The organism is Pseudomonas baetica, from assembly GCF_002813455.1.
Lineage (GTDB): Bacteria > Pseudomonadota > Gammaproteobacteria > Pseudomonadales > Pseudomonadaceae > Aquipseudomonas > Aquipseudomonas baetica.
In genome coordinates, this window is record NZ_PHHE01000001.1 from 3,387,778 (window position 1) to 3,445,448 (window position 57,671).

The 57,671-nt window shown below is 56.9% G+C and carries 50 protein-coding genes and 3 pseudogenes (2 of these 53 only partly in view); 30 read left to right on the top strand and 23 right to left on the bottom strand.

Translation table 11 applies throughout. The features are described 5' to 3' along the window. Together ATI02_RS15385 and ATI02_RS15390 are read right to left on the bottom strand one after the other, a co-directional pair. Window positions 1–298 carry the start of a lysophospholipid acyltransferase gene (locus ATI02_RS15385; protein ID WP_100846712.1) on the bottom strand. 590 nt of this gene lie to the left of the window's left edge, so 298 of the gene's 888 nt are visible here — the first part of the coding sequence; it begins with the start codon at window positions 296–298; its stop codon lies off the left edge, out of view. Between the two features lie 41 nt (window positions 299–339). Further along, window positions 340–897, bottom strand: a complete 558-nt coding sequence (locus tag ATI02_RS15390) for a DNA-3-methyladenine glycosylase I (protein ID WP_100846713.1) — start codon at window positions 895–897, stop codon at window positions 340–342. An 81-nt stretch (window positions 898–978) separates the two neighbouring features. Between ATI02_RS15390 and glyQ the strand changes: the two genes are divergently transcribed. The 4 genes from glyQ to ATI02_RS15410 all read left to right on the top strand — a co-directional run bounded on the left by glyQ (window position 979) and on the right by ATI02_RS15410 (window position 5,389). Continuing rightward, complete coding sequence (gene glyQ / locus ATI02_RS15395) at window positions 979–1,932, top strand: glycine--tRNA ligase subunit alpha (protein ID WP_034152298.1); 954 nt, start codon at window positions 979–981, stop codon at window positions 1,930–1,932. Next, entirely contained in the window at window positions 1,929–3,983 is a 2,055-nt protein-coding gene (gene glyS, locus ATI02_RS15400) for a glycine--tRNA ligase subunit beta (RefSeq protein ID WP_100846714.1), read from the top strand. The genes glyQ and glyS overlap by 4 nt, the downstream gene beginning before the upstream one ends. Before the next feature lie 4 nt (window positions 3,984–3,987). Next, on the top strand, window positions 3,988–4,527 hold the full coding sequence (gene gmhB / locus ATI02_RS15405; RefSeq protein ID WP_167394877.1) for a D-glycero-beta-D-manno-heptose 1,7-bisphosphate 7-phosphatase: 540 nt from the start codon (window positions 3,988–3,990) through the stop codon (window positions 4,525–4,527). Window positions 4,528–4,609: 82 nt separating this feature from the next. Next, the gene (locus tag ATI02_RS15410; protein WP_095191116.1) at window positions 4,610–5,389 is read left to right on the top strand and encodes a lysophospholipid acyltransferase family protein; all 780 of its coding nucleotides are present in this window, start codon (window positions 4,610–4,612) and stop codon (window positions 5,387–5,389) included. 168 nt (window positions 5,390–5,557) lie between these two features. Here the strand turns inward: ATI02_RS15410 and ATI02_RS15415 are convergent, their stop codons facing one another. After that, entirely contained in the window at window positions 5,558–7,090 is a 1,533-nt protein-coding gene (locus tag ATI02_RS15415) for a sensor histidine kinase (RefSeq protein WP_100846715.1), read from the bottom strand. Between the two features lie 164 nt (window positions 7,091–7,254). Between ATI02_RS15415 and ATI02_RS15420 the strand changes: the two genes are divergently transcribed. After that, window positions 7,255–7,974, top strand: a complete 720-nt coding sequence (locus ATI02_RS15420) for a response regulator transcription factor (RefSeq protein WP_095191118.1) — start codon at window positions 7,255–7,257, stop codon at window positions 7,972–7,974. Between the two features lie 347 nt (window positions 7,975–8,321). On the opposite strand, the gene ATI02_RS15425 is transcribed toward ATI02_RS15420, so the two are convergent. The 10 genes from ATI02_RS15425 to ATI02_RS15470 form a co-directional block, all read right to left on the bottom strand. Then, window positions 8,322–8,585 (bottom strand): PAAR domain-containing protein, encoded by a 264-nt coding sequence (locus ATI02_RS15425; RefSeq protein ID WP_095191119.1) that lies wholly within the window; start codon window positions 8,583–8,585, stop codon window positions 8,322–8,324. Between the two features lie 323 nt (window positions 8,586–8,908). Beyond that, window positions 8,909–9,337, bottom strand: coding sequence for an NTF2 fold immunity protein (locus ATI02_RS15430; protein WP_100846716.1), 429 nt, complete (start codon window positions 9,335–9,337; stop codon window positions 8,909–8,911). A gap of 12 nt (window positions 9,338–9,349) precedes the next feature. Next, entirely contained in the window at window positions 9,350–9,688 is a 339-nt protein-coding gene (locus ATI02_RS15435; protein ID WP_238156158.1) for a DNA/RNA non-specific endonuclease, read from the bottom strand. Window positions 9,689–9,692: 4 nt separating this feature from the next. Continuing rightward, window positions 9,693–9,914 carry a hypothetical protein gene (locus ATI02_RS32705; protein WP_224793246.1) on the bottom strand — a complete coding sequence of 74 codons (222 nt, stop codon included), beginning with the start codon at window positions 9,912–9,914 and terminating at the stop codon, window positions 9,693–9,695. Window positions 9,915–10,106: 192 nt separating this feature from the next. Beyond that, a complete protein-coding gene (locus tag ATI02_RS15440; protein ID WP_095191122.1) occupies window positions 10,107–10,457 on the bottom strand; it encodes a hypothetical protein in 351 nt (116 codons plus the stop codon). 5 nt (window positions 10,458–10,462) lie between these two features. Continuing rightward, a complete protein-coding gene (locus tag ATI02_RS15445; protein ID WP_238156157.1) occupies window positions 10,463–15,088 on the bottom strand; it encodes an RHS repeat-associated core domain-containing protein in 4,626 nt (1,541 codons plus the stop codon). After that, window positions 15,085–17,991 carry a type VI secretion system Vgr family protein gene (locus ATI02_RS15450; protein WP_100846717.1) on the bottom strand — a complete coding sequence of 969 codons (2,907 nt, stop codon included), beginning with the start codon at window positions 17,989–17,991 and terminating at the stop codon, window positions 15,085–15,087. The genes ATI02_RS15445 and ATI02_RS15450 overlap by 4 nt, the downstream gene beginning before the upstream one ends. A gap of 128 nt (window positions 17,992–18,119) precedes the next feature. Continuing rightward, the gene (locus ATI02_RS15455; protein WP_007919523.1) at window positions 18,120–18,635 is read right to left on the bottom strand and encodes an Hcp family type VI secretion system effector; all 516 of its coding nucleotides are present in this window, start codon (window positions 18,633–18,635) and stop codon (window positions 18,120–18,122) included. Between the two features lie 1,274 nt (window positions 18,636–19,909). Then, window positions 19,910–21,019, bottom strand: a complete 1,110-nt coding sequence (locus ATI02_RS15465; RefSeq protein ID WP_100846718.1) for a caspase family protein — start codon at window positions 21,017–21,019, stop codon at window positions 19,910–19,912. Between the two features lie 35 nt (window positions 21,020–21,054). Continuing rightward, window positions 21,055–22,092, bottom strand: coding sequence for an effector-associated domain EAD1-containing protein (locus ATI02_RS15470; RefSeq protein ID WP_100846719.1), 1,038 nt, complete (start codon window positions 22,090–22,092; stop codon window positions 21,055–21,057). A gap of 152 nt (window positions 22,093–22,244) precedes the next feature. On the opposite strand from ATI02_RS15470, the pseudogene ATI02_RS15480 reads away from it, so the two are divergent. Further along, window positions 22,245–22,648: pseudogene (locus tag ATI02_RS15480) on the top strand (transposase); the annotation flags it as partial. 26 nt (window positions 22,649–22,674) lie between these two features. On the opposite strand, the gene tnpC reads toward ATI02_RS15480, so the two are convergent. From tnpC to tnpA, 3 genes are read right to left on the bottom strand one after another with little or no spacing between them, the layout of a single operon-like run. After that, complete coding sequence (gene tnpC / locus ATI02_RS15485; protein ID WP_095188477.1) at window positions 22,675–24,201, bottom strand: IS66 family transposase; 1,527 nt, start codon at window positions 24,199–24,201, stop codon at window positions 22,675–22,677. Window positions 24,202–24,250: 49 nt separating this feature from the next. Beyond that, a complete protein-coding gene (tnpB, locus tag ATI02_RS32710; protein WP_157815118.1) occupies window positions 24,251–24,586 on the bottom strand; it encodes an IS66 family insertion sequence element accessory protein TnpB in 336 nt (111 codons plus the stop codon). Further along, window positions 24,583–24,900, bottom strand: coding sequence for an IS66-like element accessory protein TnpA (tnpA, locus tag ATI02_RS15495; RefSeq protein WP_095188479.1), 318 nt, complete (start codon window positions 24,898–24,900; stop codon window positions 24,583–24,585). Before tnpA ends, tnpB begins: the two co-directional genes overlap by 4 nt. Window positions 24,901–25,004: 104 nt before the next feature. On the opposite strand from tnpA, the pseudogene ATI02_RS15500 reads away from it, so the two are divergent. Further along, a pseudogene (locus ATI02_RS15500) lies at window positions 25,005–25,772 on the top strand (IS3 family transposase); the annotation flags it as partial. Window positions 25,773–25,792: 20 nt separating this feature from the next. Here the strand turns inward: ATI02_RS15500 and ATI02_RS32025 are convergent. The 7 genes from ATI02_RS32025 to dnaA all read right to left on the bottom strand — a co-directional run bounded on the left by ATI02_RS32025 (window position 25,793) and on the right by dnaA (window position 35,405). Then, window positions 25,793–26,257: a hypothetical protein gene (locus tag ATI02_RS32025; protein WP_146166053.1), complete on the bottom strand. Its 465-nt coding sequence runs from the start codon at window positions 26,255–26,257 to the stop codon at window positions 25,793–25,795. After that, window positions 26,238–26,876: a TnsA endonuclease N-terminal domain-containing protein gene (locus tag ATI02_RS15505; RefSeq protein WP_100846721.1), complete on the bottom strand. Its 639-nt coding sequence runs from the start codon at window positions 26,874–26,876 to the stop codon at window positions 26,238–26,240. Before ATI02_RS15505 ends, ATI02_RS32025 begins: the two co-directional genes overlap by 20 nt. Window positions 26,877–27,687: 811 nt before the next feature. After that, window positions 27,688–29,019, bottom strand: a complete 1,332-nt coding sequence (locus ATI02_RS15510) for an IS4 family transposase (protein ID WP_100846722.1) — start codon at window positions 29,017–29,019, stop codon at window positions 27,688–27,690. Window positions 29,020–29,197: 178 nt separating this feature from the next. After that, window positions 29,198–31,615: a DNA topoisomerase (ATP-hydrolyzing) subunit B gene (gene gyrB / locus ATI02_RS15515; RefSeq protein WP_100846723.1), complete on the bottom strand. Its 2,418-nt coding sequence runs from the start codon at window positions 31,613–31,615 to the stop codon at window positions 29,198–29,200. A 5-nt stretch (window positions 31,616–31,620) separates the two neighbouring features. Continuing rightward, window positions 31,621–32,724 (bottom strand): DNA replication/repair protein RecF, encoded by a 1,104-nt coding sequence (gene recF / locus ATI02_RS15520; protein ID WP_095188726.1) that lies wholly within the window; start codon window positions 32,722–32,724, stop codon window positions 31,621–31,623. A 14-nt stretch (window positions 32,725–32,738) separates the two neighbouring features. Then, on the bottom strand, window positions 32,739–33,842 hold the full coding sequence (dnaN, locus tag ATI02_RS15525; RefSeq protein ID WP_007911887.1) for a DNA polymerase III subunit beta: 1,104 nt from the start codon (window positions 33,840–33,842) through the stop codon (window positions 32,739–32,741). 39 nt (window positions 33,843–33,881) lie between these two features. After that, window positions 33,882–35,405, bottom strand: coding sequence for a chromosomal replication initiator protein DnaA (gene dnaA, locus ATI02_RS15530; RefSeq protein WP_095188725.1), 1,524 nt, complete (start codon window positions 35,403–35,405; stop codon window positions 33,882–33,884). A 566-nt stretch (window positions 35,406–35,971) separates the two neighbouring features. Here dnaA and rpmH point away from each other — a divergent pair. The 23 genes and pseudogenes from rpmH to ATI02_RS15655 form a co-directional block, all read left to right on the top strand. Next, entirely contained in the window at window positions 35,972–36,106 is a 135-nt protein-coding gene (rpmH, locus tag ATI02_RS15535; protein WP_003213577.1) for a 50S ribosomal protein L34, read from the top strand. Window positions 36,107–36,122: 16 nt separating this feature from the next. Then, window positions 36,123–36,524 (top strand): ribonuclease P protein component, encoded by a 402-nt coding sequence (gene rnpA / locus ATI02_RS15540; protein WP_045122860.1) that lies wholly within the window; start codon window positions 36,123–36,125, stop codon window positions 36,522–36,524. Then, window positions 36,517–36,762: a membrane protein insertion efficiency factor YidD gene (gene yidD, locus ATI02_RS15545; RefSeq protein WP_095188723.1), complete on the top strand. Its 246-nt coding sequence runs from the start codon at window positions 36,517–36,519 to the stop codon at window positions 36,760–36,762. Before rnpA ends, yidD begins: the two co-directional genes overlap by 8 nt. A gap of 2 nt (window positions 36,763–36,764) precedes the next feature. Further along, a complete protein-coding gene (gene yidC / locus ATI02_RS15550) occupies window positions 36,765–38,447 on the top strand; it encodes a membrane protein insertase YidC (RefSeq protein ID WP_095188722.1) in 1,683 nt (560 codons plus the stop codon). Window positions 38,448–38,528: 81 nt separating this feature from the next. Beyond that, a complete protein-coding gene (gene mnmE / locus ATI02_RS15555; protein ID WP_095188721.1) occupies window positions 38,529–39,899 on the top strand; it encodes a tRNA uridine-5-carboxymethylaminomethyl(34) synthesis GTPase MnmE in 1,371 nt (456 codons plus the stop codon). A gap of 551 nt (window positions 39,900–40,450) precedes the next feature. Next, window positions 40,451–42,349 (top strand): tRNA uridine-5-carboxymethylaminomethyl(34) synthesis enzyme MnmG, encoded by a 1,899-nt coding sequence (mnmG, locus tag ATI02_RS15565; RefSeq protein ID WP_100846724.1) that lies wholly within the window; start codon window positions 40,451–40,453, stop codon window positions 42,347–42,349. After that, complete coding sequence (rsmG, locus tag ATI02_RS15570) at window positions 42,346–42,990, top strand: 16S rRNA (guanine(527)-N(7))-methyltransferase RsmG (RefSeq protein WP_095188719.1); 645 nt, start codon at window positions 42,346–42,348, stop codon at window positions 42,988–42,990. The genes mnmG and rsmG overlap by 4 nt, the downstream gene beginning before the upstream one ends. An 18-nt stretch (window positions 42,991–43,008) precedes the next feature. Next, the gene (locus tag ATI02_RS15575) at window positions 43,009–43,806 is read left to right on the top strand and encodes a ParA family protein (protein WP_008084406.1); all 798 of its coding nucleotides are present in this window, start codon (window positions 43,009–43,011) and stop codon (window positions 43,804–43,806) included. A gap of 9 nt (window positions 43,807–43,815) precedes the next feature. Beyond that, on the top strand, window positions 43,816–44,688 hold the full coding sequence (locus tag ATI02_RS15580) for a ParB/RepB/Spo0J family partition protein (RefSeq protein ID WP_100846725.1): 873 nt from the start codon (window positions 43,816–43,818) through the stop codon (window positions 44,686–44,688). Between the two features lie 148 nt (window positions 44,689–44,836). Then, window positions 44,837–45,244: a F0F1 ATP synthase subunit I gene (locus ATI02_RS15585; RefSeq protein WP_003229783.1), complete on the top strand. Its 408-nt coding sequence runs from the start codon at window positions 44,837–44,839 to the stop codon at window positions 45,242–45,244. A 16-nt stretch (window positions 45,245–45,260) separates the two neighbouring features. Next, complete coding sequence (atpB, locus tag ATI02_RS15590; RefSeq protein ID WP_095188717.1) at window positions 45,261–46,130, top strand: F0F1 ATP synthase subunit A; 870 nt, start codon at window positions 45,261–45,263, stop codon at window positions 46,128–46,130. Between the two features lie 133 nt (window positions 46,131–46,263). Continuing rightward, complete coding sequence (gene atpE / locus ATI02_RS15595; RefSeq protein ID WP_003097235.1) at window positions 46,264–46,521, top strand: F0F1 ATP synthase subunit C; 258 nt, start codon at window positions 46,264–46,266, stop codon at window positions 46,519–46,521. 59 nt (window positions 46,522–46,580) lie between these two features. Next, entirely contained in the window at window positions 46,581–47,051 is a 471-nt protein-coding gene (locus ATI02_RS15600) for a F0F1 ATP synthase subunit B (protein WP_003229781.1), read from the top strand. A gap of 12 nt (window positions 47,052–47,063) precedes the next feature. Further along, complete coding sequence (locus tag ATI02_RS15605; protein ID WP_007911956.1) at window positions 47,064–47,600, top strand: F0F1 ATP synthase subunit delta; 537 nt, start codon at window positions 47,064–47,066, stop codon at window positions 47,598–47,600. Between the two features lie 21 nt (window positions 47,601–47,621). Continuing rightward, window positions 47,622–49,166: a F0F1 ATP synthase subunit alpha gene (gene atpA / locus ATI02_RS15610; RefSeq protein WP_016984064.1), complete on the top strand. Its 1,545-nt coding sequence runs from the start codon at window positions 47,622–47,624 to the stop codon at window positions 49,164–49,166. Between the two features lie 50 nt (window positions 49,167–49,216). Then, entirely contained in the window at window positions 49,217–50,077 is an 861-nt protein-coding gene (gene atpG, locus ATI02_RS15615) for a F0F1 ATP synthase subunit gamma (protein ID WP_007911960.1), read from the top strand. 27 nt (window positions 50,078–50,104) lie between these two features. After that, on the top strand, window positions 50,105–51,484 hold the full coding sequence (gene atpD, locus ATI02_RS15620; RefSeq protein WP_007911961.1) for a F0F1 ATP synthase subunit beta: 1,380 nt from the start codon (window positions 50,105–50,107) through the stop codon (window positions 51,482–51,484). A 45-nt stretch (window positions 51,485–51,529) separates the two neighbouring features. After that, the gene (locus ATI02_RS15625; protein WP_016772407.1) at window positions 51,530–51,955 is read left to right on the top strand and encodes a F0F1 ATP synthase subunit epsilon; all 426 of its coding nucleotides are present in this window, start codon (window positions 51,530–51,532) and stop codon (window positions 51,953–51,955) included. Window positions 51,956–52,073: 118 nt separating this feature from the next. Continuing rightward, on the top strand, window positions 52,074–53,441 hold the full coding sequence (gene glmU, locus ATI02_RS15630; RefSeq protein ID WP_100846726.1) for a bifunctional UDP-N-acetylglucosamine diphosphorylase/glucosamine-1-phosphate N-acetyltransferase GlmU: 1,368 nt from the start codon (window positions 52,074–52,076) through the stop codon (window positions 53,439–53,441). A 232-nt stretch (window positions 53,442–53,673) separates the two neighbouring features. After that, window positions 53,674–54,450 carry a DeoR/GlpR family DNA-binding transcription regulator gene (locus tag ATI02_RS15640; RefSeq protein WP_095188715.1) on the top strand — a complete coding sequence of 259 codons (777 nt, stop codon included), beginning with the start codon at window positions 53,674–53,676 and terminating at the stop codon, window positions 54,448–54,450. A gap of 2 nt (window positions 54,451–54,452) precedes the next feature. Beyond that, window positions 54,453–56,285, top strand: coding sequence for a glutamine--fructose-6-phosphate transaminase (isomerizing) (gene glmS / locus ATI02_RS15645; RefSeq protein ID WP_100846727.1), 1,833 nt, complete (start codon window positions 54,453–54,455; stop codon window positions 56,283–56,285). 74 nt (window positions 56,286–56,359) lie between these two features. Then, window positions 56,360–57,286 (top strand): LysR family transcriptional regulator, encoded by a 927-nt coding sequence (locus ATI02_RS15650; protein WP_100846728.1) that lies wholly within the window; start codon window positions 56,360–56,362, stop codon window positions 57,284–57,286. A gap of 104 nt (window positions 57,287–57,390) precedes the next feature. Then, a pseudogene (locus tag ATI02_RS15655) lies at window positions 57,391–57,671 on the top strand (glutathione S-transferase family protein) (it continues 346 nt past the right edge of the window).

Consider the following 57,671-nt stretch of genomic DNA (forward strand, 5'->3'; position numbering starts at 1 on the left):
CTTCGACTTCGCGCACCAGGTCGATGGAACGTTGCGCCGGCCAGATCCACGCGCAGGCGCTTTCGGTCAGGGACTTGCCGATGTCTTTCAGGCTCTGGCCGACCAGACGCTCACGTTCGGCCGGATCCATCTGTGGAAAACATTTGGCCAGGTTGATCCGCACCACGTCGCGGGAACGGTTGGGGGTTTTCCACATGATCCAGCCAATCGCCGAACCCACGGCCTGTACGGCTCGCCATGGCAGCAGGGCAAACAGCCGCAGAGCGCCTACCAGCAAGGCGCCTTTAAACTTTTCCACAGGTCACTCCTGATCTTTGTGCTGTGCGCGAGGCGGGCATTCTAACCGCCGTTGACGAGCTGCGCGTAGCGGTCGCAATCCTGCGTGTGATCCATGACCATGCCCGAGGCCTGCATCAACGCGTAGCAAATGGTCGGGCCGACGAACGTGAATCCGGCCTTTTTCAAGGCTTTGCTCATCGCCAGCGCTTCGGGGGTGATCGCCGGGACTTCGCTGCGATCCTTGAAATGATTGATGATCGGTCGGTCGCCGACGAACGACCAGAGCAACGCCACCGGGTCCTCCAGCGCCAGCCAGGCCTGGGCATTGCGCCGGGCGGCGTTGAGTTTGAGGCGGTTGCGGATGATGCCGGGATCAAGCATCAATTCGTCGATTTCAGCGTCGCTCATCTGCGCCACGCGCTGCACGTCGAAGCCGAACAACACCTCGCGATAGCGCTCGCGTTTGCGCAGCACGGTGATCCACGACAACCCGGCCTGGAACCCTTCGAGCAAAAGCAACTCGAACAAACCCTGCGCATCGCGTAGCGGCGTGCCCCACTCCTGATCGTGATAAGCCATGTACAGCGGATCTTCGGTACACCAAAAGCAGCGTGGCATAAGGCTCCAGGGGGCGTGCGCAGCAACGAATCGGGTATACTCCCGCTCTTTAAATCGCAGCCCAAGAAACAGGTGAATTTCGTGAGCCAGCCTACGCCAGCCGTGCGTACCTTCCAAGACTTGATCCTCGCGCTCCAGCAATACTGGGCCGAGCAAGGTTGTGTGGTACTTCAGCCCTACGATATGGAAGTAGGCGCCGGCACTTTCCACACCGCGACCTTCCTGCGCGCCATCGGCCCGGAAACCTGGAACGCCGCTTACGTGCAGCCAAGCCGCCGTCCGACTGACGGCCGTTACGGCGAAAACCCGAACCGTCTGCAGCACTACTATCAATTCCAGGTAGTTCTGAAGCCGAACCCGGACAACTTCCAGGAACTGTACCTGGGCTCCCTCAAGCATGTCGGTCTGGACCCGCTGGTCCACGACATTCGCTTCGTCGAAGACAACTGGGAATCGCCGACCCTCGGCGCCTGGGGTCTGGGCTGGGAAGTCTGGCTCAACGGTATGGAAGTCACTCAGTTCACTTACTTCCAGCAGGCGGGCGGCATCGAGTGCTACCCGGTGACCGGCGAGATCACCTACGGTCTCGAGCGTCTGGCCATGTACCTGCAAGGCGTGGATTCGGTCTACGACCTGGTCTGGGCCGACGGCCCGATGGGCAAAGTGACCTACGGCGACGTGTTCCACCAGAACGAAGTGGAGCAGTCCACCTACAACTTCGAACACGCCAACGTCGACAAGCTGTTCGAACTGTTCGACTTCTATGAAGGCGAAGCCAAGCGCCTGATCGAACTCGACCAGCCGCTGCCGTTGCCGAGCTACGAAATGGTGTTGAAGGCCTCGCACACTTTCAACCTGCTGGATGCGCGACGGGCGATCTCGGTGACCGCGCGTCAACAATACATTCTGCGCGTTCGCACCCTGGCGCGTTCCGTCGCCCAAGCCTACCTGCTGGCCCGCGCCAAGCTGGGCTTCCCGATGGCGACCCCGGACCTGCGTGACGAAGTACTGGCCAAGCTGGAGGCTGCACAATGAGTGCGCAAGATTTTCTGGTTGAACTGGGCACCGAAGAACTGCCACCCAAAGCCCTGAACACTTTGGCTGACGCGTTCCTCGCCGGTATCGACAAAGGCCTGCAAGCCGCCGGCCTGAGCTACGAGAGCAAAACCGTCTACGCCGCGCCGCGCCGTCTGGCTGTGCTGATCACTGCGCTGGCCACCCAGCAGCCGGATCGCAGCATCAACCTTGACGGCCCGCCACGTCAGGCGGCGTTCGACGCTGAAGGCAATCCGACTCAGGCTGCCTTGGGTTTTGCCAAGAAGTGCGGCGTCGAGCTGAGCGAAATCGACCAGAGCGGCCCGAAACTGCGCTACAGCCAAAGCATCGCCGGCAAGCCGACCGCGAGCCTGCTGCCGACCATCGTTGAAGACTCGCTGAATGACCTGCCGATCCCGAAACGCATGCGTTGGGGTGCGCGCAAAGAAGAGTTCGTGCGTCCGACCCAATGGCTGGTGATGCTGCTCGGTGACCAGGTCATCGACTGCACGATCCTCGCGCAGAAGGCTGGTCGTGATTCCCGTGGTCACCGCTTCCATCACCCGCAAAGCGTACGCATCGGTTCGCCGTCGAGCTACCTGGCCGACCTGCGTGCTGCCTACGTTCTGGCTGACGCCAACGAGCGTCGCGAGATCATCAGCAAGCGCACCGAAGAACTGGCCACCCGTCAGGAAGGCACGGCAATCGTTCCACCGGCGCTGCTCGACGAAGTGACCGCGCTGGTTGAATGGCCAGTGCCGCTGGTGTGCTCGTTCGAGGAACGCTTCCTCGACGTGCCGCAAGAAGCGCTGATCACCACCATGCAGGACAACCAGAAGTACTTCTGCCTGCTGGATGCCGACGGCAAGCTGCTGCCACGTTTCATCACTGTGGCCAACATCGAAAGCAAAGACCCGCAGCAGATCATCGCCGGTAACGAGAAAGTGGTTCGCCCACGTCTGACCGACGCCGAGTTCTTCTTCAAGCAAGACAAGAAGCAGAAACTCGAAGTGTTCAACGATCGCCTGAAGAACGTGGTGTTCCAGGAAAAACTCGGCAGCGTCTACGACAAGGCCGAGCGCGTATCGAAACTGGCGGCGTATATCGCCGCACGCATCGGCGGCAACGCATCGTGGGCTGCCCGCGCAGGCGTGCTGTCAAAGTGCGACCTGGCCACCGAAATGGTCGGCGAGTTCCCGGAGATGCAAGGTGTCGCCGGTTACTACTACGCGCTCAATGACGGCGAGCCGGAAGATGTCGCGCTGGCACTGAACGAGCAGTACATGCCTCGCGGTGCCGGTGCTGAGCTGCCGGCGACCCTGACCGGTGCAGCCGTCGCTATCGCCGACAAGCTCGACACCCTGGTCGGCATCTTCGGTATCGGCATGCTGCCAACCGGCAGCAAAGACCCGTATGCCCTGCGCCGTGCGGCACTGGGCGTGCTGCGCATCCTGATCGAGAAACAACTGGATCTGGACCTGAACGACGCCGTGGCCTTCGCCGTGAACGGGTTCGGTGCCAAGGTCAAGGCTGCCGGCCTGAACGAGTCGGTGCTGGAATTCATCTTCGACCGTCTGCGTGCGCGTTACGAAGACGAAGGCGTCGATGTCGCCACTTACCTGTCGGTACGTGCCCTGAAGCCGGGTTCGGCGCTGGACTTCGACCAGCGTGTGCAAGCGGTGCAGGCCTTCCGCAAACTGCCGGAAGCGGCAGCACTGGCGGCGGTGAACAAGCGTGTTTCCAACCTGTTGAGTAAGGTTGAAGGCTCGGTGCCGACCGTGGTCGAAGCCAAGTACTTCGACAACGCCAACGAGTTCTCGCTGTACTCGGCGATCCAACAGGCTGACCAAGCTGTGCAGCCAATGGCAGCGGCGCGTCAGTACAACGAATCGCTGGCACGCCTGGCGGCACTGCGTGAACCGGTCGACGCGTTCTTCGACGCGGTGATGGTCAATGCCGAAGACGCCAAGGTTCGAGCCAACCGTTACGCGCTGCTGGCGCGTCTGCGCGGCTTGTTCCTGGGTGTTGCTGACATCTCGCTGCTGGGTTGAGGGATTGCTGTTGAAACTGCTGATTCTCGATCGGGACGGGGTGATCAATTACGACTCCGACGCTTACATCAAGTCGGTGGCGGAGTGGATTCCTTTGCCCGGCTCGATCGAGGCGATTGCGCAGTTGAGCAAGGCCGGCTGGACGGTGGCGGTCGCCACCAACCAGTCGGGCATTGCTCGCGGCTATTACGACCTCGCCACCCTAGACGCCATGCACGCGCGCCTGCGCGAGTTGGTGGCCGAGCAGGGCGGTGACGTCGGGCTGATCGTGTATTGCCCGCATGGGCCGGATGAAGGCTGCGATTGCCGCAAGCCGAAACCGGGGATGTTGAAGACCATCGCGCAGCATTACAACGTAGCGCTGACCAATGTCTGGTTCGTTGGCGACAGCCTTGGTGACCTGGAGGCCGCCAAAGCCGTCGATTCACAGCCAGTTTTGGTAAAGACCGGGAAAGGCGAAAAGACTCAGGGCAAAACCCTGCCGGTTGGCACTCTGATTTTTGACGATCTGGCGGCGATTGCCGCAGAACTTATCCACAACTAGAGTACTTCTGAAATTCCTGACCAGGGATTGATCGGGAGTGCGCTTGAACAGTCGGGCATTGCCCGTAACGGTAAACGTCGCCATGTCGATACTGCGGGCCTTCAGAATCTTCCTCTTTTACCTGCTGCTGGGCACCACGTCCTTGCTGTGGTGCAGCCTGAGCTTTTTCATCGCGCCCTTTTTGCCATTCAAGGCGCGCTATCGTTTTATCAACGTGTACTGGTGCCGTTGCGCCTTGTGGTTGACCAAGGTGTTCCTCGGTATCCGCTATGAAATCAAAGGCGCGGAAAACGTGCCTGACCGGCCCTGCGTGATTCAGTCGAACCACCAGAGCACCTGGGAGACGTTTTTTCTCTCCGCTTATTTCTCGCCGTTGAGCCAGGTGCTCAAGCGCGAATTGCTCTACGTGCCGTTCTTCGGCTGGGCCATGGCCATGCTGCGGCCGATCGCCATTGACCGCGACAACCCGAAAGCTGCGCTCAAACAAGTGGCGGCTAAAGGTCATGAACTGCTCAAGGACAACGTCTGGGTGCTGATCTTCCCGGAAGGCACACGTGTTCCTTTTGGCACTGTCGGCAAGTTCTCCCGCAGTGGCAGCGCATTGGCGGTAAATGCGGCGCTTCCGGTCCTGCCGATTGCACACAATGCCGGCAAGTTCTGGCCGAAAATCGGCTGGGGCAAGAAGTCCGGTGTGATCACGGTGGTCATCGGTGAACCGATGTACGCCGAAGGCACGGGTCCTCGCGCCATCGCCGAGCTCAACGACCGGGTACAAGCCTGGAACGAGAAGACTCAGCGGGAAATGGGTTCGCTGCCACCGGGCCCGCAAACCTCGGCTGCAAACGATCAGATTGCTGTCTGAGATTTTGTGGATAACCTGTGTACGGTTTTGTTGAAAAGGCTTGAATATTGAAATTAAGTAATTGATTTACTTACATATTTCTCAAGCTCATAAAAATCCGTAAAAGGTGCATAAGTTTTTTTCGGAAGTAAAAAAACCGGCTGATATAGCCGGTTTTTTTGTGCCTGATCACTCAGGGATCAGCGGCAATTCGAGCAAAAACGTGGTGCCCCGATCAACCACGCTGCGGCACTCGATTCGGCCACCATGGTGATCAACCACGGCTTTGACCATCGACAGACCCAGGCCTACGCCATCGATCCCTTGGGCTGAGGAAAAGCGCCGGTATTGAATGAACAGATCGGGCAACTCTTCGGCGGCGATACCTTTGCCTTGATCCGTCAGCTCGCAGCGCAACCATTCATTATTGCAACTGACACGCAACTGAATCGTGGTGTCGGCCGGGCTGTACTTGATGGCGTTTTCCAGCAGATTGAACAGCGCGCGTGTCAGCAGCCCCTGGTCGGCCGACACCAGCCGTTCCTGGGATTGCTCATCCATCTCGTGCAGCAGTTCGATGTGTTTTTGCTGGGCGATCGGCAACGCCTGATCGAGCACATCGAGTACCAGCATGGCGAACAGGCTCGGCTGGAACTGATAGGTCTCGGATTCGGCCCGAGCCAGCAACACGAAGCCGTCAGTCAGATCTAAAGCGCGGCGGACCTGACGCTCGATCTGCTCAAACAACGGTGCATCAACCCCAGCCTGATGACGGTGGACATCGAGCAGAGCAAGGATCGCCGAATGAGGCGCCCGCAGATCGTGGGAGAGGAATCGCAGCAAGACGCCGCGTTGCTCCTCGGCTTCACGCTCGGCACTCAGATCCGTCAAGCTCAGCAGCCATCCGATTGGCGTGTCGCCGTCCACCGGCAGCAACGCGGCACGCTCCAGGCGCAAGCTGCGTTCCTTGTGATCGCGAAACTCCAGTAGCGGCAGGGCGGACAACAGTGGACGCGACGCTGTGGACAACTCCGGGTAACCAAGCTGCGCCAATTGATCGAGAACGTCATCTCCCACCAAAGAATGATCGAACAGATGGCGAGCCTTGCGATTGCCCAACAGAATCTGCCCCTTGGGGTCGCTGATCAATGTGGCAACGGGCAAGTACTCCAGCCCGTCAGCGATGAACCGCCGCGTATCGCGAGTACGGCTCATGGCTTGCTCGAGCGCCATGATCTGGCCCTGCAAGCGATCAGCGCTGGTGAACTGTGCACGGCGGCGCTCGGGAAAGACTTTCGGTTCGCTGTCGAGGCGCGCCAGTTCCCAACCGAAATACGTGAGCACCACACTCAGGCGCCGCCAGTTCCAGATCAGATAACCGAACAGCATGCCCAGCGCGGAGGGCGTGGGCGACCAAAAGCGTTTGAGTTCCGCCAGACCGGCGCTGGTCGCCAATACGCACGCGATGCCGACCAGCGTGACCCATAACGCCAGTCGCGGCCGCCACAGCAACAGCCCCAGCACGCATGCCACAAACACCACTGACACCAACGCGCTCAACCCCGGCGTTACGTCGTGCAGATTGACCTGCGCTCGATACGAAAGCAGCGCAGTCAGCGGTAACAGCACTAGACTTATCCACAACCATTCGCGCACCAACTGGCGAAACAGTCGCTGGACCTGGCTCGGCTCGCGGCTTTCATGCCGTCGGCGGTCATTCATGAGGAAAAAGGGCAGGGCGGGTGAATGGTTTCATAGGCCACAGGTCTGAGACATGACTCGAAGAATCATAGCGGACGTCGACCACCGGCGGCCGCTTACTTTCATAGCGTTGGCTGAGCGACCAAAGTTGACGGCCAATGCCCAGCAACAAGGAACCATCGCGTATGCGAGTTGCGATACTGGACGATGAACCCGCCGAACTGCGCCGGGTTGAGCAGACCCTGCAGCAAATGGCCGATGCTGGCGAACAGCCTTGGTCGCTACACAGCTTCGAACGCGGCGAGGATCTGCTGCGACAGCTGCGCCGTGAAACCTTCGACCTGTTGATCCTTGACTGGCAACTGCCCGACCTCACGGGGCTGATGCTGCTGCGCTGGACTCGCGAACATATGGAGGCACCACCCGCAGCAATCATGCTCACCAGCCGCGACGGCGAAAGCGATATCGTCCAGGCCCTCAACGCCGGCGCCGACGACTACGTCAGCAAGCCGTTCCGGCCCAATGAGTTAAAGGCGCGGGTAGCGGCGGTATTACGTCGGCATCACCAGCAACGTAGCGCCGCCGCCGAAGTGCTGAGCTTCAATGACCTGACCTTCGATGACGCCGAACTGACGGTGACCCGCGAGGGCAAATCCATTGTCATGACCGAACGCGAGTACCGCCTGGCGCGCTGCCTGTTCAGCAACCTCGGGCGACCGTTGTCGCGGGATTATCTGTACGAACGCTTCTGGCCCCACGAAGAAATCGCCTCGTCACGGCCGCTCGATACGCACATCTACCGGCTGCGTAACAAGCTGGGGCTGACGGCAGATCGTGGGTGGCAGTTGCTGACGATTTACGGGTATGGGTATCGGTTGGAGAGTGTGACGACGGCGGGCGAGTGAATCGCGGGTAATAAAAAAGGCCAACGCAATGCGTTGGCCTTTTTCGTTGGAGCCGACCGGGATGTAGGTTCACTGTTGGCGCTGGTGCGACTTTAACCCAGACTGTCGGAATTCATTGACCCACCCGAATACTCAGTAAACGATGGCCTTGCGCGGGATTTCAGCTGCTGAATATGGGTCAGTCAAAATCAGCAGCTTGGGTCAAAGTCGCACCAGCGCCAACACAGTGGTCATTCACAGCATCTCACCCGCCAACAAGGCCCGGGTCTGGAGGAAACAAGGTCAAGGCTTCAACGAGAGGGCGACAAAAAGCCACCTCTCAGAGGCACGCATCAAAAAAAACCGGATTAGCTGACGACAGCCCCTTTCGGGCCACTGGCAATCAACGCGGCCCCGCAGGCGGTTTTCATACCGTCGAGCGCGATGGGGGTGCCATCGACGGTGTAGGTGCTGCTGCCTTCGGCAATCGGGAATATCCCTTTGCACAACGGGCAACTGACCTTGTGACCGACCCCGGCGATCGGCTTGCCGTTGAGGTCGGTCTGGTGGAAGGCTTCGAGGACTTTTCCACCGTGGGTGGTGGAGTCGCCCAAGCGAATTGCGTCTTTCATTTCGTCCCTCCTTTGACTATTGGTCGCTAACTCACACTCATTCGGGCTCAGTCCGCGTTTATCGAGCACGGCAACTCCATTCAACCCTCTCGTCGTGATCAACTGCAAAGACGACGGAACACAGGTGCTGCAGACAACTAGTTAGTCCGAGAGAAGAGCGGCAAATTTTCGATGTACTTCTGCAAGTTCCAAAGCTTCTGATTCAAATAACTCGACCGGGTCGTCGTGTTCAGTAATTGCCTTGATCTGGATAGATATTTTCACCAAGCACTAACTTACATCAACTCGTGCACAGGTGATTTTCTTCAGAGACCGGTTTAGGGCTAAATCGCATGACGACGCTCCCATTTCTCACTGCTAGCGCGCCAAACGCTAACCCCATCAATTTTTGGTTCATCACGCTCTACGATCATGGTGTATCGATAACGTTGTTTCAGCCATTTTTTTCTGACTGCCTGAATATTCGTTTCCTTATCTAGCTGTTCTTCGGTATCAGCTAAAATGGTCTGTTCATACTCCGGAGGCTGTCCAGTACCTAATGTATCGAGCCTTGCTGATCCAAGAGCAATTGAAGCTTTCACACTCAGATTTTCAGAGAATATCGCTTCCAACCTTGATTTTGCTGCTTCATTCGCCTTAGTCCGATACCCCGAATCAGTCTTGTATGCGTCGCATCGCTTCTCGGCATGAAATCCCACCTCCCACTCATGCATCTGCGAAAGAAAATTTTGTAATCGCTCACTAGGTGACATAAAACGCTCCTATCAACAATCACACGAACAAGGGTTGTGGAATAGCCGACTTTCAGTATTCCCGTCAACTCTCGCCTGGTACAAAACAGAATGAGGTCGAGTGGCACCTTCATCGTACTGAGGGGTGACACGTACTATTACGTTACTACCGCCTTTAACAGCTTCGGCAATATCTCCCTCAAAGTCACGGAACTCACCACGGTTAACACTAGGGGCTTGAGGAAAAATGTTCCCCTTACCACCGCTTCCACCCAGTCGATTTCCGATGGCATGGCCAGCGTCGTCCGTATTACAGCCTAAGTTACGCGCAAACCCCCGTGAACTGGTGTTGGTATCTGTCCCAGTTCCCAAATCTTCAGGTCGAATTTTCGCGGTTACCTGTTTGCGCCATATCCTTGCCCTTCTCCAACATGTCCCAACTCTTGCTCGGCAATACTTTGGCGACCATCGCCTGCACCTGACTCGGCACCTCTTCAGGCCCCGGCGGGTTCAACGGCCATTCCGGTTTACCGATGTAGCTGCCATCGCTCCAGGTGTCCGCCGGGTCTTTGCCGAACAGCACACGCGCCGGGCCCATCAAGAAAACTCCTAAGACTCTTATCGTTCCTGGATCCGCGAGAACTGATATTTCGTCAAGCTTGATATTCTGATCACAATCGACTGCAGTGCCATGAAGGGTGAAGCATCTTAGACTCTTCATAATTTGAACCCCAGGGTTCACGTTTTATAAACATCAAAAAACGGTGCACCCTGAAGGATTCTAGAAGTGTTATTGCGCCTTGACCCACGCGGAAATCATTTTCTTTATTTCATCCATCAAGGATAGTTTTCCGAATATAACAAGCTCACATCCCGCTTCCTTGTCGTTGTACGAGGAAACCTCATCGACCTCCTCGTCTAATACTATTCTAAGAATTTGACCATTTACCTCATTTCTTGCAGAAAAAATTGGATTTCCGTCCATGAACGGCGTGCCGTTTGAAAAGAATGTATTGTAAAAAGGCGCCTTGAATACTTCACTAGCGACTTCGTTTTTCTGAACCTCTAGATAAAAGAATTTATAAAGATCCTGCTCTAGCTGGAAATAGCTGTCTTTGTTGCTCAGGTAGTCATCAAACATTTTTTCTACTCCACAAATGCTTTGCCAGTAATTACTTCGATATCAACGCGCTCACCTTTGGTATCGTTTACCTTGAACGTCTTACTGATATACGCATCCGCTCCGCCGCACTTAGCCGAATTATCGATATATTTGTCCGCCTTCTTGAAAGCATCCTGTCGGGCTGCTAGGTCTTTCTTATTGAGTTTTCCTTTCAACTCCTCAAGCTTTTTCTTAGCATCGCTAGCGGTCAGAGGCGTATCTTGGTTCCATGCGACAGACTCTTCAAGCTTGGCACCTTGAGCTTGAATACGTCCTCTATGGGCTGCCAATCCTAAAGGATCGACCCACCCCATAGGATTCGGGGCATACTGATAAATATTTATGCCACCCTCATAACTTATTGGGTCCTTACTAATAAACCGCCCTACCCCCGGATCATAGTACCGATACCGGTTGTAATGCAGCCCCGTCTCATGATCGTGATACTGCCCCTGGAACCGTATCGGGTTCATAACGCCATGCTGCCGCGCCCACTCCGAACGCTGCTCCGTCACCTGCCCCCACGCCTTGTACTGCGCGGTCCACGCCATGTTGCCTTGCGAGTCCGTCAGTTCCTGCGGCGTACCGAGGTGATCGCATTGATACCAGGCCAACGCGTCAAACACTAATGCCGTGGCCTTGTGATTCCACAACGGGTCCTCATCCAGACTGTATTCACCACTGTAATCCGGCAGTCCGATCAGATCGATTGGCGCATGCCGTACAGCCTGAGCGATCGGGACGAAGGTGCCCGGTTCGAAGACGTAGTGCACCGTGCGACCCGGTTCGCCATCGCTTTGCGCTGGGCTGCTTTCCCAAGCGAGGTTGTCGCCATCCCAGCCGTACAAGGTGAAGCCGCAGCCGAGTTCGCGTTGTTTGCGGGCGTGTTCGTTTCTGTTCCAGAGGGAACCTGCTTCCGGGCGCTGTTTGTAGTGGGCACGGGAATTTTTGTGCAGGCGGCGTCCCAACGCGTCGTAGGCGAAATCCACGCTCAGGCGCGAGTCTTCGAAATGCACCAGTCGATCAAACAAATCCCACTGCAGATCACTGCGTTGACCGTTGTGCCAGCGCTGGATCTGATTACCGCGCTCGTCGTAATCGTAGTGGGTGCCGGCGTATTCGCGCAGCAAGTTGTCGACCAGTTTGCTGCGCGGTGGGGTCAGGTCCAGTGGGCGGCGAATTTCCGTTGCCTTGTCGTCCAGCAAGTTGCCGGCCGGGTCGAAGGCGAAGGTTTCCACGCCTTGACGTGTGGTAGCGCTGAGCAGTCGGCCGACGGGATCGTAACGATAGGCGAGCGGGCCACGACGACTGTCGTTGATGTCGGTCAGTTGGCCGGCAGCGTCGTAGGTGTATTCGCGTTTGAGCAGTGTGGATTTGTCGTCGCTGCAGCCCAGCAGTTGCTCTTGGAGGCGACCGGCAGGGTCCCAGCTTTGAGTTTGCAGCAGGTGGTTGCCTTGATGGCGGGCGACTTCGCGGTGCAGGTCGTCGCGCTCGTAACCGATCAGTTCGTGGTCGTCCAGGCGCAGACCGAGCAGGTGGCCGCTGCCGTAGGTCAACCAACTGACGCGGTGGCCGTCCGGGCGCACGGTAGCAACACGCTGATTCAGCACGTCGTACTCGTGCTGCCAGATTGCGACGGTGGGCTTTTCCAGTCCTAGGTAATGTTGGTGCTCGCGCAGCAGATTGCCGGCCGGGTCGTGGAACCATTGCAGGCGGCTGTCGGCGTTGTCGGCCAGCACCAGGTTGCCGTTGCCATCGTAGGCGAAAGTTTCGCTTTGCGACTGGTCGCCCAAGGTGGCGCGACGCTCGGTCAAGCGGCCCATCGGGTCGAAGCTCAACGAGATGACGCGTTGGCCATTTATCGATTGCGCGAGGCGCCCGGTGAGTGGGTCGTACTGATAGCGCGTGCTGCGTCCATCGAAACCGCGTTCTTCGAGCAAACGACCGACCGGGTCGTAGTGGAACTGCGCACGCTGTTCGTTTTCGTTTTCCAGCGCCGTTAACCGCCCGAGACGGTCCCAGCGATAGCGCAGGGTTTGCTCGGCAGCGTCGATGCGTTCGGCGATCAAGCCAGCAGCGGTATAACTCCAGGTGGTGCAGCGATCCAGACCATCTACATGCGCCAACAATCGACCTTCGGCGTCGCGCTCAAAGCGTTCCTCGGTCTTGTCCGGGTGCTTGATCAGCACCAGTTGGCCAGCCTTGTATTCGTATTCGATGGCGTTGCCGGCGGCGTCGGCGTCGGTGAAGCAGATCATTTGCCCCAGTTCGTTGTACTCCCACGCGCTGGTTTTGCCCGAGCAATCGACGTATTCGACCAGTTGCCCGGCGTCGTTGTAGTCCAACGTCTTTTCGTTGCCGTTGGCGTCCTTGATCGCGGTGGGCTGGCCGGATTTGTTGTAGGCGTATTCGGTTTTGTTACCCAGCGGATCGAGCGCTTCGACCAGATTGCCTTGGTCGTCATAGGCGCGCTGCCACTGACCGCCCTCAGCATCGCTGATCTTGATCAGCAGATCCTGATCATCGTAGGCGTAATGCATCACCGTGTGATCGGCGCGGATGTGTTCGAGCAGGTTGCTGCGTTCATCGTAGCTGTAGCGATCGGTGCTGCCGTCGGCATTCACACGGCGCACGATGTTCTTCGCCTCGTCGCGGAAGAACCATTCCGAACGCTCATCGGCGTAGCGAATGCGATAGGTGTAGCCAAGGATGTCGTAGTAGTGCCAGGTCTCGTTGCCGAGAGCATCGGTGACGTAGGTCAGACGGATGTTTTCGTCCCACTCCAGACGTGTGTCGAAGCTGCCGTCGTCCGCCCATTCGCGGATGGCTTTGGCCTTGGCACTTGAACCGTCCCACTGCAAATTCATGCCGCGCCCGGTGCGGTCGGTGTAGCGAGTGATCAGGTGATGCTGGAACTGATACGACCAGACGGCGCCGTTCTCGTCCTGCGCCTGAATCAGGTCGCCATAGGCGTCGTACTGGTACGCACAAAGCTGTCGCAGCGGCTCGCCGTCGACGATCTGCCAGAGGCCGATAAACCGGCCGTGATCGTCGATCATCGTGCCGAGGTGCGAGTGCACCTTGCTGGTGTCGTTTTCCTGGTAGGTGATCAGGTCGGAGAGCACCGAGTGTTCGCCGTGACGATGCTCGTAATGCAGCATGATCCCCGTGCCATTGCGCAGCGAGATATTGCTCAGCACATAGCGCTGGCCACGGCGGACGTAGGTTTCCTTGCGTTCGAAACCACGGCACAGCAGCAGTTGATCTTCGCCACTGCGAACAAGGGTGATGTTTTCGATGGCGTCATAATGGAACAGACCGAGTTTGGGCAGCGGATAGCCGTGGTCTCGGCCATCGGCGCCGTAGAACGTCAGGCCCTCGTCCACGCAGTCGAAACGCGTGGTGAACTCGCTGATCCAGCGGGCACCGAGTTCGCTCTGATCGTAGGCGTCGAGGCGCGAGTTATAGGTGCGCGTCCACTCGACCGGGAATGGGCCGGGCAAGCTGAAATCGGTATGGCTGAGGCTTTCTGAACCCAGAGCAAAATTGATGCTGTGTCGGGTGCTGGAGCAGGCGCAGTTTTTCTTCGGCTGGGGGGCGTGAGTTGCCGGGGCCTGTTGACTGTTTGCACCCAGGCCACCCTCAGAGGCCGTGTGCTTGGCCTGACTGGTCTTGTTAGGTTTGACACCAGCACTTTGGCCATGGGCGTTGCGTTTGCGCCAGAGGGTGACGGCGCTCGACAGGATCAGCAGCAACCAACCGATGGAGTTCTGCACTGACTCATCGTCAAGCTTACTCAACTGGGTGCGCAGTTCCGGGCCCATCGCGCGCAGCTTGGCAGTCTCGGCGGACACCCTTTTTTTCACGTCATCGGGCAGTAAATTGTCGGCCGCGCTATTGGCCAAACCTTTGCCGGCGGCCTTCAAGGTGTTGTTGGCAGCCGAGAAAATATTGCCGATTGACGCAAGCGGATCATTCTTGAATTGATCGACCGCCGCACTCGTTTGTGCGCTGGCCGCACTCAGATTGCCCTTGGCATCAAGCTTGCCATTGGCGACCGCTTCAAGGCCTTTGGCTATCTCTTTGATCGCGTCCTCACCCAGCTTGCCGGCGTCCGCCAGAATGCCGGGCAGCTTGCCTTTGGCTTGTTGAACAAAGTCGTCCAGCGTGCCGATGATGGAAGCGTTCAGGTGGCCGATCAGCACCTCGATGACGGACGCACTGAGCAACATCTTGCTGCTGGCCTTCATCTCCTGGCGCACCAGAAACAGGGTCGGACGCAAGGTCATGCGTGCCGCCGCCATGGCCGGTGGCAGTGGCAACACACCGATCAGGTTGATGCCCAGACTGGCCCACGCCAGTAGGTCGCGTTTCTGCGCGTTGGACAGGGTAACGATGTCACCCAGCGCATCGACCAACGCCATGATGTTGCCGACCACCGGCAAGGCGCCGGCGACGTTCTTGATCCGGTCGAGGGTGACCACACCACCACTGGCCGATTGCAGCCATGCATCGAAGGTCGCCGCGCTCCTGGCAACGTCCTTGATGTCGATGGCGTTCAGTGGAACGATGGCAACCTGAGCTTCACGCTTTACGATTTCAGTGGTCATGACAGCATCTCACCCGCCAACAGGCCCGGGGTTTTCAAGGAAGGTTTTGGCAGCGTTGGTGCGGGAAGCGTCGGCAATCGGCCGCCCTTGCTCGCGGCGCCGAGGATGCTCGACGCACTCGGCATCGCCGCGCTCGCCAGCTTCGGCAATCCGGCCACTCCGCCCTGCACTGCGCCTTTCACCTGCTGAGCCGTTTGCATTGCGCCCTGCGCGGTCTGCATCGCACTCATCCCTGTTTGTGCCATTGCCTTGCCCTTCTCCAGCATGTCCCAGCTCTTGCTCGACAATACTTTGGCAACCAGCGCCTGCACCTGACTCGGCACCTCTTCAGGCCCCGGCGGATTCAACGGCCATTCCGGTTTACCGATGTAGCTGCCATCGCTCCAGGTATCCGCCGGGTCCTTGCCAAACAGCACACGCGCCGGCCCCGGTGCGGCACCGGCGACGCTGGCGAAACCTTTGCCATCGAGCTTGCCCTTGATGCTTTTGCCCAAGGCGTCGATGACTTCGTAATCGCCTTCCTTGATGCCCTGGCGCCCGGCGTACTGGTTGAACAGTTCCAGATTGCCCTTGCCCGGTTTCGGCGGTTCCGGGAATACACCGGCCAGGGATTTCGCCCCGGTGTAGGCAAAATTCGCCGCATGCGCCGTGTACGGGCCGGTGGTGGCGTGGGTGATGCCGCCCGCGTTGTACGTTGTTGCACTGCCGCCGCCCTGGATCACCAGTTCGGTTTTCGCGGTGATGGTGATGCGGTCGGCGTTGGCGGTGATGTTGAGTTTGGCCAGCAGGTTGATACTGTCCTTGAGCGCCCGCACGTCGATGTCACCGGAGGCTGCGACCAGGCGCCAGCCCATGCTTTGCACGAACAGGCGCATGCCACGACTGGCGCTGGCGAGCAGGCGTTTGCCGATCGACAGGCTGGTGTGGCCGGTGCTGCTCAGCGCCAGGTGTTCGCCGGTGGCGATGTGGCTGGAGCGTGGCGTGGTCAGGGCGATGCCGGCCGGGCTGGCAAGGACCAGATGCGGCTCGGTGAACTCGGGGAATTCGTTGGCGGTGAGGTTCGCAGGGCCCAAGCCGAGTACGCCTTGGTGCTGGGCGTGCAGCGCCTTGGCGACGTCATCCTGATCACCGGCTTCCTGCGCTTGCAGCTCTTTGGCCTGCACGGCAAAACCGTCTTGCTGATCGCTCGCAGTGGCGAGGCGCTCGGCAGTTTCCGGCAGGTCTTTGTGGTGTTTCGATTCGTTCGGGCGCGGCTCGGTGGTGATCAGCAAGCCGGCACCGGCACGCACTGCGCCGTGGCGGTCGGTGCGCAATTCAAAACCTTCGCCCCGCGGCTGACCACCGCTCGGGCGCGGATGGGTCAAATAACCAAGGTTGATCGCACTCGCGCCGTGATCACTGCGCAGCGCAATGCTGATCTCGCTGGTGGTGTCGTCGATGCGCAGTTCGTTGGCGCGGCTGCCCTTGTATTCCTTGCTCTTGACCGTGGCGAGGGTCTTGAAATCCGGCAGTTTGTACGGCGGCAAATTCGCGCCGTGGTACAGGCAACCGGTGATCAGCGGCTGGTCGGGATCCCCCTCAAGGAAGGTGATCAGCACTTCCATGCCGACCCGTGGAATATTGATCGAACCAAAGGTTTCCGCTGCCCAGCTCGACGCCACACGCATCCAGCAACTGGTCATGTCGTCGTGCTTGCCTTCGCGGTCCCAGAAGAACTGCACCTTCACCCGACCGTACTGGTCGCAGTAGATCTCTTCGCCTTCGGGGCCGCAGACCACAGCGCTTTGCGTGCCGAGGACTTTCGGTTTCGGGTGATCGAGCGGCGGACGGTACGGCACATCCCACGGGATGGCGCTGAAGCGGTTACGGTAGCCTTGGTGGAAATCGTCCTTATTGTCAGTGGTGTCGCTGGTCACCGACTCTTCCAGTACCTGCGGTTGTTTGCCTTCGTGGAAGATTTCGGTGAGCAGCCACAGGTCGTTCCACGTCGGGTTTGCGTGTTCGGTCAGGGCAAGAAAATGTCCGCTGACCAGAATCGGCTGATCGCTGTTACCTTCGGCCAGACGGTAGTCGCTGCGATGACGTTCCAGCGCGCGATTAGCCAAATGTTTGCCGCGGTCACGGTCAACGAATCGGCCCGGGTAATCGTAATCTTCCAGGTCCGGCTGAGCGCTGCTTTTGGCATCGCTTTCCAGCTCGATTTTCGGTTTGACGAAGTCGTAATCGCGCCGTGTGGTACGGCTGGTGCGCGTAGCCAGACGCAGGCCGAAACGCTTGACCACCGGTTTTTCCGCGACCAGCCCGGAGTCTTGCTGATAGGCCACAGGCGCGAGTTTCGGGAACACCGTCTGGTCATCACCGAAGGTCAGTTTGTGGCCGCTGGCGGTGTGCTGAAAGTGGTAGTGAATACCTTCTTCCTCGCACAGGCGCTGGATGAAATCGAGATCCGATTCGTCGTACTGCACGCAGTAGATGCGCTCTGGGTAAATCGCGCTCAGCTGGAAGTGGTAATCGCTGGCGAGGATGCCGTGCTCTTCCAACACCTTGCTGATGATCTGCTGCACGGTCATCTGCTGGAAGATGCGCTGGTTCACGCGATGCGCGAGGTACGCCAGTTGCGGACGCAGGGAGATTTTGTAGCGCGTCAGACGCTTGCCCGACTCGCCCTGGGCGATGCTGTAGATCAGCCCGTGAATGCCGCTACCGCTCGGCGACAGCTGCAGAAACGCCAGTTTGTGCAGCACGCTTTCGAGGTTGATCGAGGCCTTTTCGCTGACCAGTTCCAGCTCGAACTCGAAGGGGGTATTGAGTGACTCCCGGCCGGTAAACGACAAGACCTGGAAATCGTTTTCCACGCCATCGACGGTCAGGTTGAAATGAGGCTGATTGGCCGGTGAGAACATCCCTTGTTCCTCGCGCAATGCTGCGACGCGCAACAGTCCGTTGAAGGGCTATTGGCGAAAAATTCTTTAAGTAGTGAGTGTGCCTCGACCGGCGAAACCGGCCGAGGCAGTAAAACCATCAGCCGCGATTAAACGACTGGAGCACGCCAGTCATCGGAACCCGAAGTACCGGATACTTCGTGAGTCCAGGTGATTTTTCGGTAGGTGAACTGCACTTCTTCAAGGTGGGTGAAGTGCGAGTTGCCTGGATCCTGGCAGTTGTGCATTTTGTTGTTGATGGCGACGATGATCGCGTCTTCCAGCTTGGTGGTGTAGTAGTGCTCTTGAGTACCTTGAGCCGAAGTACGGAACCACTGGATAACGATTTCGCTCATGCGCTCGCCGGAAGTCAGAGCGGCTTGCAGCAGAGGCGAAGCCTTGTCGTAGACCTTGGTGATCACAACTGGCTTGTGAACGCGCTGACCGGTTGGCTGACCGGATTGCGGGTCACGCGGGATGATCACGTCGTGGCTGAAAGCCTGAACCATGACCTGGTCTTCGTGGCCTTCCTGGTAGGTGTTGCCAACGGAGTCAGCGGTGAATGCGCCGGCAGTGATCAGGCCTTGTTTTTCGCCGGTAACCGACATGTACGCTGGTGTTGCCATGGGGTGCTCTCCTTGCGGATAAATTTAGGGTGCCCGGGAGGCGAAATCGCCCGATGGGTGGCCGACTGCCATCAATGACCGTGCCAGGTTTTTCGAAGTGCCCGGGAACCGGGGCCTAAAACGGCATGGATCGTCACTCAGCTCGTTTTTCACCGAGATAAAGGGAGGAAAGTGCGCAAGAAGTTGCGCAGTACTGCGCAACTTCTTGCGCACTTGGCTGCAGACCAAGAACGGCGTGGCCTCCAGGGACTTTTACCCCTAAAATATTATGACCTACTGCGCAACTTCTTGCGCAGGATGGCAATGAGGCGTTAATGCGTTTCCTTATGCGGAACTCCGGCCTCTATCGCATTCAATCGCTCAATTGAGTTACACAAGCAGATGTAGTCTGGACAATCATTCCTTTGGGCGCCGTGACTGACCAAGGAAAGGGGTCATTCCGTAGTAGCGCACCAAGCGGCACATATCGCGAATATTCAGCCGATCTATATAGAATGGCAACTGAAGGAGATTCCCAGATGGGGCAAGCGGCAGTCACAGCAATACTAGCTGCAGACTCCGAGCCTAAAGCCTGGACAGTGTCCAAACTGGCCATTTACATCTGGGATAAGCGTAGGACGGCAGAACCAATAACCCAAGTTTTCACTGTGTCCAAGGGTGCGCTGTCAGTAATGTGCAGCCTTCCAATTCAAGTACTCCACCACTACAGACGTGCTCATCTCACGACAGCCAATCAGCTCTGAACACGCCTATATCTAGGCAGTCCTCCGCTTCCACCCCATGAGTTTGGTCGCCAATTAACCGGGAGAGCAGGATAGAAATCGAATTTTCTAGGAAATAAAAAAGGCCAATTCAATGAATTGGCCTTTTTGCATTTGAGTCCGTCGATCATGTATTTGTGAAAATGATCAACTATTGTGTGAACCTACACGGGATGTAGGTTCACAAAATAGATGATGCTAAAGGCCCAGCAAACGCTGCGAAAAAGTCACCTTTTCTGTGAGCTCGGAGCGGAGGAACCACAGAAAAAATGAGAAAAGCCTACTGGATTCACAAAATAGATGATCTCTTCGAACAGACGTATTTTTCTCAGCTTGGCCGTTATCAACGAGGCTTGTGCACTCAGTAGAGGAAGCCATGGAACTACAGACGTGGAGCGCGCATGCAGGTGATGCTACAAGGTGGCATGCATGACGACTTCAGTAAGAGAGCCGATTTGACTTGCAGCTGTAAGGGGTGGGAGAGAGGGGCACGTCGCCCCATTTACAACTCGTTTATCCCTGAAGTTGGATCAGTTCTTGATGGTGAGGGAACTCTTCCAAAGCCGCCTTGATAAGTGAAGCTTGGTTGATACCACTCCCCCCTCCACCTTGTCGCATAGTGCGTAGTGCAGTAAACCAGTTTGCACGCCCGGAACCGGTTAGACGGAGACGAGAGGTGTCCCCGCCGGCGCGCAACCAGATTTCTTGATCCTGCGGGCCAGCAGGATAGAGGTCACAGAAAATTTCTTCCAATTGGCGCCAGATTTCGTGATCTAGGCTATAGCTACCAATGTAAGCTATATTCTTCGCACCGCCGCAATCCAAAGCAATAGGAAAATTATCCTCAAGATCGCTCGCCTTGAAGATTGGATGTTGTTGCCCAGGCGCTGCCATTCGTACTTTTTCTGCGACGTAGTTGAAAACCTCAAACACCCTAATTAGTCCATCACCATGCGTACGAGCTTCACCGCGCAACGCCCCCAATAGGTGTTCGGTGAAGAGGCTGTTACGAGCACCTCCAAGCACGAGTGAAAACTCGGATGCCCGAGACGATGCGACCAGAACACGTCCGGCCCCCTCAGCCAATCGGGCTAACGATTTCTCGCTAAAACCTAGTGCTGCAGGAGTATCGTTGATGTCTTTGAAGCTTGTACTCGCGCCGGAATGGCACGCGTCGATAAAAACCACAAGTCGTCTGGCTTTGATGCGGGCAAGAGCTGAAGAAAACTCAGCCTCCGGTAGAGTACTCGCGGAAAAATTTTCTGGATCGCAGTCGACTGGAATCAATGCACTTGCCGCGTCAGCCGAATCGTCAAAACGAGCTCCGTGCCCCGAAAAGAAGATCATCACTGTGTCGTCGAGCGTGGCCCGTTTTGCGAGCCCATCAAGTTCTCGGCGAATAGCCTCCAGTGTCGCTTGGCTGTCCACTAATACCCTTACATTGGCCGGGTCAAAGCCGCAGTGCGAGGGGGACGTCAGCGTGGCGAACATGTCACGCGCGTCGTTCAGCACTGCAGCTGGCAGTGGTCGAACCTTGGGATAGTTTGATATGGCGATAATTAGGGCGTGACCGCTCGAAAAACCGGCACCTTTAGTCAGCTCTATTTGCTCATGCTCGTCCATTATGTCCCTCAACCTATCGCTTTTATAAAACCGCTTCAGAATATCCGGCTCGCTTGCAGTTCGCGGATTTGGTCATTTGAGTAGAAGTCCCTGCGCATTTCTTCGAGTAACCTGCTTACACGGGGTCCACGTCCTCGCTGGATCTGTCCAATCGCAGCTCGCCACCGATTTCGGCCAGTGCCAAAGCTTTCCAAATCGGCGTCGCGTCCTCCTGCCCGATCCCATAACCCGGCCTCATCCGGCCCATTTGGATAAAGATACGCCGCAAGTTCTTCGAGAACTGCCCACTTATCCGTTTGGGCAGCTGACGACAAGCCGAGCAACAATCGCCAAAAAAGGCTGACCATGGTTTGACATATTACCAACGCCGGCTTCACATCAGCTCGTCCCTGCCGCACAAGCGGAACCAGTTTGTCCACTGCTTGCGCCCACCGACGACTAAGGATGATTTTGCCTAGTGCCTGTGCATCAGCGATGGCCACTTGGTGCCGCAACAAGATCCAGTCATCAAACCAGCGAATGAAACGATGCTCATCGAAACTGTCTAAGCTCTCAATAATACGAACAATCTTACCGAAACTCGCAGCCAAACTTTGTAGTGTGCTATCCAGGCCGTTAGAGTTTAGGATCGCGGTTTCAAGCTCCGGGTCGGGTTTACAGGCATCACCTTCCACAGCGCGCTGTAGCCAAACTGTTGCCGTAGCTCGTAAGCAGTTGGCCCTTGCCAGGTCTGGTAGTCGGTGCCAGACCTCTGCAGCCCGAGGGAATCCGCTGAGGTCAGCGAGTGGAGATTTGGATAGTGAGGTGACTAGCTCGATGCTAGCCGCCCCTCCGTCGAGCAAGTTCTGAATGACAGTAAAGAAAGAGCGTTGTGGGTAAAGCGGCCCTTGCCACGCTTCAGCGTTGATAGAAATGGCATAGTTCCATAGCTCTTGAGCTGGTCTGGTTGCAAAGTTGAGCGTACCTATTAATCGCGGTTCGTTCGCAACTTGCTCTGCAGCAATGCGTAGAACACGTGGCTCCGCCAATTCCAAAGCAATCTCGATTGACTCTTCCGGGCTCGCATTTCGCATGGATGCTCGTAGTCCATCAATACTTTCTGAAGCAATATCGAGTGACAGCTGGCGACCGACGGCCTCTCGGGGGGCGAAGCAGGCACTGTGTAGTGGTCTAATGAAACCGGACACCCATTTAGGCGAGAATGCTCGCCAGATCGAGGTGTCAGATGACCAAACAACGCCGTTCCTTTTCTGCTGAATTCAAGCGCGAGGCTGCCGACCTCGTACTCAAACAAAACTACAGCTACATCGAAGCCAGCCGTTCACTCGGCATCGGCGAATCGGCCCTGCGCCGCTGGGTTGATCAGGTTCAGCAGGAGCGCCAAGGCGTCACTCCACAGAGCAAAGCGCTGACTCCGGAACAGCAGAAAATCCAGGAGCTGGAAGCCCGGATTGCCCGCCTTGAACGGGAAAAATCGATATTAAAAAAGGCTACCGCGCTCTTGATGTCGGAAGATCACGAGCGTACGCGCTGATCAATCAGCTGAGCGTCCATGAGCCGATTGATTGGCTGTGCAAGGTGTTTGAAGTCACCCGTTCGTGCTACTACGCCCAGCGCCTTAGGCGTAAGCGTATGGGGAATACGCCTTGCGTAGATCAGCCAGGCATCCATTGATGCGGCAGTAGATGCTCGATCTCACTGGCTTTCTGCGTCGGCAATCGCGTCAGTACATCCTTGAGATACGCGTACGGATCATGCCCGTTCATGCGTGCCGACTGGATCAAACTCATGATCGCTGCCGCTCGTTTGCCACTGCGCAGAGACCCTGCGAACAACCAATTGGAGCGCCCAAGCGCCCATGGCCTGATCGTGTTCTCCACCGGGTTGTTGTCGATGGGCACGGCACCATCATCCAGGTAGCGCGTCAGCGCTACCCAGCGTTTCAAGCTGTAATCCAGAGCCTTGGTCGTGGCCGAGCCCTCGGGCACGAGGTCGCGCTGAGCCAGCATCCACTCATGTAATTTCTGTGCAATGGGCACCGCTATTTCTTGGCGTAATCGCCATCGTTCTTCATCACTTATGTCTTTGGCCTGCCGTTCAACTTCGTACAGCCCGCCGATTGAGTGCAGCGCTTGCTCGGCCAACTGGCTTTTGTTCGTCACATGCAGGTCGAAGAACTTACGGCGGGCATGCGCCATGCAGCCGATTTCGGTGATGCCCAGCTCGAAGCTGGCCTTGTAACCCGCGAAGTCATCACAGACCAGCTTGCCGTTCCACGTGCCAAGGAAGTTCCGTGCATGTTCGCCAGCACGGCTGGGGCTGAAGTCGTAGACAACGGCCTTCAGTGCCGAGAACGGCGTGGTGCAATAAGCCCAGACATAAGCTCGGTGCGTTTTCTTCTCGCCGGGCGCCAGCATCTGCACCGGCGTTTCATCGGCATGCACGACTCGCTGAGCCAGCACCGCTTCGCGCAGTGCATCCACCAGCGGTTGTAGCTGTACGCCAGTTTGGCCCACCCACTGAGCCAGCGTTGAACGCGGGATCGCCAGGCCTGCACGGCCAAAGATCTTTTCTTGCCGGTACAGCGGCAGATGATCAGCGAATTTGGCCACCATCACATGCGCCAGCAGGCCTGCGGTCGGGATGCCCTTGTCGATCACCTGGGCCGGCACCGGTGCTTGGATCAGTGTTTCGCACTGGCGGCAGGCCCACTTTCCACGTACATGCTGCTCAACGGTAAACACGCCCGGCGTGTAATCCAGCTTCTCGCTGACGTCTTCGCCGATGCGCTGAAGCTGACACCCGCAGACACACTGGGTGTTCTCTGGCTCGTGACGAATGACGGTACGTGGGAACTGCGGCGGCAGCGGCGCGCGCTTGGGTTTTTGGCGGGTTTCGTCCGACGTTGGGGCGGGACGAAGCGCGTTCAGTTCTGCCTCGATAGCCTCAAGGTCAGTGGTGAGCAGGTCATCGAGCAAGTTGCCTTGCGCCAGGCTGATCTGTTCGCTGCGCTTGGCGAACTTGTGCCGCTTGAGGATGGCAATCTCGTGAGAGAGCTGCTCGATGATCGTCTCGTCACGATGGATTTTTCGGCCCATGGTGTCGACCTTCGACAGCAACTGCGCAGCGAGTGCGCGCAGTTGTTCGGGTGTCATTTGGTCGAGATTGGGAGAGGAAGTCATGCCGTGGATTTTACCAAAGCGATCCACCTGCCACAGCTGAAAAGCAAGGCTAAATCATTGTGATTGCGCCGTTAGCGCCAACTCGCTGCCATGGCAAACCGAGCACCAGCGCTTGAAGTTGTTCAGCGTCGAGCCCGACTTCCAAACCGCGATGAGTGCCAGGCCAGTGAAACTTGCCTTGGTTCAAACGCCGTGCGGCAAGCCAGATGCCCACGCCATCGTGCACCAGCACCTTCATCCGGTTGGCCCGGCGGTTGGCGAACAGATAAGCGCAGTGCGGCTTCGCCGCACCGAACACGGCGACCACGCGGGCCAACGCAGTTTCGGTGCCGGCGCGCATGTCCATGGGCTCAGTGGCGAGCCAGATGGCGTCGATGCGTATCATTGCGAGAGGCTGCGGATAAAACGTGCGCAGCCGTCCGGGTCGGTGATGGGCCATTTGACCGTGATGGCTTTGTCGCCCAGCGGCAGTGCGATCACCACCGCTTCATCAGCGTGCCGTTTAGGCATTGGTTGCAGCGGTACAAACGCGGGAAGTGGCGCGACAGGTTTATCACGGTAAATCGGCAGCCACTTGCGAATCACGTTGGCATTGATGCCGTGGCTGATGGCGACGCTGGAAACTGAGGCACCGGGTTTCAGGCATTCCTGCACAACCTGGGCCTTGAAGGGTTTGGGATAGGAGCTTCGTTGGCGCATGGAAATCCTGGCGATAAGGGTGATCGCGTCCGCTTAAAAATAGGCGGACACCATCGCCCTTAATTCCGGATTTCTGAAGGTGTGTTCGCTGGCCGCTTACCCTTAGGCGCCGAACACCTGATGTCGAACGGCTGCGGTTGCGCAGCCGGGTGAGCGAGCTGTTCTCGCAAAGTCGCAGTGCTGCGGGCAGCCGCAGCATCCTGTCGCTGATGCGTGACGACGGTGAGCAGCTCGGTCGATTCAAAGTGCGCAGCCTGATGCGCGAGCTTGAACTCGTCAGTAAACAGCCCGGATCACATGCCTATAAACGAGCGACAGTTGAACGGTTGGATATCCCGAACATCTTGAATCGGGAGTTCGATGTTCCGGCACCCAACCAGGTGTGGTGCGGCGACATCACCTACATCTGGGCCCAGGGGAAATGGCATTACCTGGCTGTCGTGCTGGATCTTTGCACACGCCGGGTAGTGGGCTGGGCGTTGTCGGAAAAGCCGGACGCCGATCTGGTTATCAAGGCGCTGGATATGGCTTACGAGCAACGAGGCAAACCTCAAGGCCTGCTGTTTCACTCGGATCAAGGGTCACAGTATGCGAGTCGTCTATTTCGCCAGCGGCTGTGGCGTTATCGGATGCGCCAGAGCATGAGCCGGCGGGGAAATTGCTGGGACAACGCGCCAATGGAGCGCGTGTTTCGCAGCTTGAAAACGGAATGGATACCGACCACGGGTTACAGAACGGCTCAAGAAGCCCAGCGCGATATCAGTCACTTCTTGATGCATCAGTACAACTGGGTTCGACCCCATCAATTCAACGGTGGGTTGGCGCCAGCTCGGGCCGAAGAAAAACTTAACGTCGTGTCCGGGATTAGTTGACCACTACAGACCTCCCCTTATCAGTATGTTTTGGAATAAGTTTTATAACACTGCCACCCACAAATCTTGAATACCATCTTCGAAGCGTAGAAACAGAAGGAACAGATGCATCTTCGATGCTTGACTGCAACCTCTGCTAATTTTTCTTTCAACGATTCTTTATTAGGTAAAATGGTATTGCCCTCCAATACGCCTTCTAGATATCTACGACGGCGTAAAGCTTCTTCACCGTGTTTCAAAGGGAAACAAGTCAAATCCGGGGCAACATTCCTCACATGTGGAGCCTCCCCTAGATATGGTTGGTCTGCGCTAATTTCAATTTCCCGTCGCTCATAACCACGCTGAAACTCATATTCGGTCAAAGTCGTTGGCTCGCCCAACTCATCAAAGAAAAGCAAACGTCTGTCGATTAGCCGCCGCTGAAGCGACATTTGTGTACCATTGATAACAACAACTAGCTTCGCCTTAAGCAAAAAGGTTTGCATGGCGATGTCCTCCAGATAGAAAGACCTGTGTTTTCTGAGTCAGCGGCTTTTCCAAGTCCACACCGATGATACATAGCCCTAGTAAACGCCAAGCTTCCATTTCTCCATATATTGATACTACTTCTCCAAATATCTGGGGCTCGTATTTATTTAGTTTTAAAAAAACTTGCGCACGATCGGAATTCGAGGGCAAAGGACCGCGTCGGTGATACAAGATATTCCTTAAGTTTTTCGCCAGTGGCTCTCGCCAAATCTGGCTATCCGTAACTACTGAAAAGTTACGGTTAGTTGCAGAAAAGTGGACCTTGGCTGCATCCAATTTTTGCTTAACGCTTCTGATCAGAAGCTTTTTCTCTGGCTTCACTTCGAACCACCACTCTCCACCGTTTACGAGAAAAACGCGGAGATCAGGAACGTAATCTACGAGCGAATCGCCCAATCGAAACCTTTCCCGAGATGGCTGCACTTCATAGCGAACAACATCTGGGGATAGCTCGAGTAACCGAAAAAATCCTCCCTCCAGCTGGGACTCCCAGGCCACGGGATGACCATTTTTCAGAGAAGGGAAGTAGCCCCTGAAATGACATGAGCTGCGAGTAACCACCTTACGTACTGCCATCGCACACCTCCATAGACGTGCACCGTCGCTGCACCTCGAAAGACGGGTACAGGCCGTTAATCAGGACCACAACCGACAGGCAACACTTCCCCGTCGAGTAGCCTCGATAAAGTCGAAATGATGGGAGGGGATTGACAGGATCTGAAAAAAAGCTGAAATTGCGGTTTCCAAGCCAGCAATTCTGCTTCAAATCAGCGCGGTCAAAGCCCCTAGGTTTTGGTCGCGTTTTTACATTTCACACCTCCTGCTCTTCATTTTCTTATCTGCCTTTATAGCTAGCATAATTTACGTGGGCTTCCGTTATACGGTTATCCTCTAAATGCGCTATCTCTTGAAATTCGAGAATTAAGATTTAGCTTCAATGATTTTCAGTAACGTTTTGATTTCACTATCACAACAGTTTTTTACCTGAAGACTCAGGCATTAAATAGTATTCCAGCATGGTAGGAAAATCCATTATTCACACCTAAAACCCACATGTTTTTTGACTTCGCTATCATGTGGTTGGTCTACCAACGAAACTAGCAAGATATAATGTACTTATACTTAAGCAACGCTATAACGATTAAAAATCCTTTGCTATTTTCATATCCACTGAAATTAAACATGTACTCATTTATTCAATTTAAACGCCCCCTCGAATCTAAAATTCATACTCCGCTCCCAACTCTTTCTTATCATTCCAAGTTGTTAATCTAATTTGCATCGCACTCCATGCAGTTCTATTTTTATTCACTCGTGCCAACGAGCTGGTAGCTTGTTCGACCTTTTTTTCAAATGAAAAAAAAGCCCGCTTTAAGCGTAATGCTGTTCACTTAAGCGGAGCAGCCTTACGGTCCACCGGAAACCGGGTTTTTGAAATCTTCACCGTCCTTGGCCTCGAAGGCCTTGGGCGGTGATCCAGAAACAGCCCGCCAACGCCTTTTCTAAGTTCCGCCAACCGTCTACCCGTCGCTGAAACAGGATTGGCCGCTGCCATCACGATCAACTGCACGGCGATGTACTGGCAAGCCGGCTTGAAACGGATGTCCGACGGCGCTCGACCAAACGCGACTGCTGCCTGACTTGCCTCCCGACGAATCACGTTGTAAGCCAGCAACAACCCCCACACTTCCTGGTAGATCAGATCGACCTTTTTGCTGCGCAAGGTCATTGCGTTTTGCTGCATTGAGCTTTTGATATCCCTGAAGCCCAATTCGATTTCCCAGCGCTCCTGATAAAGCTTGGCAACAGACTTGGTGCTGTAGATCTTGGCCGGCAACGACGTCATGACTGTTTTTACTTTGCCTTGAATTTCATAACTGACTTCACGCGCCTCCCAGTGTGTAGGAAGAGTCGGATTTCGCTTTCTGGCTTGCGGCGACACTTTCATACGCACCAAACGATCATGCTCGTTGTAACGGGCTACCTCCTCGCAAACCAATCCCTTTTTTGCCGGAATCAGCCAATGACGGTGACTGCCGTCGCCGCTCAGGCTGAGCATGAGATCGGCGCTCCAGAACCCTTTATCGAACAACGTCACGGAGTGGTCGGGGATCTGCTGCAAAAACTCATCGGCCAGACGCATTTCGCTGCGTCGGTAAGGGCTAAGCTGTGCATCCAGGATCAGGTGTGAACGCACATTCATCAGCGCCACCAGGCGCAGCATGGGAAAGGGAGTCTGGCGGTCGGTCGAGGTGTTTCCAGAACCGAAATGGTCTCGCAACTCCGGCGTATCCGGCGTGCGCAGAAGCGCACCATCGACTGCAAATACTTGCAGATCCTGCCAGGCATCATCGGGATAGCGCTGCGCGCCCCATTGAGTACCCGTTTTGCGAAACAACCACTCAACCGGGTCGGCCCCCAGCCGCTTGCGGGCCTCGGTCACACCGCTACGGGCCAACAGATGGTCAGAAGCCAGACCTTGGGCGCAGATGTTCAAACGTCGGGCGACCTCATGAACCGGCTCGTCGCGAAACAATGCCATGCCGAGCACCAGCCAGAGCACTTGGTCGGCAGGCAAGCGACGCCGTCGGATAGTGGCTTGGCTGGACAGATCCAGCGCAGACGCGACCCACTCGATGGGAATATTTTGAGTGAATGTGCTCAAGTCACAGAAGTTGAAAAGGTCGCCGAGGTCGAGCAAGTCCTGTTGAACAGACATAAAAAATCCGATGCCAGAGATCTGACATCGGATTTTCGAAGAAGCCCGGCGAGGATTCAAATGCTTAAGTGAACAGCATTACGCTTTAAGCGGGCCTTTTTAATATGGTCCATAACCCGGGGGTTGTAGAACCATTTATTTGTGAAAATATGCAACTATTCAGTGAACCTACACGGGATCAGAAATCCAGGTTGGAAACCGCCAACGCATTGCTCTCGATGAAGTCACGACGAGGTTCGACCGCATCACCCATCAGGGTGTTGAAGATCTGGTCTGCGCCAATGGCGTCTTCGATGGTGACTTTCAGCATGCGGCGCACGCTTGGGTCCATGGTGGTTTCCCACAGTTGATCCGGGTTCATTTCGCCCAGACCTTTGTATCGCTGGATGGTGTGACGCTTGGTGCTTTCCGCCATCAGCCAGTCCAGTGCTTCCTTGAACTCGGTGACCGCTTTCTTGCGCTCGCCACGCTGGATGTACGCACCTTCGTCGAGCAGGGTGCTCAGTTGAGCGCCGAGGGTGACGACGGTTTTGTAGTCGTTGCTGCCGAAGAAGTCGCGGTTGAACGTCACGTAGTTCGACAGGCCGTGGGAGATCAATTCGACCTCTGGCAGCCACACGCCACGTTCACGATCTTCACGCAGGCTGGCCTTGTAGACCAGACCGGACTTCTCGACGGTACGCAGACGGACTTCGTACTGAGCCAGCCAGTCTTGCATCGCAGCGTGGTCGCCGAGCTTTTCAAGGCTGACGGCCGGCAGGTAGATGAAGTGCTCGGTCAGCTCCTGTGGGTACAGGCGCGACAGACGCTTGAGGGTCTTCATCACCATGCGGAAGTCATTCACCAGACGTTCCAGCGCCGGGCCGGAAATGCCTGGCGCTTCTTCGTTCAGGTGCAGGCTCGCATCTTCCAGGGCCGACTGCGTCATGTACTCTTCCATGGCGTCGTCGTCTTTGATGTATTGCTCTTGCTTGCCTTTCTTGACCTTGTACAGCGGCGGCTGGGCGATGTAGATGTAGCCACGCTCGATCAGCTCCGGCAACTGACGGAAGAAGAAGGTCAGCAGCAGGGTACGGATGTGCGAACCGTCGACGTCAGCATCGGTCATGATGATGATGTTGTGATAACGCAGCTTGTCGATGTTGTACTCGTCGCGGCCGATGCCGCAGCCCAGCGCGGTGATCAGCGTGCCCACTTCCTGGGACGAGATCATCTTGTCGAAGCGTGCTTTCTCGACGTTGAGGATCTTGCCCTTGAGCGGCAGGATGGCCTGGGTCTTGCGGTTACGTCCCTGCTTGGCAGAGCCGCCCGCGGAGTCACCTTCCACGAGGTACAGTTCGGACAGCGCCGGATCTTTTTCCTGGCAGTCAGCGAGCTTGCCCGGCAGGCCGGCGATGTCCAGTGCGCCTTTGCGACGGGTCATCTCACGGGCCTTGCGCGCGGCTTCACGGGCACGGGCGGCATCGATCATCTTGCCGACAACCAACTTGGCTTCGTTCGGGTTTTCCAGCAGGAAGTCGGAGAAGTATTTGCCCATTTCCTGTTCGACCGCAGTCTTCACTTCGGAAGAGACCAGCTTGTCTTTGGTCTGCGAGCTGAACTTCGGATCCGGCACTTTCACCGAGATGATCGCGGTCAGGCCTTCACGGGCATCGTCACCGGTGGTGGCGACTTTGTGCTTCTTCGCCAGACCTTCGGCTTCGATGTACGTGTTCAGGTTACGCGTCAGTGCCGAACGGAAACCCACCAGGTGAGTACCACCGTCGCGCTGCGGAATGTTGTTGGTGAAGCACAACAGGTTCTCGTTGAAGCTGTCGTTCCACTGCAGGGCGATTTCCACGCCGATGCCGTCTTCACGCTGGATGTTGAAATGGAACACCTGGTTGACCGCAGTCTTGTTGGTGTTCAGGTATTCAACGAACGCACGCAGACCGCCTTCGTACTTGAACAGCTCTTCCTTGCCGCTGCGCTCATCCTTGAGGACGATGCCGACACCGGAGTTGAGGAAGGACAGTTCACGAATACGCTTGGCCAGGATGTCCCAGCTGAAGTGGATATTCTTGAAGGTGTCAGCCGATGGCTTGAAGTGAATCTGGGTGCCAGTGGTTTCGCTGTCGCCAACGATGGCCATCGGTGCCTGAGGCACGCCGTGGACGTAGGTCTGTTCCCAGATCTTGCCGCTGCGGCGAACGGTCAGTACCAGTTCTTCGGACAGCGCGTTCACTACCGAAACGCCTACACCGTGCAGACCGCCGGATACTTTGTAGGAGTTGTCGTCGAACTTACCGCCAGCGTGGAGGACGGTCATGATGACCTCGGCGGCGGAAACGCCTTCCTCTTTGTGCACGTCTACCGGGATGCCACGGCCGTTGTCTTTAACGGTGATGGACTCATCCGGGTGGATGATGATGCTGATGTCATCGCAGTGGCCAGCGAGGGCTTCGTCGATCGAGTTGTCGACCACTTCGAACACCATGTGGTGCAGACCGCTGCCATCGTCGGTGTCACCAATGTACATACCGGGACGTTTGCGTACGGCATCCAGGCCTTTCAGCACTTTAATGCTCGTTGAGTCGTACGTATTTTCTTCGCTCAATGCCTTCACTCCCGATGGTCGTGGGTCTGGGTGATACGGCCCTGTTCCACGTGGAACAAAGCGACTGGCGTTTCCGTCTGCCAGCCTTCCCTCAATAATTCGTGATCTACACAGGTGATAAACACCTGGCAGCGTAAGTCTTCCAGCAAACGGCACAGCGCACGGCGGTGGCTCTCGTCCAGTTCGGACGGCAAGTCATCCACCAGATAAATACACTGACCGCGTCGGGCCTGGCTCACCAGATGCCCTTGGGCAATCCGCAATGCGCAGACCACCAACTTCTGCTGACCCCGGGACAAGATGTCCGCGGCGTTGTGTGCGCCCAATCTAAGACGCAAATCAGCTCGTTGTGGCCCGGCCTGGGTGTGACCCATCTGCTGGTCCCGTTGCAGGGACCCGGCAAGTACGGCACTCAACTCCCGATCTTTATCCCAGCCTCGGTAATAGCTGAGCGTCAAACCTTCGAGCTCAACCAGCTCGCTCAAGGTTTGTTCAAAGACTGGTTTCAAGGCTTTGATGTAGGCGCGGCGGTATTCATCGATTTCAGCGCTGGCCTGGCACAGTTCCCTGTCCCAAACCGCTTGCGAAACGGCGTCAAGTGTACCATGCCGCAGCCAAGAGTTTCTCTGGCGCAGGGCCTTCTGCAAGCGCTGCCAAGTGGCCATGAACCGCGGTTCAACGTGGAATACGCCCCAATCGAGAAACTGCCGGCGAATCTTCGGCGCACCTTCCAGCAGACGGAAGCTGTCGGGGTTGATCAACTGCAGCGGCAGAATCTCCGCCAGCTGCGCAGCACTGCGGGCGTTCTGGCCGTCGATGCGGATCTGGAATTCGCCCTGACGGTCGCGTGATATCCCCAGCGCACTCTGACCACCCTCGGCCAATTCGACCTGACCGAACACGGTGCAGGCAAGTTGCTCGTACTGAATGACCGGCAACAGACGCGTGCTACGAAACGAACGGGCAAGCCCCAGCAGATGAATGGCTTCCAGAACACTGGTTTTGCCGCTGCCGTTGGCGCCGTAAAGAATATTGATGCGGGGGGAGGGGGAGAAGGTCACCGGGTGCAGATTGCGCACCGCGGTGACCGAAACACGACTTAAGGACATCCAGGGTCAGCTGATTACAGACGCATCGGCATGACGACGTAAGCCGAATCGTCGTTGTCGGACTCTTGCACCAGCGCACTGCTGTTGGAGTCGGACAGGATCAGACGAACCTGCTCGGTGGTCATCACGCCCAGCACGTCGAGCAAGTAGCTCACGTTGAAGCCGATTTCCAGAGAGCCGCCGTTGTATTCAACGCCTACTTCTTCTTCCGCTTCTTCCTGCTCCGGGTTGTTGGCCTGGATCTTCAACTGACCGCTGGCCAGTTGCAGACGAATACCACGGTACTTCTCGTTGGACAGAATCGCGGTACGGCTGAACGCTTCACGCAGCGCCTGACGATCGCCGAGCACCAGCTTGTCGCCGCCCTTCGGCAGAACGCGCTCGTAGTCAGGGAATTTACCGTCGACCAATTTAGAGGTGAAGGTGAATTCGCCGGTGGTGGCGCGGATGTGGTGTTGGCCCAGCACGATGCTGACGTTGCCGTCCGGCTCGGTGAGCAGACGTGCCAGCTCAAGAATACCTTTGCGCGGCACGATCACCTGGTGGCGATCAGGCTGGCCGATATCGGCTTTCATCGAGCACATGGCCAGACGGTGACCGTCGGTGGCCACAGCGCGGATGATGCCTTCAGACACTTCCAGCAGCATACCGTTGAGGTAATAACGCACGTCCTGCTGGGCCATGGCGAAGCTGGTGCGTTCGATCAGACGACGCAGTTTGCTTTGCTCCAGGCTGCAGGTCAGCGAGCCCGGGCCTTCCTCAACAGTCGGGAAATCGTTGGCCGGCAGGGTCGACAGGGTGAAGCGGCTACGGCCGGCCTTCACCACCAGCTTCTGCTCGTCGACCTTGATGTCGATCAGCGCATCGTTGGGCAGGCTCTTGCAGATGTCCATCAGCTTGCGCGCAGGCACGGTGATGGAGCCTGTTTCGGCCGGCTCTTCGAGTTGCACACGACCGACCAGCTCGACTTCCAGGTCGGTACCGGTCAGCGACAGTTGCTGGCCTTCGACAACCAGCAGCACGTTGGAAAGCACCGGCAAGGTCTGTCGGCGCTCGACAACGCCTGCGACCAGTTGCAGGGGTTTCAACAGGGCTTCGCGTTGAATGGTGAAATGCATGGTCTAGTCCCTTGCCTTAATAAGCTGCGCTGGTGTTCATCAAGTGGTCAGTGTACGCAGCAGGTTCTTGTAGTCCTCGCGGATGTCCGCGTCGGATTCCTTAAGTTCGTTGATCTTGCGGCAGGCGTGCAAAACAGTCGTATGGTCGCGGCCGCCAAACACATCGCCGATTTCCGGCAGGCTGTGGTTGGTCAGTTCCTTGGACAACGCCATGGCGACTTGACGTGGACGCGCGACCGAGCGCGAACGGCGCTTGGACAGCAAGTCGGAGATCTTGATCTTGTAGTACTCGGCGACAGTGCGCTGAATGTTATCCACAGAGACCAGCTTGTCCTGCAACGCCAACAAGTCTTTCAGGGATTCGCGAATCAACTCGATGGTGATGTCGCGGCCCATGAAGTGCGAGTGGGCGATCACGCGTTTCAGCGCGCCTTCCAGCTCACGGACGTTGGAGCGAATGCGCTGGGCAATGAAGAACGCTGCATCGTGTGGCAAGTCGACTTTGGCCTGGTCGGCCTTCTTCATCAAGATCGCTACGCGGGTTTCCAGCTCCGGCGGCTCGACGGCAACCGTCAGGCCCCAGCCGAATCGGGATTTGAGGCGCTCTTCAAGGCCTTCGATTTCTTTCGGGTAGCGGTCACTGGTGAGAATGACCTGCTGGCCACCTTCAAGCAGGGCGTTGAAGGTGTGGAAAAACTCTTCCTGGGAGCGCTCCTTGCGGGCGAAGAACTGAATATCGTCGATCAGCAAGGCGTCCACCGAACGGTAGAAACGCTTGAACTCGTTGATTGCGTTCAGTTGCAGCGCCTTGACCATGTCGGCCACGAAACGCTCGGAATGCAGGTACACGACCTTGGCATTCGGGTTTTTCTTTAATAGATGGTTTCCCACCGCGTGCATCAAGTGAGTTTTACCCAAGCCAACGCCACCATAAAGGAAGAGTGGGTTGTAACCATGCTTGGGATTGTCCGCCACTTGCCAGGCCGCCGCGCGGGCGAGCTGGTTGGATTTACCTTCGACGAAGTTTTCGAAAGTGAATGTGCGGTTCAGGTAACTGGTGTGCTTGAGCGCACCTTCGACCTGCACGGTGCGCTGTTCGGCGCGAACCGGGGCTTGTTGCGACGCGGCCCCGGCCATCGGATCGAAGCTGTCACGGGACGGCTCTTGACTGACTTCGGCGGTTTTCTGCGTGGAGCGCTTGGCCGGAGCAGGCGTCGGGGCAGGCGCTGGTGTGCTTGCCGGCGCGGCATTGGCCTGAGCCTGGGAAGCCTGCGCGGCCGCCAACGGAGCATTTGGCGCTGCACGTGGTGCCGAACTGCGCTTGCTGCCTATTAATAAGGAAAGCGCTGGCGCCATGCCGTTACCGTGCTCATCCAGCAGTTCAAGGACACGCCCCAGGTACTTTTCGTTGACCCAGTCCAGCACAAAACGGTTCGGTGCGTAGACGCGCAACTCGTCGCCTTCGGCTTCGACCTGTAGTGGACGGATCCAGGTGTTGAATTGTTGGGCAGGCAGCTCCTCGCGCAAAAGCTCCACGCACTGCTGCCAAAGTTCCACTGACACGGATATCCCCTAAGTTGAAAGCCGGTGAGGCAAAAACAAGCGGCCATTGTAGCGGCGAGCCGTCCACTTATCCACATGCAGGTTGCCCGCTGCTCATGATTTATCAATGCGTTAACCGGGGAAAAGGCGACCAACGGTATGTGAATAAGCTCTGTGGATAACCGCCACTAAGGCCACTGGACAAGTGGGGGTAAAACTCGGTGGATAACCTGCCTGTGGATAACAGACCATTCCACACACAGGTTATCCGACAGCGCAGCACAGGCTGACCACGGTTTCCCACTGTAGTTGTCATTCTCTGTACATCAAGTGAAATATGGTCTGGAGGCAGTTATCCACAGACGAGTGCCGCTCTAGCTTTTATAAGCTTTACAGAAAAGCTTTAAATAATTCCTTTCTTTATTTTTATGTATGGCGAGCAGGTGTTCAGAAGAAGAAGCCCCTGAGATCTATTTATAAGGAAACGTTGGTTGGAAATTGACCTGAAGGCTTGCTTTCTCTAGAATCCCCGGTCTCTTAAAACGGGGGCCATTCCGGCCCGTTGTGGACGAACCAGGTAACACGACATGAAACGTACTTTCCAACCAAGCACTATCAAACGCGCTCGTACCCACGGTTTCCGTGCTCGCATGGCTACCAAGAACGGCCGCGCAGTCCTGTCGCGTCGTCGCGCCAAAGGTCGTGCGCGTCTGGCAGTTTGATAATCCGGTACTGGAGGTGAGTCAGGACTTCAGTCGGGAAAAGCGTTTGCTTACCCCCCGGCATTTCAAGGCAGTCTTTGACTCCCCTACCGGCAAGGTTCCGGGGAAAAATCTCCTGCTCCTTGCACGCAACAACGATCTTGATCACCCCCGTCTCGGGCTGGTTATCGGGAAAAAGAGCGTAAAGCTCTCCGTTGAGCGCAATCGCCTCAAACGTCTGATGCGCGAATCGTTCCGTCTGCACCAGGATTCACTGGTCGGCTGGGACATCGTTATCGTCGCGCGCAAAGGTTTGGGTGATGTAGAAAACCCCGAATTGATTCAGCATTTCGGCAAGCTCTGGAAGCGTCTGGCCCGTAACAAGCCAGTTCCAGCAGTCAACACCGAAACTGTAGGGGTAGACAGTCCAGATGCGTAAACTGGCCCTCGTTCCGATCCAGTTTTATCGCTACGCCATTAGTCCTTTGATGGCCAGTCACTGTCGTTTCTACCCCAGTTGTTCCTGCTACGCGTATGAAGCCATTGAAACTCATGGCCTTCTGCGCGGTGGCTGGCTGACCTTTCGTCGTTTAGGTCGCTGTCATCCGTGGAATCCCGGTGGTTATGACCCGGTTCCACCTATCCCTACCTCCCGTTCTTCTTCGATGGCCGAGTAATCATGGATATCAAACGCACGATCCTGATCGTCGCCCTGGCAATCGTGTCCTACGTTATGGTTCTTAAATGGAACCAGGACTATGGTCAGGCTGCCCTGCCGACTCAGAATGTTGCTTCCAGTACGACTACATCCGGTTTGCCGGACCCCGCCACTGGCAATAATGCTGCCGCCAGTGACGATATTCCGCGCGCCGCTAGCGATACCAGCGCACCTGCCGAAACACCGGTAGCCGCCAGCAAGGATCTGATCCAGATCAAAACCGACGTGCTCGATCTTGCGATCGATCCACAAGGTGGTGACGTTGCTCAACTGACCTTGCCTCTGTATCCACGTCGTCAGGATCGTCCTGATGTTCCGTTCCAGCTGTTCGATAACGGCGGTGAGCGTGTTTATCTGGCGCAAAGCGGTCTGATCGGCACCAATGGCCCGGACGCAAATCCGGCCGGTCGTCCGGTTTACTCTTCGGAGAAGAAGACTTATCAACTGGCTGACGGTCAGGACCAACTGGTTGTCGACCTGAAGTTCAGCAAGGACGGCGTCAATTACATCAAGCGTTTCACCGTGAAACGCGGCCTGTATGACGTAGCCGTTTCCTACATTGTGGATAACCAGAGCGCTCAGCCCTGGAATGGCGCAATGTTCGCCCAGTTGAAGCGTGATAGCAGCGCCGATCCTTCGTCCACTACTGCGACTGGCACCGCGACTTACCTGGGCGCCGCCCTGTGGACAAGTTCGGAGCCGTACAAGAAAGTGTCCATGAAGGACATGGACAAGGCCCAACTGAAAGAAACCGTCACCGGCGGTTGGGTAGCGTGGCTGCAACACTACTTCGTGACTGCATGGATTCCGGCAAAAGGCGAAAACAACATCGTCCAGACCCGTAAAGACAGCAAAGGCAACTACATCATCGGTTACACCGGTCCTACTCTGACCGCTGCACCGGGTGCCAAAGTTGAAACCAGCGCTGTGCTGTACGCAGGTCCGAAAAGCCAGGCTGTGCTAAAAGAGTTGTCCCCAGGTCTGGAACTGACCGTCGACTACGGCATTCTGTGGTTCATTGCCCAGCCAATCTTCTGGCTGCTGCAACATATCCACGCGATTGTCGGTAACTGGGGCTGGTCGATCATCTTCCTGACCATGCTGATCAAGGGTATTTTCTTCCCTCTGTCGGCTGCCAGCTACAAATCTATGGCGCGCATGCGTGCCGTTGCACCGAAACTGGCTGCACTGAAAGAGCAACATGGCGATGACCGGCAGAAAATGTCGCAAGCCATGATGGAGCTGTACAAGAAAGAGAAGATCAATCCGCTGGGCGGCTGCTTGCCGATCCTCGTGCAGATGCCGGTTTTCCTTTCGCTGTACTGGGTTCTGCTGGAAAGCGTGGAAATGCGTCAGGCGCCATTCATGCTGTGGATCACTGACTTGTCGATCAAGGATCCGTTCTTCATTCTGCCGATCATCATGGGCGCAACCATGTTCATCCAGCAGCAGCTGAACCCGACGCCTCCGGATCCGATGCAGGCGAAGGTCATGAAAATGATGCCAATCATCTTCACCTTCTTCTTCCTCTGGTTCCCTGCTGGTCTGGTGCTGTACTGGGTTGTGAACAACTGCCTGTCGATTGCACAACAGTGGTACATCACGCGTAAGATCGAAGCGGCGACGAAAAAAGCCGAGGCGTAACTTACTCTGTGGATAACACCACTCAAAACGCCCCCTAGTGGGGCGTTTTGCTATCTGCCACTTTTGTCTGGATTCCGGTTTATGAGCGCACCTCGTGAAACCATCGCAGCTGTCGCCACCGCCCAAGGTCGCGGCGGTGTGGGTATCGTCCGTATTTCCGGACCGCTGGCCAGTGTTACGGCCAAAGCCATCGCCGGCCGCGAACTGAAACCACGCTATGCCCATTACGGGCCTTTTTTCAGTGACGACCAGCAGGTGCTCGACGAAGGTCTGGCGCTGTACTTTCCGGGGCCGAACTCATTCACAGGTGAAGACGTGCTGGAATTGCAGGGCCACGGTGGCCCGATCGTTCTGGACATGTTGCTCAAGCGTTGCCTGGAACTGGGCTGCCGTTTGGCACGGCCGGGCGAGTTCAGCGAGCGCGCCTTCCTCAATGACAAACTCGACCTGGCCCAGGCCGAGGCGATCGCCGACTTGATCGAAGCGAGTTCTGCACAGGCCGCGCGCAACGCCCTGCGTTCTTTGCAGGGTGCGTTTTCCCAGCGTGTGCATAACCTCACCGAACAATTGATCGGCCTGCGCATCTACGTCGAAGCGGCTATCGACTTCCCGGAAGAAGAAATCGACTTCCTCGCTGATGGCCATGTGTTGAGCATGCTCGACAAGGTCCGCAATGAATTATCCACAGTGCTGCGCGAGGCCGGGCAGGGTGCCTTGTTGCGCGATGGCATGACTGTGGTGATCGCTGGCCGACCGAATGCCGGCAAGTCCAGCCTGCTGAATGCTCTGGCCGGGCGCGAAGCGGCGATCGTTACCGAGATTGCCGGCACCACGCGGGATATCTTGCGCGAACATATCCACATCGACGGCATGCCGCTGCACGTTGTCGATACCGCCGGTCTGCGCGATACCGACGATCAGGTAGAAAAGATCGGCGTCGAGCGAGCATTGAAAGCCATCGGTGAAGCGGATCAAGTGTTGCTGGTCGTCGATGCGACGGCGCCAGAAGCCTTGGACCCATTCGCCTTGTGGCCGGAATTTCTTGAAGTACGCCCCGATCCGGCGAAGGTCACCCTGATTCGTAACAAAGCTGATCTTACGGGCGAAGCCATTGCCCTGGAAGTCAGCGAAGATGGCCACGTAACCATCAGCCTGAGCGCCAAATCGGCAGGCGAAGGTCTGGAATTACTGCGTGATCATCTCAAGGCCTGCATGGGTTACGAACAAACCTCGGAAAGCAGTTTCAGTGCTCGTCGCCGGCATCTGGAAGCCTTGCGCCATGCCAGTGCGGCGCTGGAACACGGTCGCGCGCAGCTGACTCTGGCGGGGGCAGGTGAACTGCTGGCCGAAGATCTGCGCCAGGCCCAGCACTCTCTGGGGGAAATCACCGGGGCCTTCAGCTCCGATGATCTGCTGGGACGGATCTTTTCCAGTTTCTGCATCGGTAAATAATCCGCCGCTGTATTCAAACGGGCCCGTTCGTGGCCCGTTTTTGTTTCTACTTTCTTAATACCAGCCTCAATTGCCCGACTGATTCTCCAGCTCGAGCGGTTTTTTCGTGCCCGGAACTCATCCGGTCATCGATTTTCTGTGGATTAAGCCCTGTGAATAACTGCCACTGAGGTCAGTTGATAACAGGGCCTGAAAACTGGATATAAACCCCTCTGTGGATAACCGCCCGTTTCATCCACAGGCTTACACTGGTTATCCAAGGGCCTCATTGGTACATGAGCACAGGGTTTTGAATCTCTGTACACATTGAATATAAAGGCCTGTAGTGATCTATCCACAGAAAGGTGGGGCAGTAAGAATAAACATAAAAACAAAGATTCTATAAATTTCTTTCTTTTTTATTTTTTTAACCGCGAGTTCTCCACAGCTGGTTAAATTTTGTGCAAAGGGTTCTTTAGGAAGGGCGAAGTCCCTATACTTGCCGACCAGGTTCAGAAACCTGATCTCAAACTATTCCTGAATTACCTACTTAAGCAGGCACGAGGTGCGTGGTGGATTTCCCTTCCCGTTTTGAAGTGATCGTCATCGGCGGCGGTCATGCCGGTACCGAGGCAGCACTGGCCTCAGCACGTATGGGGGCAAAAACCCTGTTGCTGACGCATAACGTGGAAACCCTCGGTGCCATGAGTTGCAACCCGGCGATCGGTGGCATCGGCAAAAGCCATCTGGTCAAGGAAATCGACGCCCTCGGCGGTGCGATGGCCATGGCTACCGATAAGAGCGGCATCCAGTTTCGCGTGTTGAACAGCCGTAAAGGCCCAGCCGTGCGTGCAACCCGTGCACAAGCCGACCGCATTCTTTACAAAGCCGCTGTCCGCGAAATTCTCGAAAACCAGCCGAACCTGTGGATATTTCAACAGGCTGCTGATGACCTGATCGTCGAGCAGGAACAAGTCCGTGGTGTTGTCACGCAAATGGGTCTGCGGTTCTTCGCCGATTCCGTGGTGTTGACCACCGGTACGTTCCTTGGTGGACTTATCCACATCGGTTTGCAGAATTTTTCCGGCGGTCGAGCCGGCGATCCACCATCGATTGCCCTGGCCCACCGTTTGCGCGAACTGCCATTGCGTGTCGGTCGTTTGAAAACCGGTACGCCACCGCGTATTGACGGCAAGTCTGTGGATTTCTCGGTGATGACCGAGCAGCCAGGCGATACGCCGATCCCGGTGATGTCGTTCATGGGCAACAAAGAACAGCATCCACGCCAGGTCAGTTGCTGGATTACCCACACCAACGCCCGAACCCACGAAATCATTGCCGCGAACCTCGACCGTTCGCCGATGTATTCGGCTGCCGGCGAGATCGAAGGCATTGGCCCGCGTTATTGCCCGTCGATCGAAGACAAGATTCACCGCTTTGCCGACAAGGAAAGCCATCAGGTGTTTATCGAACCGGAAGGTTTGACCACCCATGAGCTGTATCCGAACGGGATATCCACAAGCTTGCCGTTCGACGTGCAATTGCAGATCGTGCAGTCGATCCGCGGCATGGAAAACGCGCACATCATGCGTCCGGGTTATGCGATCGAGTACGACTACTTCGATCCGCGCGACCTGAAGTACAGCCTCGAAACCAAAGTCATCGGCGGTCTGTTCTTCGCCGGGCAAATCAACGGCACCACCGGTTACGAAGAAGCCGGGGCCCAGGGTTTGCTCGCCGGGGCCAACGCTGCATTGCGTGCCAAAGGCAAAGAAGCCTGGTGTCCCCGCCGTGATGAGGCGTACATCGGGGTTCTGGTCGATGACCTGATCACCCTCGGTACTCAAGAGCCGTACCGCATGTTCACTTCCCGCGCCGAGTACCGCCTGATCCTGCGCGAGGACAACGCCGACCTGCGTCTGACCGAAAAAGGTCGTGAGCTGGGGCTGGTCGATGACGCGCGTTGGGCGGCCTTCTGCAAGAAACGCGAAAGCATCGAACTGGAAGAGCAGCGCCTGAAAAGCACCTGGGTTCGCCCGGGAACGCCGCAGGGCGATGCGATTGCGGAAAAATTCGGCACGCCGCTGACCCACGAATACAACTTGCTCAACCTCTTGAGCCGTCCGGAAATCGACTACGCTGGTCTGGTCGAAGTGACTGGCGACGGTGCCGAAGACCCACAAGTCGCCGAACAGGTAGAGATCAAGACCAAATACGCCGGTTACATCGACCGTCAACAGGACGAAATCGCCCGTCTGCGCGCCAGTGAAGACACGAAACTGCCTGTGGATATCGATTACACCAACATTTCCGGTCTCTCCAAGGAGATCCAGAGCAAGCTCGGCGCGACTCGTCCAGAGACGCTTGGCCAGGCTTCGCGCATCCCGGGCGTGACCCCGGCAGCCATTTCGCTGTTGATGATTCATTTGAAAAAACGCGGCGCGGGCCGTCAGTTGGAGCAAAGCGCTTGAGTTCTAAGGTCACTTCGCAACACGCCGAAGAGTTATCCACAGGAGCCCGCGAGCTCGGTGTCAACCTCACTGAAACCCAGCACGAATTACTGCTGGGATACCTGGCCCTGTTGATCAAATGGAACCAGGCCTACAACCTGACCGCTGTGCGCGATCCGGACGAGATGGTCTCGCGTCATTTGCTCGATAGTCTGAGCGTGATGTCGTTTATCGAAAACGGTCGCTGGCTCGACGTCGGCAGCGGCGGAGGCATGCCGGGGATTCCGTTGGCGATCCTGTATCCGGACGCGCAAGTGACCTGTCTGGATAGCAACGGCAAGAAAACCCGCTTCCTGACTCAGGTCAAACTTGAACTCAAACTGGATAACCTGCAAGTTATCCACAGTCGCGTCGAAGCGTTCCAGCCTGCTCAGCCGTTCAACGGAATCATTTCCCGGGCGTTCAGCAGCATGGAAAACTTCACCAACTGGACTCGCCATCTGGGCGACGCCGACACACGCTGGCTGGCAATGAAGGGCGTTCATCCAGCCGATGAGCTGGTAGCATTGCCGGCAGACTTCAAACTCGATAGCGAACACGCCCTGGCCGTACCCGGTTGCCAAGGCCAACGCCATCTGCTGATACTGCGCCGCACGGCATGATTGGGAACACAAGCAAGAATGGCTAAGGTATTCGCGATAGCGAACCAGAAGGGTGGTGTGGGCAAGACCACCACCTGCATCAACCTCGCAGCATCCCTGGTCGCGACCAAGCGCCGGGTGCTGTTGATCGATCTCGATCCACAGGGCAACGCCACCATGGGTAGCGGTGTGGATAAACACGGCCTGGAAAATTCGGTCTACGACCTGCTGATCGGCGAATGCGATCTGGCTCAGGCCATGCACTATTCCGAGCACGGCGGTTATCAACTACTGCCGGCCAACCGCGACCTGACGGCCGCTGAAGTGGTGCTGCTGGAAATGCAGATGAAGGAAAGCCGTCTGCGCAGCGCGCTGGCGCCGATCCGTGAGAACTACGATTACATTTTGATCGACTGCCCGCCGTCGCTGTCGATGCTCACGCTGAACGCATTGGTGGCTGCCGATGGGGTGATTATCCCCATGCAGTGCGAGTACTTCGCGCTGGAAGGTTTGAGCGACCTTGTGGATAACATCAAGCGCATCGCTGAACTGCTGAATCCGAACCTGAAAGTCGAAGGTCTGCTGCGGACCATGTATGACCCGCGCCTGAGCCTGATGAACGATGTTTCGGCCCAGCTCAAGGAACACTTCGGCGATCAGTTGTATGACACGGTGATCCCGCGCAACATCCGCCTGGCCGAAGCGCCGAGCTACGGCATGCCGGCGCTGGCCTACGACAAGCAATCGCGTGGTGCGCTGGCCTACCTGGCCCTGGCGGGCGAGATGGTTCGTCGTCAGCGCAAAAATTCACGCATCGCCGCCGCTCAGGCAACTTAAGGAATCCCCATGGCCGTCAAGAAACGAGGTCTCGGACGTGGACTGGATGCACTGCTGAGTGGTCCTACCGTCAGCGCGCTGGAAGAACAAGCCGCGCAAGCGGACACCCGTGAGTTGCAGCACCTGCCACTGGACCTGCTCCAGCGCGGCAAGTATCAACCTCGCCGGGATATGGATCCGCAGGCGCTGGAAGAGCTGGCGCAGTCGATCAAGGCACAAGGCGTGATGCAACCGATCGTGGTGCGCCCGATCGGTGGCGGCCGCTTTGAGATCATTGCCGGTGAACGCCGCTGGCGCGCGAGCCAGCAAGCCGGGCAGGAAACCATCCCGGCGATGGTTCGCGATGTCCCGGATGAAACCGCGATTGCCATTGCGCTGATCGAGAACATCCAGCGTGAAGACCTCAACCCGATCGAGGAAGCGGTCGCCCTGCAGCGTTTGCAGCAGGAATTCCAACTGACTCAGCAACAGGTCGCCGACGCTGTGGGTAAGTCCCGCGTCACTGTGGCTAACCTGTTGCGGCTTATTGCGCTGCCGGAAGTCATCAAGACCATGCTGTCGCACGGTGACCTGGAAATGGGTCATGCCCGTGCCTTGCTCGGTTTACCGGACAATCAGCAGGTCGAAGGGGCGCGACATGTTGTCGCACGCGGCCTCACCGTGCGCCAAACCGAGGCACTGGTTCGCCAGTGGTTGAGTGGTAAACCGGAGCCTGTGGAAGCCACCAAACCCGACCCGGATATCGCCCGCCTCGAACAGCGTCTGGCCGAGCGCCTAGGCTCTGCGGTGCAGATTCGCCACGGGAAGAAGGGAAAAGGGCAGTTGGTGATCGGTTACAACTCCCTCGATGAGCTTCAAGGTGTGCTCGCGCACATCCGCTGAAACATTTCCTCATGTAGCGCGCAGTCGGAAATCACTACCTGACAGTTGAATAGGGGCAGAACCGCCCCTATACTCTGCGCGCATTTTGTCGGCACAAATTATGCCAAGTTATTGAATTCTGGCAGCCGACCATTGGAGAGCAAACGTGATGGAAACCCGCAAGCCAAACCGCCTGCCGTTCCATCGCCTGGCGGTTTTTCCGGTGTTAATGGCTCAATTCGTGATTTTGCTCATTGCCGCTTTGGCGCTCTGGCAATGGCACGGAGTCGTTGCCGGATACTCGGGACTTTGCGGAGGCCTGATAGCCTTGCTGCCCAATGTATATTTCGCTCACAAGGCATTTCGGTTTTCCGGCGCCCGAGCAGCCCAGTCCATCGTCCGGTCTTTTTATGCCGGCGAGGCAGGCAAACTGATTTTGACAGCAGTGCTTTTTGCTCTGGTGTTTGCAGGTGTGAAGCCATTGGCGCCGATAGCTGTATTCGGCGCGTTCGTGCTGACTCAGTCGGTCAGCTGGTTCGCTCCCCTGCTGATGAGAACAAGACTTTCGAGACCTTAGGGCGTTTGAGGCAACCATGGCAGAAACAACCGCTTCGGGCTATATCCAGCACCACTTGCAGAACCTGACCTTCGGTCAGCTACCTAACGGCGGCTGGGGCTTTGCCCATACCGCAGCAGAAGCCAAAGAAATGGGCTTCTGGGCTTTCCACGTCGATACCCTCGGCTGGTCGGTTGCGTTGGGTCTGATCTTCGTCCTTCTTTTCCGCATGGCGGCAAAAAAGGCAACGTCGGGTCAGCCGGGTGCTTTGCAGAACTTCGTTGAAGTATTGGTCGAATTCGTCGATGGCAGCGTGAAAGACAGCTTCCATGGCCGTAGCCCGGTGATTGCACCGCTGGCACTGACCATCTTCGTCTGGGTGTTCCTGATGAACGCCGTCGACCTGATTCCGGTCGACTGGATTCCTCAGCTGGCCATCCTGATCTCCGGCGACCAGCACATCCCGTTCCGCGCCGTGTCGACTACCGACCCGAACGCGACTCTGGGCATGGCGCTCTCGGTTTTCGCACTGATCATTTTCTATAGCATCAAGGTCAAGGGCATCGGCGGCTTCATCGGCGAACTGACCCTGCACCCTTTCGGCAGCAAGAACATCTTCGTTCAGGCCCTGCTGATCCCGGTGAACTTCCTGCTGGAATTCGTGACCCTGATCGCCAAGCCGATCTCCCTGGCTCTGCGTCTGTTCGGCAACATGTATGCCGGCGAGCTGGTGTTCATTCTGATCGCTGTGATGTTCGGCAGCGGCCTGCTCTGGCTGAGCGGCCTGGGCGTTGTTCTGCAGTGGGCGTGGGCTGTGTTCCACATCCTGATCATCACGCTGCAGGCGTTCATCTTCATGATGCTGACCATCGTCTACCTGTCGATGGCGCACGAAGAAAACCATTAAGACCAGTTTCGACTAGTCTGATGTCCTTCCCGGTCAAACGGGAAGGGGCTCTTCACAGGGCACCTGAAACGATTTGTTTTACCGCTTTAATCTAAAAAACCTAAACCATACGACGTAAAAGTCGGGAGGAAAGATGGAAACTGTAGTTGGTCTAACCGCTATCGCTGTTGCACTGTTGATCGGCCTGGGCGCACTGGGTACCGCAATTGGTTTCGGCCTGCTGGGCGGCAAGTTCCTGGAAGGCGCAGCGCGTCAGCCAGAAATGGTTCCAATGCTGCAAGTTAAAATGTTCATCGTTGCCGGTCTGCTCGACGCCGTAACCATGATCGGTGTTGGTATCGCTCTGTTCTTCACCTTTGCGAACCCGTTCGTTGGTCAGATCGCTGGCTAATTACCCGGATTCTTCCGAGTAATTTGATGTGATGGACAACGTAACTGCGAGGTGTTGGCGTGAACATTAATGCGACCCTGATTGGCCAGTCCGTTGCGTTCCTGATTTTTGTACTGTTCTGCATGAAGTATGTATGGCCTCCGGTCATCGCTGCTCTGCACGAACGTCAAAAGAAGATCGCTGATGGTCTGGACGCTGCCAGCCGTGCAGCTCGCGACCTGGAGTTGGCCCAAGAAAAAGCGGGTCAGCAACTGCGCGAAGCGAAAGCTCAGGCAGCTGAAATCATCGAGCAAGCCAAGAAACGCGGTAACCAGATTGTCGAAGAGGCCGTTGAAAAGGCCCGTGTCGACGCTGACCGTGTGAAGGTTCAGGCTCAAGCCGAGATCGAACAGGAACTGAACAGTGTCAAAGACAAGCTGCGCGCCCAAGTGGGCTTGCTGGCTGTCGGCGGCGCCGAGAAGATCCTGGGTGCCACAATCGATCAAAACGCGCACGCAGAGCTGGTTAACCAACTGGCTGCTGAAATCTAAGCGAGGGCGATCATGGCAGAACTGACCACGTTGGCCCGACCTTACGCTAAGGCGGCCTTCGAGCACGCTCAGGCCCACCAGCAACTGGCCAATTGGTCAGCCATGCTCGGCCTGGCTGCAGCGGTGTCGCAAGACGACACCATGCAGCGCGTGCTCAAGGCCCCGCGACTGACGAGCGCAGAAAAGGCCGCCACGTTTATTGACGTGTGCGGCGACAAGTTTGATGCCAAGGCACAGAACTTCATCAACGTCGTTGCCGAAAACGACCGTCTCCCGCTTCTGCCGGAGATCGCCGCTCTTTTCGACCTGTACAAGGCCGAACAAGAGAAGTCGGTAGACGTTGAAGTGACCAGTGCTTTCGCATTGAACCAAGAACAGCAAGACAAACTCGCCAAGGTTCTCAGTGCACGACTCAACCGGGAAGTGCGCCTGCAAGTTGCGGAGGATGCTGCCCTAATAGGTGGTGTCGTTATCCGCGCCGGCGACCTGGTTATCGATGGCTCGATTCGCGGCAAAATCGCGAAACTTGCCGAAGCATTGAAATCTTGAGTTTGAAGGGGCAGCAGAGCAATGCAGCAACTCAATCCTTCCGAAATAAGTGAAATTATCAAGGGCCGCATCGACAAGCTCGATGTGACCTCCCAAGCCCGTAACGAAGGCACTGTCGTCAGCGTATCTGACGGCATCGTGCGGATTCACGGTCTGGCCGACGTAATGTACGGCGAGATGATCGAGTTTCCGGGCGGCGTCTACGGTATGGCCCTCAACCTGGAGCAAGACTCCGTAGGTGCCGTTGTACTGGGCGCTTACCAGTCTCTGGCTGAAGGCATGAGCGCCAAGTGCACCGGCCGCATCCTCGAAGTTCCGGTTGGTAAGGAACTGCTGGGTCGCGTAGTCGACGCACTGGGTAACCCTGTTGACGGCAAAGGTCCACTGGGCAACACCGAGACCGACGCGGTCGAGAAAGTTGCTCCGGGCGTGATCTGGCGTAAGTCGGTAGACCAGCCTGTACAGACTGGCTACAAGGCTGTCGATGCCATGATCCCTGTCGGCCGTGGCCAGCGTGAGCTGATCATCGGTGACCGTCAGATCGGTAAAACCGCTCTGGCGATCGACGCGATCATCAACCAGAAAGACAGCGGCATTTTCTGCGTCTACGTAGCAATCGGTCAGAAGCAATCGACCATCGCCAACGTGGTTCGCAAGCTGGAAGAAAACGGCGCCCTGGCCAACACGATCATCGTGGCTGCCAGTGCTTCGGAATCTCCTGCGCTGCAGTTCCTGGCACCGTACTCCGGTTGCACCATGGGTGAATTCTTCCGCGACCGCGGTGAAGACGCGCTGATCGTTTATGACGATCTGTCCAAGCAAGCAGTGGCTTACCGCCAGATTTCCCTGCTGCTGCGCCGTCCACCAGGCCGTGAAGCTTACCCAGGCGACGTGTTCTATCTCCACTCCCGTCTGCTCGAGCGCGCATCCCGCGTTTCGGAAGAGTACGTAGAGAAGTTCACCAACGGCGCAGTGACCGGCAAAACCGGTTCCCTGACCGCACTGCCGATCATCGAAACCCAGGCTGGCGACGTTTCCGCGTTCGTTCCGACCAACGTGATTTCCATCACCGACGGTCAGATCTTCCTGGAATCGGCCATGTTCAACTCGGGCATCCGCCCTGCAGTGAACGCCGGTGTTTCGGTATCCCGTGTGGGTGGTGCCGCTCAGACCAAGATCATCAAGAAGCTGTCCGGTGGTATCCGTACCGCTCTGGCTCAGTACCGTGAACTGGCGGCATTCGCCCAGTTCGCTTCTGACCTGGACGAAGCGACCCGTAAGCAACTTGAGCATGGTCAGCGCGTTACCGAGCTGATGAAGCAGAAGCAATACGCACCAATGTCGATCGCTGACATGGCGCTGTCGCTGTATGCCGCTGAGCGTGGGTTCCTGACTGACATTGAAATCGCCAAGATCGGCAGCTTCGAACAAGCGCTGATTGCTTTCTTCAACCGCGATCACGCCGATTTGATGGCCAAGATCAACGTTAAAGGTGACTTCAATGACGAAATCGACGCTGGCATGAAAGCCGGTATCGAGAAGTTCAAGGCCACCCAAACCTGGTAAGCCGCAGCGGGAGCCGCGAGGCTCCCGCTTGCTAACCTGATAGGTGTTACATGGCAGGCGCAAAAGAGATTCGCAGTAAGATTGCGAGCATCAAAAGCACGCAAAAGATTACCAGCGCCATGGAAAAAGTGGCGGTCAGCAAAATGCGCAAGGCACAAATGCGCATGGCTGCTAGCCGTCCTTATGCGGAGCGTATCCGCCAGGTAATTGGGCATCTGGCCAACGCCAACCCGGAATACCGCCACCCGTTCATGATCGACCGCGAAATCAAGCGTGTTGGTTATGTCGTCGTGAGCAGTGACCGTGGTTTGTGCGGCGGCTTGAACACCAACCTGTTCAAGGCCCTGGTCAAGGACATGGCGGTAAACCGCGAAAACGGCGTCGAGATTGATCTGTGTGTCGTTGGTAGCAAGGGTGCGGCCTTTTTCCGTAACTTCGGCGGTAACGTCGTTGCAGCTATCAGCCACCTGGGTGAAGAGCCGTCGATCAATGATCTGATCGGCAGCGTCAAGGTGATGCTGGATGCCTACCTGGACGGCCGTATTGATCGCCTGTCCGTGGTGTCCAACAAGTTCATCAACACCATGACGCAACAGCCTACCGTGGAGCAGTTGATTCCATTGGTGGCAACCCCGGATCAGGATCTCAAGCACCACTGGGACTATCTCTACGAACCGGATGCCAAAGAGCTGCTTGACGGCTTGATGGTCCGTTACGTCGAGTCGCAGGTCTACCAGGCGGTGGTCGAGAACAACGCGGCTGAACAAGCTGCGCGGATGATCGCGATGAAGAACGCTACCGACAACGCCGGTGATTTGATCAGCGATTTGCAGCTGATCTACAACAAGGCGCGTCAGGCTGCGATCACCCAAGAGATCTCGGAAATCGTCGGCGGCGCTGCCGCGGTTTAACGGTTCAAATATTCAGAGGATCCAGCTATGAGTAGCGGACGTATCGTTCAAATCATCGGCGCCGTTATCGACGTGGAATTTCCACGCGACAGCGTACCGAGCATCTACAACGCGCTGAAAGTAGTGAGCGCGGCCGAAACCACTCTGGAAGTTCAGCAACAGCTGGGCGACGGCGTGGTTCGCACCATTGCGATGGGTTCCACCGAGGGCTTGAAGCGCGGTCTGGAAGTTACCGATTCTGGCGCAGCCATCTCCGTACCGGTCGGTAAAGCGACCCTGGGCCGGATCATGGACGTTCTGGGTAACCCAATCGACGAAGCGGGTCCAATCGACACCGAAGAGCGTTGGGGCATTCACCGTCCAGCGCCTTCGTTCGCTGAACAGGCAGGCGGCAACGACCTGCTGGAAACCGGCATCAAGGTTATCGACCTGGTTTGCCCGTTTGCCAAAGGCGGTAAAGTCGGTCTGTTCGGTGGTGCCGGTGTAGGCAAAACCGTAAACATGATGGAACTGATCCGTAACATCGCCATCGAGCACAGCGGTTATTCCGTGTTCGCCGGTGTGGGTGAGCGTACTCGTGAGGGTAACGACTTCTACCACGAGATGAAGGACTCCAACGTTCTGGACAAAGTGGCACTGGTTTACGGTCAGATGAACGAGCCGCCGGGTAACCGTCTGCGCGTAGCACTGACCGGCCTGACCATGGCCGAGAAGTTCCGTGACGAAGGTAACGACGTTCTGCTGTTCGTCGACAACATCTATCGTTACACCCTGGCCGGTACTGAAGTATCCGCACTGCTGGGTCGTATGCCTTCGGCAGTAGGTTACCAGCCGACCCTGGCTGAAGAGATGGGCGTTCTGCAAGAACGTATCACTTCGACCAAGGAAGGTTCGATCACCTCGATCCAAGCGGTATACGTACCTGCGGACGACTTGACCGACCCGTCGCCAGCGACCACCTTCGCCCACTTGGACGCCACCGTCGTTCTGTCCCGTGACATCGCTTCCCTGGGTATCTACCCAGCGGTAGATCCACTGGATTCGACTTCGCGCCAGCTGGATCCGAACGTAATCGGCCAGGACCACTACGACACCGCTCGCGGCGTTCAGTACGTTCTGCAACGTTACAAAGAGCTGAAAGACATCATCGCGATCCTGGGTATGGACGAGCTGTCGGAAGCCGACAAACAGTTGGTTAACCGTGCTCGTAAGATCCAGCGCTTCTTGTCGCAGCCGTTCTTCGTGGCTGAAGTCTTCACCGGTGCTTCGGGTAAATACGTTTCCCTGAAAGACACCATTGCTGGCTTCAAAGGCATCCTCAACGGTGACTACGACCACCTGCCAGAACAAGCGTTCTACATGGTTGGCGGCATCGAAGAAGCGATCGAGAAAGCCAAGAAACTGTAATCCCGGCGCCCGGCAACGGGCGCTAATTTAGGTTGAGGCAATCAGATGGCTATGACAGTCCATTGCGATATCGTCAGCGCGGAAGGGGAAATCTTTTCCGGCCTGGTCGAGATGGTGATTGCGCACGGTGCACTGGGTGATCTTGGTATCGCTCTGGGTCACGCGCCGCTGATCACTAATCTGAAGCCAGGTCCGATCCGCCTGATCAAGCAAGGCGGGGAAGCCGAGGTGTTCTACATCTCCGGTGGTTTCCTCGAGGTTCAGCCGAACATGGTCAAGGTACTTGCCGATACCGTGCAACGTGCTGCCGACCTGGATGAAGCTCAGGCTCAAGCAGCTCTCAAGGCTGCCGAGAATGCCCTGAACGAAAAAGGCGCGGACTTCGATTACGGCGCCGCTGCCACACGTCTGGCCGAGGCTGCAGCTCAACTGCGCACCGTCCAGCAGATCCGCAAGAAGTTTGGCGGTTAATCCGTCAGCCACTTGTTGTGTGATTGATAAAAAAGGGTAGCCTCGGCTACCCTTTTTTCTTTTCCGATTTTTACAACCCCGGTCGCAGTTGCTGACCACCCAGGATTGGTAGCCAGTCATGTCTCTCGAAATCGTTATCCTCGCGGCCGGTCAAGGCACTCGTATGCGTTCGGCACTGCCGAAGGTGTTGCACCCGATTGCCGGCAATTCCATGTTGGGCCATGTTATCCACAGCGCCCGACAACTCGATCCACAACGCATTCATGTAGTTATCGGCCACGGTGCCGATGTGGTGCGTGAGCGTCTGGCCGCAGACGATCTGAATTTTGTGCTGCAGGACAAGCAGTTGGGCACCGGCCACGCCACAGCCCAGGCTGTGCCGTTCATTACGGCCGACACCGTGCTGATTCTTTACGGTGATGTGCCGCTGATCGAAGTCGAAACCCTGCAACGTCTGCTCAAGCATGTTGTGCCTGGCCAGATGGGTTTGTTGACCGTAGAGCTGGATGACCCGACCGGCTATGGCCGTATCGTCCGCGACGCCGAGGGCAAGGTCGCCGCCATCGTCGAGCACAAAGATGCCAGCGAAGCGCAGCGTGCGATCACTGAAGGCAACACCGGCATTCTCGCGGTACCGGCCAATTGTCTGGCCGACTGGATGAGTCGTCTGTCGAATAACAACGCTCAGGGCGAGTACTACCTGACCGACGTGATCGAAATGGCGGTCAGCGATGGTCTGGTAGTGGCCACCGAACAGCCACATGACCCGATGGAAGTGCAGGGTGCCAACGATCGCAAGCAACTCTCCGAGCTAGAGCGTCATTACCAATTGCGCGCCGGTCGTCGCCTGATGGCCCAAGGCGTAACACTGCGTGACCCGGCGCGTTTCGACGTGCGTGGCGAAGTCACCGTCGGTCGTGATGTGCTGATCGACATCAACGTGATTCTCGAAGGCAACGTGGTCATTGAAGACGACGTGATCATTGGTCCGAACTGCGTGATCAAAGACAGCACCCTACGCAAAGGTGTGGTCATCAAAGCCAACTCTCACATTGAAGGCGCAATACTCGGCGAAGGCAGTGATGCCGGTCCGTTTGCTCGCCTGCGCCCGGGTACTGTGCTTGAAGCGCGTGCCCATGTGGGTAACTTTGTTGAACTGAAGAACGCCCACATGGGCGAAGGCGCCAAGGCCGGACATCTGACTTACCTGGGCGACGCCGAAATCGGTGCGCGCACCAACATCGGCGCGGGAACCATCACCTGCAACTACGATGGCGCCAACAAGTGGAAGACCGTGATAGGCGAAGATGTGTTCATTGGTTCCAACAACTCGTTGGTCGCCCCTGTGGATATCTCCAGCGCCGCAACTACCGCGGCCGGTTCGACCATCACACAGAATGTTGATAACGCGCAGTTGGCCGTTGGGCGTGCGCGGCAGAAGAACATCGATGGCTGGAAGCGTCCGGTGAAAATCAAAAAGGACTGAGTTATCCACAGCCTGACTTAGCCACGCAAACCCAATGTGGGAGCGGGCTTGCTCGCGAAGGCGTCGTGTCATTCAACATCAATGTTGAATGATCGACCGCTTTCGCGAGCAAGCCCGCTCCCACATTTTTGTTTGTGTCGTTCTCAAAAAACTCTGCATCGTGCTTGACGATTTATGGGCAATAGGTTTTGATTGCTTCCGTTATCTTTCGAATCGAAACTTAAAGCCCGCCATGTCGAAACGCAATACGCCGCAGCGCCGCCACAACATCCTCGCTTTGCTCAATGAGCAGGGCGAAGTCAGTGTGGATGAACTGGCCAAGCGCTTCGAAACCTCCGAAGTTACGATTCGCAAGGATCTTGCCGCATTGGAAAGCCACGGTCTGTTGCTACGCCGCTACGGTGGAGCGATCACCATGCCTCAGGAACTGGTCGCGGAAACCGCCCAGAGCATTTCCAAATACAAACAGGCGATCGCTCGCGCTGCGGTGAAACGCATCCGCGAGCACGCGCGCATTATCATCGACAGTGGCAGCACCACCGCCGCGATGATTCCAGAGCTTGGCCAACAGCCGGGCTTGGTGGTGATGACCAACTCTCTGCACGTCGCTAATGCCTTGAGCGAGCTCGAACATGAACCGGTGCTGTTAATGACCGGCGGCACCTGGGATCCGCATTCGGAATCCTTCCAGGGCCAGGTGGCCGAGCAGGTACTACGCTCCTACGACTTCGATCAGTTGTTTATTGGCGCCGATGGCATCGATCTGATGCGCGGTACCACCACGTTCAACGAATTGCTGGGCTTGAGCCGAGTGATGGCTGAAGTGGCGCGGGAAGTGATCGTGATGGTCGAGGCCGACAAGATCGGCCGCAAGATTCCCAATCTGGAGCTGCCATGGAGCAGCGTCCATACCCTAATTACCGATGATCGCCTGCCCTTAGATGCCCGCGATCAGATTCAGGCCCGCGGTATCACCTTGATTTGCGCGGCTATCAGTCAGGAGAAATAAGCATGTGTGGAATTGTCGGCGCAGTGGCTGAACGTAATATCACCGCCATTCTGGTAGAAGGCCTCAAGCGCCTTGAATACCGCGGCTATGACAGCGCCGGTGTGGCCGTGTACACCCACGACGAAACCCTTGAGCGCATGCGACGCCCGGGCAAAGTCAGCGAGCTGGAAGTCGCACTGGCCGAACACCCGCTGGTTGGCCGTCTGGGGATTGCCCACACTCGTTGGGCAACCCACGGCGCGCCTTGCGAGCGTAACGCTCACCCGCATTTCTCCGGCGACATTGCGGTGGTGCACAACGGCATCATCGAAAACCATGAAGCCCTGCGTGAGCAACTGAAAGCACTGGGCTACGTATTCACGTCGGACACCGATACTGAAGTCATCGCCCACCTGCTCAGCGAAAAGCTCAAGGTTCAGCCTGATCTCACCGCAGCCCTCAAAGCCACCGTCAAGGAACTCCACGGTGCATACGGTCTGGCAGTGATCAATGCCAAGCAACCGGATCGTCTTGTTGCCGCCCGCAGTGGTAGCCCGCTGGTGATCGGTCTGGGTCTGGGTGAGAACTTCCTCGCTTCCGATCAACTGGCCCTGCGTCAGGTGACTGACCGCTTCATGTATCTGGAAGAAGGCGATATCGCCGAAATTCGCCGCGATAACGTGCAGATCTGGGACGTTAATGGCACTGCTGTCGAGCGTCAGACCGTGCAGTACAGCGACGGTGCCGAAGCCGCCGATAAAGGCGAATTCCGCCACTACATGCTCAAGGAAATCCACGAGCAACCGGCGGTGGTCCAGCGCACTCTGGAAGGTCGTCTGAGCAACAATCAAGTGTTGGTACAGGCATTTGGCCCCCAAGCGGCCGAGTTGTTCGCCAAAGTACGCAACGTGCAGATCGTTGCCTGTGGCACCAGTTATCACGCGGGCATGGTTGCGCGTTACTGGCTCGAAGAACTGGCCGGGATCCCGTGCCAGGTCGAAGTCGCCAGCGAATTCCGCTACCGCAAAGTGGTGGTGCAGCCGGACACCCTGTTCGTCACCATCTCCCAGTCCGGCGAAACCGCCGACACCCTGGCCGCACTGCGCAACGCTAAAGAGCTGGGCTTTCTCGCCAGCCTGGCGATCTGCAACGTCGGCATCAGTTCGCTGGTGCGCGAATCCGATCTGACCCTGCTGACCCAGGCCGGTCGCGAAATCGGCGTGGCATCGACCAAGGCATTCACCACGCAACTGGTCGGTCTATTGCTGCTCACTCTGTCGCTGGGCCAAGTGCGTGGCACTCTGGCGAAAGGCGTTGAAGCCACGTTGGTGGAAGAACTGCGCCGCCTGCCGAGTCGCTTGGGCGAAGCGCTGGCGATGGACAGCACCGTCGAGAAAGTTGCCGAGCTGTTTGCCGAGAAGAACCACACCTTGTTCCTCGGCCGCGGCGCGCAATTCCCGGTGGCGATGGAAGGTGCCTTGAAACTCAAGGAAATCTCCTATATCCACGCCGAAGCCTACCCGGCCGGCGAGTTGAAACACGGCCCGCTGGCGCTTGTGGATAACGACATGCCGGTGGTCACCGTGGCGCCGAACAACGAACTGCTGGAGAAGCTCAAATCCAACCTGCAGGAAGTCCGTGCCCGCGGCGGCGAACTGATCGTGTTCGCCGATGAGAAAGCCGGAATGACCAACGGCGAAGGCACCCACGTCGTGCAGATGCCGCATATCCACGACATCCTCTCGCCGATCCTCTACACCATTCCGCTGCAACTGCTGTCGTACTACGTTGCTGTGCTCAAGGGTACGGACGTTGATCAGCCGCGTAACCTGGCGAAGTCGGTGACGGTGGAATAAGTTATCCACAGCTGAGTTCGCCCTAAAAAATCGCAGCTTCGGCTGCGATTTTTGTATCTGATTCGAGGGTAACCATGGATCGCTTCCAGGAAATGCAGGTCTTCGCCGCCGTCGCCCAGGACCAGGGCTTCTCCGCAGCCGCGCGGCGTCTGGGCCTGTCCGCTGCCAGCGTCACCCGCGCCGTTGCCGCACTGGAGCAGCGGATCGGTACGCAATTGCTGATTCGCACCACGCGCAGTGTGCATCTGAGTGAAGCGGGGCAGCGTTATCTGGAGGACTGTCGCCGGATTCTCGCCGAGGTGCAGGAAGCCGAGGATTCTGCCGCAGGCAGCCACGCCCAGCCCCGTGGGCAATTGACGGTGACGGCGCCGGTGTTGTTTGGCGAGTTGTTCGTTACGCCAGTCATGGCCGGTTATCTCGCACAGTATCCGGACGTGTCGATCAACGCCGTGTTGGTGGATCGGATCGTCAGCATGGTTGAGGAGGGCATCGATGTCGCAGTGCGCATCGGCGAGCTGGCGGACAGTAATCAGCATGCGATCCGCGTCGGTGAGGTTCGGCGAGTGGTTTGCGGTTCGCCGCAATACTTGGCCGAGCACGGCCGGCCCAGCCATCCCCAGGCGTTGGCCGGTTTGCCCGTAGTGGCGACTGCCGCCACCGGCCAGATGCGCAATTGGCCGTTTCTCGAACAGGGCGAACCACTGATCGTGCGCCCGGAGCCGCGTTTGGTGGTCACCGCCAATCAAGCCGCGATCACGGCCGCATGTTTGGGCCTGGGGCTGACGCGGGTGCTTTCCTATCAAGTGGCGAACAAGGTCGCGGCGGGCGAACTGGAAATCGTCCTCGCTGACTTCGAACTGCCGCCGCTGCCGATTCATGTGGTGTATCAGGGCGGGCGCAAGGCGCCGGCGCGGGTACGCAGTTTTGTTGATTTCACGGTAAACGCTCTGCGTGAGCATCCGGCGCTGAAAAATGCCGCGTTATTGCGCGAGAAGAAATAATCGATTGCAAATGCTGGTAATTCTGTTGCTTCAAGGATGGGTAGAAGATGGCCTCCATCAGCGCTGCCACCCTTGGGCGGCGCGATCATCCAGCGGAGTCGACCATGCAACCGATCAAACTCTACAACTTCCCGCGTTCCGGCCATGCCCACCGGGTTGAGCTGATGCTGTCGCTGTTGCAACTGCCGACCGAGCTGATCCTGGTTGATCTGGCCAAAGGCGAACACAAGCAACCGGCCTATCTGGCCATCAACAGTTTCGGTCAGGTGCCGGCCATTGATGACAATGGCGTGGTGCTGGCTGATTCCAACGCGATTCTGGTGTATCTGGCGCAGAAGTACGGCGAGGGCCGTTGGTTGCCGAGCGATCCGGTCGGTGCCGCGCG

Coding starts and splice junctions, on each gene's coding strand:
- ATI02_RS15390 (WP_100846713.1), bottom strand. CDS start 897: ATGCCACGCTGCTTTTGGTGTACCGAAGATCCGCTGTACATGGCTTAT.
- glmU (WP_100846726.1), top strand. CDS start 52,074: ATGTCTCTCGAAATCGTTATCCTCGCGGCCGGTCAAGGCACTCGTATG.
- ATI02_RS15450 (WP_100846717.1), bottom strand. CDS start 17,991: ATGTTCTCACCGGCCAATCAGCCTCATTTCAACCTGACCGTCGATGGC.
- ATI02_RS15580 (WP_100846725.1), top strand. CDS start 43,816: ATGGCCGTCAAGAAACGAGGTCTCGGACGTGGACTGGATGCACTGCTG.
- ATI02_RS15410 (WP_095191116.1), top strand. CDS start 4,610: ATGTCGATACTGCGGGCCTTCAGAATCTTCCTCTTTTACCTGCTGCTG.
- ATI02_RS15585 (WP_003229783.1), top strand. CDS start 44,837: ATGGAAACCCGCAAGCCAAACCGCCTGCCGTTCCATCGCCTGGCGGTT.
- ATI02_RS15425 (WP_095191119.1), bottom strand. CDS start 8,585: ATGAAAGACGCAATTCGCTTGGGCGACTCCACCACCCACGGTGGAAAA.
- ATI02_RS15415 (WP_100846715.1), bottom strand. CDS start 7,090: ATGAATGACCGCCGACGGCATGAAAGCCGCGAGCCGAGCCAGGTCCAG.
- ATI02_RS32025 (WP_146166053.1), bottom strand. CDS start 26,257: ATGCAAACCTTTTTGCTTAAGGCGAAGCTAGTTGTTGTTATCAATGGT.
- ATI02_RS15575 (WP_008084406.1), top strand. CDS start 43,009: ATGGCTAAGGTATTCGCGATAGCGAACCAGAAGGGTGGTGTGGGCAAG.
- ATI02_RS15430 (WP_100846716.1), bottom strand. CDS start 9,337: ATGTCACCTAGTGAGCGATTACAAAATTTTCTTTCGCAGATGCATGAG.
- atpA (WP_016984064.1), top strand. CDS start 47,622: ATGCAGCAACTCAATCCTTCCGAAATAAGTGAAATTATCAAGGGCCGC.
- tnpB (WP_157815118.1), bottom strand. CDS start 24,586: ATGATACGCATCGACGCCATCTGGCTCGCCACTGAGCCCATGGACATG.
- atpB (WP_095188717.1), top strand. CDS start 45,261: ATGGCAGAAACAACCGCTTCGGGCTATATCCAGCACCACTTGCAGAAC.
- tnpC (WP_095188477.1), bottom strand. CDS start 24,201: ATGACTTCCTCTCCCAATCTCGACCAAATGACACCCGAACAACTGCGC.
- ATI02_RS15440 (WP_095191122.1), bottom strand. CDS start 10,457: ATGTTTGATGACTACCTGAGCAACAAAGACAGCTATTTCCAGCTAGAG.
- ATI02_RS15505 (WP_100846721.1), bottom strand. CDS start 26,876: ATGGCAGTACGTAAGGTGGTTACTCGCAGCTCATGTCATTTCAGGGGC.
- ATI02_RS15465 (WP_100846718.1), bottom strand. CDS start 21,019: ATGGACGAGCATGAGCAAATAGAGCTGACTAAAGGTGCCGGTTTTTCG.
- recF (WP_095188726.1), bottom strand. CDS start 32,724: ATGTCCTTAAGTCGTGTTTCGGTCACCGCGGTGCGCAATCTGCACCCG.
- rpmH (WP_003213577.1), top strand. CDS start 35,972: ATGAAACGTACTTTCCAACCAAGCACTATCAAACGCGCTCGTACCCAC.
- ATI02_RS15510 (WP_100846722.1), bottom strand. CDS start 29,019: ATGTCTGTTCAACAGGACTTGCTCGACCTCGGCGACCTTTTCAACTTC.
- ATI02_RS32705 (WP_224793246.1), bottom strand. CDS start 9,914: ATGGGCCCGGCGCGTGTGCTGTTCGGCAAAGACCCGGCGGACACCTGG.
- ATI02_RS15445 (WP_238156157.1), bottom strand. CDS start 15,088: ATGACCACTGAAATCGTAAAGCGTGAAGCTCAGGTTGCCATCGTTCCA.
- atpE (WP_003097235.1), top strand. CDS start 46,264: ATGGAAACTGTAGTTGGTCTAACCGCTATCGCTGTTGCACTGTTGATC.
- mnmE (WP_095188721.1), top strand. CDS start 38,529: ATGAGCGCACCTCGTGAAACCATCGCAGCTGTCGCCACCGCCCAAGGT.
- glmS (WP_100846727.1), top strand. CDS start 54,453: ATGTGTGGAATTGTCGGCGCAGTGGCTGAACGTAATATCACCGCCATT.
- yidC (WP_095188722.1), top strand. CDS start 36,765: ATGGATATCAAACGCACGATCCTGATCGTCGCCCTGGCAATCGTGTCC.
- glyS (WP_100846714.1), top strand. CDS start 1,929: ATGAGTGCGCAAGATTTTCTGGTTGAACTGGGCACCGAAGAACTGCCA.
- ATI02_RS15420 (WP_095191118.1), top strand. CDS start 7,255: ATGCGAGTTGCGATACTGGACGATGAACCCGCCGAACTGCGCCGGGTT.
- ATI02_RS15470 (WP_100846719.1), bottom strand. CDS start 22,092: ATGCGAAATGCGAGCCCGGAAGAGTCAATCGAGATTGCTTTGGAATTG.
- ATI02_RS15650 (WP_100846728.1), top strand. CDS start 56,360: ATGGATCGCTTCCAGGAAATGCAGGTCTTCGCCGCCGTCGCCCAGGAC.
- yidD (WP_095188723.1), top strand. CDS start 36,517: ATGCGTAAACTGGCCCTCGTTCCGATCCAGTTTTATCGCTACGCCATT.
- dnaN (WP_007911887.1), bottom strand. CDS start 33,842: ATGCATTTCACCATTCAACGCGAAGCCCTGTTGAAACCCCTGCAACTG.
- ATI02_RS15640 (WP_095188715.1), top strand. CDS start 53,674: ATGTCGAAACGCAATACGCCGCAGCGCCGCCACAACATCCTCGCTTTG.
- atpG (WP_007911960.1), top strand. CDS start 49,217: ATGGCAGGCGCAAAAGAGATTCGCAGTAAGATTGCGAGCATCAAAAGC.
- ATI02_RS15625 (WP_016772407.1), top strand. CDS start 51,530: ATGGCTATGACAGTCCATTGCGATATCGTCAGCGCGGAAGGGGAAATC.
- ATI02_RS15605 (WP_007911956.1), top strand. CDS start 47,064: ATGGCAGAACTGACCACGTTGGCCCGACCTTACGCTAAGGCGGCCTTC.
- tnpA (WP_095188479.1), bottom strand. CDS start 24,900: ATGCGCCAACGAAGCTCCTATCCCAAACCCTTCAAGGCCCAGGTTGTG.
- atpD (WP_007911961.1), top strand. CDS start 50,105: ATGAGTAGCGGACGTATCGTTCAAATCATCGGCGCCGTTATCGACGTG.
- ATI02_RS15455 (WP_007919523.1), bottom strand. CDS start 18,635: ATGGCAACACCAGCGTACATGTCGGTTACCGGCGAAAAACAAGGCCTG.